Origin of the sequence: Duganella dendranthematis, from assembly GCF_012849375.1 — a bacterium.
Classification (GTDB): Bacteria; Pseudomonadota; Gammaproteobacteria; order Burkholderiales; family Burkholderiaceae_D; genus Rugamonas; species Rugamonas dendranthematis.
The window spans coordinates 169,424-224,914 of sequence record NZ_CP051684.1 but is presented as its reverse complement, the minus strand read 5'-3'; the positions used below and the strand labels follow the sequence as shown (position 1 = coordinate 224,914).

At 63.3% G+C, this 55,491-nt stretch carries 52 protein-coding genes, 1 pseudogene and 1 riboswitch (2 of these 54 only partly in view); of the genes and pseudogenes, 25 read left to right on the top strand and 28 right to left on the bottom strand.

Annotation, left to right across the window (positions count from 1 at the left end; genetic code table 11):
- The 5 genes in view from HH213_RS01155 to dapC are tightly spaced (at most 41 nt apart) and all read right to left on the bottom strand, a layout consistent with a single transcriptional unit that may run on beyond the window.
- Positions 1-251: the 5' end (the start) of an RNA 2'-phosphotransferase gene (locus HH213_RS01155; protein WP_169110246.1), read on the bottom strand. 307 nt of this gene lie to the left of the window's left edge; the window shows 251 of its 558 coding nt (coding positions 1-251); the start codon lies at positions 249-251; its stop codon lies off the left edge, out of view.
- 41 nt (positions 252-292) lie between these two features.
- Entirely contained in the window at positions 293-844 is a 552-nt protein-coding gene (locus HH213_RS01150) for a glutathione peroxidase (protein ID WP_169110244.1), read from the bottom strand.
- Positions 845-855: 11 nt separating this feature from the next.
- Positions 856-1,998 carry a PilT/PilU family type 4a pilus ATPase gene (locus HH213_RS01145; RefSeq protein ID WP_169110243.1) on the bottom strand — a complete coding sequence of 381 codons (1,143 nt, stop codon included), beginning with the start codon at positions 1,996-1,998 and terminating at the stop codon, positions 856-858.
- A 24-nt stretch (positions 1,999-2,022) separates the two neighbouring features.
- On the bottom strand, positions 2,023-2,850 hold the full coding sequence (gene dapD / locus HH213_RS01140) for a 2,3,4,5-tetrahydropyridine-2,6-dicarboxylate N-succinyltransferase (protein ID WP_110848862.1): 828 nt from the start codon (positions 2,848-2,850) through the stop codon (positions 2,023-2,025).
- Positions 2,851-2,860: 10 nt separating this feature from the next.
- Positions 2,861-4,072 (bottom strand): succinyldiaminopimelate transaminase, encoded by a 1,212-nt coding sequence (dapC, locus tag HH213_RS01135; protein WP_169110241.1) that lies wholly within the window; start codon positions 4,070-4,072, stop codon positions 2,861-2,863.
- Between the two features lie 88 nt (positions 4,073-4,160).
- On the opposite strand from dapC, the gene HH213_RS01130 reads away from it, so the two are divergent.
- Entirely contained in the window at positions 4,161-5,978 is a 1,818-nt protein-coding gene (locus tag HH213_RS01130) for a DUF4153 domain-containing protein (protein ID WP_169110239.1), read from the top strand.
- On the opposite strand, the gene HH213_RS01125 is transcribed toward HH213_RS01130, so the two are convergent.
- Positions 5,971-6,339, bottom strand: a complete 369-nt coding sequence (locus HH213_RS01125; protein WP_169110237.1) for a MerR family transcriptional regulator — start codon at positions 6,337-6,339, stop codon at positions 5,971-5,973. The two genes, HH213_RS01130 and HH213_RS01125, sit on opposite strands and share 8 nt — an antisense overlap.
- Before the next feature lie 78 nt (positions 6,340-6,417).
- Here HH213_RS01125 and HH213_RS01120 point away from each other — a divergent pair, with 78 nt between their 5' ends.
- The gene (locus tag HH213_RS01120; protein WP_229263245.1) at positions 6,418-6,876 is read left to right on the top strand and encodes a hypothetical protein; all 459 of its coding nucleotides are present in this window, start codon (positions 6,418-6,420) and stop codon (positions 6,874-6,876) included.
- On the opposite strand, the gene HH213_RS01115 is transcribed toward HH213_RS01120, so the two are convergent.
- A complete protein-coding gene (locus HH213_RS01115; protein WP_174864378.1) occupies positions 6,782-7,336 on the bottom strand; it encodes an isochorismatase family protein in 555 nt (184 codons plus the stop codon). The two genes, HH213_RS01120 and HH213_RS01115, sit on opposite strands and share 95 nt — an antisense overlap.
- A 57-nt stretch (positions 7,337-7,393) precedes the next feature.
- On the opposite strand from HH213_RS01115, the gene HH213_RS01110 reads away from it, so the two are divergent.
- Entirely contained in the window at positions 7,394-7,999 is a 606-nt protein-coding gene (locus HH213_RS01110) for a TetR/AcrR family transcriptional regulator (protein ID WP_229263244.1), read from the top strand.
- A 12-nt stretch (positions 8,000-8,011) separates the two neighbouring features.
- Here HH213_RS01110 and HH213_RS01105 read toward each other — a convergent pair whose 3' ends face one another.
- Complete coding sequence (locus HH213_RS01105; RefSeq protein ID WP_169110233.1) at positions 8,012-9,004, bottom strand: dipeptidase; 993 nt, start codon at positions 9,002-9,004, stop codon at positions 8,012-8,014.
- 66 nt (positions 9,005-9,070) lie between these two features.
- On the opposite strand from HH213_RS01105, the gene HH213_RS01100 reads away from it, so the two are divergent.
- Both HH213_RS01100 and HH213_RS01095 read left to right on the top strand, forming a co-directional pair.
- Entirely contained in the window at positions 9,071-9,448 is a 378-nt protein-coding gene (locus tag HH213_RS01100) for a hypothetical protein (protein WP_169110231.1), read from the top strand.
- Positions 9,449-9,490: 42 nt separating this feature from the next.
- Entirely contained in the window at positions 9,491-10,750 is a 1,260-nt protein-coding gene (locus HH213_RS01095; RefSeq protein WP_169110229.1) for a DEAD/DEAH box helicase, read from the top strand.
- On the opposite strand, the gene HH213_RS01090 is transcribed toward HH213_RS01095, so the two are convergent.
- Positions 10,751-11,704 (bottom strand): GlxA family transcriptional regulator, encoded by a 954-nt coding sequence (locus HH213_RS01090; RefSeq protein ID WP_169110227.1) that lies wholly within the window; start codon positions 11,702-11,704, stop codon positions 10,751-10,753.
- 145 nt (positions 11,705-11,849) lie between these two features.
- Here HH213_RS01090 and HH213_RS01085 point away from each other — a divergent pair, with 145 nt between their 5' ends.
- A complete protein-coding gene (locus HH213_RS01085; protein WP_229263243.1) occupies positions 11,850-12,419 on the top strand; it encodes an isochorismatase family protein in 570 nt (189 codons plus the stop codon).
- Here the strand turns inward: HH213_RS01085 and HH213_RS01080 are convergent.
- Genes HH213_RS01080 through HH213_RS01050 form a run of 7 tightly spaced genes read right to left on the bottom strand, consistent with a single transcriptional unit; the run spans position 12,416 to position 17,597 of the window.
- Positions 12,416-12,760, bottom strand: coding sequence for a translation initiation factor Sui1 (locus HH213_RS01080; RefSeq protein WP_169110223.1), 345 nt, complete (start codon positions 12,758-12,760; stop codon positions 12,416-12,418). The genes HH213_RS01085 and HH213_RS01080 overlap by 4 nt on opposite strands.
- A gap of 3 nt (positions 12,761-12,763) precedes the next feature.
- Positions 12,764-13,738, bottom strand: coding sequence for a nucleoside hydrolase (locus HH213_RS01075; protein WP_169110221.1), 975 nt, complete (start codon positions 13,736-13,738; stop codon positions 12,764-12,766).
- A 31-nt stretch (positions 13,739-13,769) separates the two neighbouring features.
- Entirely contained in the window at positions 13,770-14,279 is a 510-nt protein-coding gene (locus tag HH213_RS01070) for a DUF2867 domain-containing protein (RefSeq protein ID WP_169110219.1), read from the bottom strand.
- Complete coding sequence (locus tag HH213_RS01065; protein ID WP_169110217.1) at positions 14,276-14,932, bottom strand: hypothetical protein; 657 nt, start codon at positions 14,930-14,932, stop codon at positions 14,276-14,278. Before HH213_RS01065 ends, HH213_RS01070 begins: the two co-directional genes overlap by 4 nt.
- Positions 14,929-15,897, bottom strand: coding sequence for an MlaD family protein (locus HH213_RS01060; RefSeq protein WP_110848846.1), 969 nt, complete (start codon positions 15,895-15,897; stop codon positions 14,929-14,931). The genes HH213_RS01065 and HH213_RS01060 overlap by 4 nt, the downstream gene beginning before the upstream one ends.
- 4 nt (positions 15,898-15,901) lie before the next feature.
- Positions 15,902-16,690 carry an MlaE family ABC transporter permease gene (locus HH213_RS01055; protein WP_174864377.1) on the bottom strand — a complete coding sequence of 263 codons (789 nt, stop codon included), beginning with the start codon at positions 16,688-16,690 and terminating at the stop codon, positions 15,902-15,904.
- Positions 16,691-16,730: 40 nt separating this feature from the next.
- Entirely contained in the window at positions 16,731-17,597 is an 867-nt protein-coding gene (locus HH213_RS01050) for a LysR family transcriptional regulator (RefSeq protein ID WP_110849188.1), read from the bottom strand.
- 84 nt (positions 17,598-17,681) lie between these two features.
- On the opposite strand from HH213_RS01050, the pseudogene HH213_RS01045 reads away from it, so the two are divergent.
- Positions 17,682-19,063 (top strand): annotated as a pseudogene (locus tag HH213_RS01045) (MFS transporter).
- Here HH213_RS01045 and ribB read toward each other — a convergent pair.
- Entirely contained in the window at positions 19,060-19,719 is a 660-nt protein-coding gene (ribB, locus tag HH213_RS01040; RefSeq protein WP_169110215.1) for a 3,4-dihydroxy-2-butanone-4-phosphate synthase, read from the bottom strand. The pseudogene HH213_RS01045 and the gene ribB overlap by 4 nt on opposite strands.
- Positions 19,720-19,813: 94 nt before the next feature.
- Positions 19,814-19,944: riboswitch (FMN riboswitch) on the bottom strand.
- Between the two features lie 93 nt (positions 19,945-20,037).
- On the opposite strand from ribB, the gene HH213_RS01035 reads away from it, so the two are divergent.
- Positions 20,038-22,863 carry a M16 family metallopeptidase gene (locus HH213_RS01035; protein WP_169110213.1) on the top strand — a complete coding sequence of 942 codons (2,826 nt, stop codon included), beginning with the start codon at positions 20,038-20,040 and terminating at the stop codon, positions 22,861-22,863.
- Between the two features lie 9 nt (positions 22,864-22,872).
- On the top strand, positions 22,873-23,073 hold the full coding sequence (locus HH213_RS01030) for a hypothetical protein (RefSeq protein WP_110848843.1): 201 nt from the start codon (positions 22,873-22,875) through the stop codon (positions 23,071-23,073).
- Here the strand turns inward: HH213_RS01030 and HH213_RS01025 are convergent.
- A complete protein-coding gene (locus HH213_RS01025) occupies positions 23,070-23,468 on the bottom strand; it encodes a VOC family protein (RefSeq protein ID WP_169110211.1) in 399 nt (132 codons plus the stop codon). The two genes, HH213_RS01030 and HH213_RS01025, sit on opposite strands and share 4 nt — an antisense overlap.
- 68 nt (positions 23,469-23,536) lie before the next feature.
- On the opposite strand from HH213_RS01025, the gene HH213_RS01020 reads away from it, so the two are divergent.
- From HH213_RS01020 to HH213_RS01010, 3 genes are read left to right on the top strand one after another with little or no spacing between them, the layout of a single operon-like run.
- On the top strand, positions 23,537-24,982 hold the full coding sequence (locus HH213_RS01020) for a cytochrome P450 (protein WP_229263242.1): 1,446 nt from the start codon (positions 23,537-23,539) through the stop codon (positions 24,980-24,982).
- A gap of 33 nt (positions 24,983-25,015) precedes the next feature.
- Positions 25,016-25,540 (top strand): SRPBCC family protein, encoded by a 525-nt coding sequence (locus HH213_RS01015; protein WP_169110209.1) that lies wholly within the window; start codon positions 25,016-25,018, stop codon positions 25,538-25,540.
- An 11-nt stretch (positions 25,541-25,551) separates the two neighbouring features.
- Positions 25,552-25,992, top strand: coding sequence for a hypothetical protein (locus tag HH213_RS01010; protein WP_229263241.1), 441 nt, complete (start codon positions 25,552-25,554; stop codon positions 25,990-25,992).
- On the opposite strand, the gene HH213_RS01005 is transcribed toward HH213_RS01010, so the two are convergent.
- On the bottom strand, positions 25,989-27,011 hold the full coding sequence (locus tag HH213_RS01005) for an AraC family transcriptional regulator (protein WP_110848840.1): 1,023 nt from the start codon (positions 27,009-27,011) through the stop codon (positions 25,989-25,991). The genes HH213_RS01010 and HH213_RS01005 overlap by 4 nt on opposite strands.
- A gap of 101 nt (positions 27,012-27,112) precedes the next feature.
- Between HH213_RS01005 and HH213_RS01000 the strand changes: the two genes are divergently transcribed.
- Genes HH213_RS01000 through HH213_RS00990 form a run of 3 tightly spaced genes read left to right on the top strand, consistent with a single transcriptional unit; the run spans position 27,113 to position 31,957 of the window.
- Entirely contained in the window at positions 27,113-28,702 is a 1,590-nt protein-coding gene (locus HH213_RS01000) for an FAD-binding oxidoreductase (RefSeq protein ID WP_169110207.1), read from the top strand.
- Positions 28,699-30,378 carry a glycerol-3-phosphate dehydrogenase/oxidase gene (locus HH213_RS00995; RefSeq protein WP_169110205.1) on the top strand — a complete coding sequence of 560 codons (1,680 nt, stop codon included), beginning with the start codon at positions 28,699-28,701 and terminating at the stop codon, positions 30,376-30,378. Before HH213_RS01000 ends, HH213_RS00995 begins: the two co-directional genes overlap by 4 nt.
- Before the next feature lie 16 nt (positions 30,379-30,394).
- Complete coding sequence (locus HH213_RS00990) at positions 30,395-31,957, top strand: FGGY-family carbohydrate kinase (RefSeq protein WP_169110203.1); 1,563 nt, start codon at positions 30,395-30,397, stop codon at positions 31,955-31,957.
- Here HH213_RS00990 and HH213_RS00985 read toward each other — a convergent pair.
- Positions 31,952-34,378: a TonB-dependent receptor gene (locus tag HH213_RS00985; RefSeq protein ID WP_229263240.1), complete on the bottom strand. Its 2,427-nt coding sequence runs from the start codon at positions 34,376-34,378 to the stop codon at positions 31,952-31,954. The genes HH213_RS00990 and HH213_RS00985 overlap by 6 nt on opposite strands.
- A gap of 212 nt (positions 34,379-34,590) precedes the next feature.
- Here HH213_RS00985 and HH213_RS00980 point away from each other — a divergent pair, with 212 nt between their 5' ends.
- The 3 genes from HH213_RS00980 to HH213_RS00970 are packed head-to-tail and all read left to right on the top strand — an operon-like array spanning position 34,591 to position 38,355.
- Positions 34,591-35,976: a flavin-containing monooxygenase gene (locus HH213_RS00980; RefSeq protein WP_169110201.1), complete on the top strand. Its 1,386-nt coding sequence runs from the start codon at positions 34,591-34,593 to the stop codon at positions 35,974-35,976.
- A gap of 10 nt (positions 35,977-35,986) precedes the next feature.
- On the top strand, positions 35,987-37,498 hold the full coding sequence (locus HH213_RS00975) for an aldehyde dehydrogenase (protein ID WP_169110200.1): 1,512 nt from the start codon (positions 35,987-35,989) through the stop codon (positions 37,496-37,498).
- Complete coding sequence (locus HH213_RS00970) at positions 37,492-38,355, top strand: SDR family NAD(P)-dependent oxidoreductase (RefSeq protein WP_169110199.1); 864 nt, start codon at positions 37,492-37,494, stop codon at positions 38,353-38,355. The genes HH213_RS00975 and HH213_RS00970 overlap by 7 nt, the downstream gene beginning before the upstream one ends.
- Here the strand turns inward: HH213_RS00970 and HH213_RS00965 are convergent.
- On the bottom strand, positions 38,352-39,452 hold the full coding sequence (locus HH213_RS00965) for an AraC family transcriptional regulator (RefSeq protein WP_158288097.1): 1,101 nt from the start codon (positions 39,450-39,452) through the stop codon (positions 38,352-38,354). The genes HH213_RS00970 and HH213_RS00965 overlap by 4 nt on opposite strands.
- A gap of 175 nt (positions 39,453-39,627) precedes the next feature.
- On the opposite strand from HH213_RS00965, the gene HH213_RS00960 reads away from it, so the two are divergent.
- Positions 39,628-40,764: an MFS transporter gene (locus HH213_RS00960; protein ID WP_169110198.1), complete on the top strand. Its 1,137-nt coding sequence runs from the start codon at positions 39,628-39,630 to the stop codon at positions 40,762-40,764.
- On the opposite strand, the gene HH213_RS00955 is transcribed toward HH213_RS00960, so the two are convergent.
- From HH213_RS00955 to HH213_RS00940, 4 genes are all read right to left on the bottom strand, one after another.
- A complete protein-coding gene (locus tag HH213_RS00955; RefSeq protein ID WP_169110197.1) occupies positions 40,742-42,100 on the bottom strand; it encodes a diguanylate cyclase domain-containing protein in 1,359 nt (452 codons plus the stop codon). The genes HH213_RS00960 and HH213_RS00955 overlap by 23 nt on opposite strands.
- 367 nt (positions 42,101-42,467) lie before the next feature.
- Complete coding sequence (locus tag HH213_RS00950) at positions 42,468-43,661, bottom strand: aminotransferase-like domain-containing protein (protein WP_110848829.1); 1,194 nt, start codon at positions 43,659-43,661, stop codon at positions 42,468-42,470.
- A gap of 84 nt (positions 43,662-43,745) precedes the next feature.
- On the bottom strand, positions 43,746-44,207 hold the full coding sequence (locus HH213_RS00945) for a RidA family protein (RefSeq protein ID WP_110848828.1): 462 nt from the start codon (positions 44,205-44,207) through the stop codon (positions 43,746-43,748).
- Positions 44,208-44,302: 95 nt separating this feature from the next.
- A complete protein-coding gene (locus HH213_RS00940) occupies positions 44,303-45,262 on the bottom strand; it encodes a DMT family transporter (protein ID WP_229263239.1) in 960 nt (319 codons plus the stop codon).
- Positions 45,263-45,599: 337 nt separating this feature from the next.
- Between HH213_RS00940 and HH213_RS00935 the strand changes: the two genes are divergently transcribed.
- The 3 genes from HH213_RS00935 to HH213_RS00925 all read left to right on the top strand — a co-directional run bounded on the left by HH213_RS00935 (position 45,600) and on the right by HH213_RS00925 (position 51,094).
- A complete protein-coding gene (locus HH213_RS00935) occupies positions 45,600-47,066 on the top strand; it encodes an aminotransferase-like domain-containing protein (protein ID WP_169114880.1) in 1,467 nt (488 codons plus the stop codon).
- A gap of 74 nt (positions 47,067-47,140) precedes the next feature.
- Positions 47,141-49,051 carry a molecular chaperone HtpG gene (gene htpG, locus HH213_RS00930; RefSeq protein WP_169110190.1) on the top strand — a complete coding sequence of 637 codons (1,911 nt, stop codon included), beginning with the start codon at positions 47,141-47,143 and terminating at the stop codon, positions 49,049-49,051.
- Between the two features lie 60 nt (positions 49,052-49,111).
- Positions 49,112-51,094 (top strand): CocE/NonD family hydrolase, encoded by a 1,983-nt coding sequence (locus HH213_RS00925; RefSeq protein ID WP_169110188.1) that lies wholly within the window; start codon positions 49,112-49,114, stop codon positions 51,092-51,094.
- On the opposite strand, the gene HH213_RS00920 is transcribed toward HH213_RS00925, so the two are convergent.
- From HH213_RS00920 to kynU, 3 genes are read right to left on the bottom strand one after another with little or no spacing between them, the layout of a single operon-like run.
- Positions 51,095-51,691 carry a CHRD domain-containing protein gene (locus tag HH213_RS00920; RefSeq protein WP_169110186.1) on the bottom strand — a complete coding sequence of 199 codons (597 nt, stop codon included), beginning with the start codon at positions 51,689-51,691 and terminating at the stop codon, positions 51,095-51,097.
- 60 nt (positions 51,692-51,751) lie between these two features.
- Entirely contained in the window at positions 51,752-52,627 is an 876-nt protein-coding gene (gene kynA / locus HH213_RS00915; protein WP_169110184.1) for a tryptophan 2,3-dioxygenase, read from the bottom strand.
- A 15-nt stretch (positions 52,628-52,642) separates the two neighbouring features.
- Positions 52,643-53,884 carry a kynureninase gene (gene kynU, locus HH213_RS00910; RefSeq protein ID WP_110848824.1) on the bottom strand — a complete coding sequence of 414 codons (1,242 nt, stop codon included), beginning with the start codon at positions 53,882-53,884 and terminating at the stop codon, positions 52,643-52,645.
- A 565-nt stretch (positions 53,885-54,449) separates the two neighbouring features.
- On the opposite strand from kynU, the gene flhD reads away from it, so the two are divergent.
- The 3 genes from flhD to HH213_RS00895 form a co-directional block, all read left to right on the top strand.
- Positions 54,450-54,767, top strand: a complete 318-nt coding sequence (flhD, locus tag HH213_RS00905) for a flagellar transcriptional regulator FlhD (protein ID WP_090177486.1) — start codon at positions 54,450-54,452, stop codon at positions 54,765-54,767.
- Positions 54,768-54,785: 18 nt separating this feature from the next.
- On the top strand, positions 54,786-55,334 hold the full coding sequence (gene flhC / locus HH213_RS00900) for a flagellar transcriptional regulator FlhC (RefSeq protein WP_110848823.1): 549 nt from the start codon (positions 54,786-54,788) through the stop codon (positions 55,332-55,334).
- Between the two features lie 80 nt (positions 55,335-55,414).
- Positions 55,415-55,491, top strand: partial view of a class I SAM-dependent methyltransferase gene (locus HH213_RS00895; protein WP_169114878.1) — the beginning only. Its footprint extends 652 nt past the window's final position; 77 of the gene's 729 nt are visible here — the first part of the coding sequence; the start codon lies at positions 55,415-55,417; the stop codon falls past the right edge of the window.

The following is a 55,491-nucleotide window of genomic DNA, read 5'->3' as shown; positions in this document are numbered from 1 at the left end:
ATGGAGTGGCCCTGATTTGCTCGGATCGACAGGCCATCGTCGCTGACGGCGAAGCGCTTCTTGTCGCTCGTTGCCACAATCTCGTCCAACTTGGCACGGTTGATCGAATGATCATGTTTCGCCGCCTGTTTCAGCAGCGCCGAAATGCTCACCCAGCCGTTGTTATCCAGTTGGATGCCTATCGTTTCGGGCGCATGCCGCAATATCAGCGATAGGAATTTGCTGCTATGTCCCAGCTGCTTTTTACTCATGAAATTTTTGGTGTTGAGTATGCAATCCGCCGCCGCGTCAATCAGGCGCGCAGTTCGCGTTCGATCGCTTCCTTCAGCAAGGCGTCGTCGGTGGTGGTGTCCGGCGCGAAGCGGCCGACAACCTTGCCGTCTTTACTGATCAGGAATTTCTCAAAGTTCCACAGCACGTCGGTCGGGTTGTCCTGTTTGATGCCGTAACCGGCCAGCTTGGCGCGGAAGTCGCTGCCCGGCTTTTCCTGCGCCTGCGGCTGTTCCTCGATCAGGCGCTGGTACAGCGGATGCTGGCCCGGACCCTTGACAACGATCTTCTCAAACAGCGGAAACTTGACGCTGAATTTGCTAGTGCAGAAGGCGGCGATTTCTTCGTTGGTGCCCGGCTCCTGTGCGCCGAATTCGTTGGCTGGGAAGCCCGCCACCACCAGGCCCTGGGCCTGCTTTTCCTCGTACAGCTTTTCCAGACCTTCGTACTGCGGCGTCAGGCCGCAGGCGGAGGCCACGTTCACCACCAGCACGACTTTGCCGCGATAGGCACCCATGCTGGTCTCTTCGCCGTCAATGCGGCGCAATGGAATGTCGTAGACAGGTTGGCTCATATGGACCTCAATCAAGTATTCAGGGTGAATTCGGTGAAGGAGGCTTCGCTGGTGGGCGGCTTGGCCTCCGGTTCGGCCTGGGCGGTTTTGCTGTCCGGGCCGTTATTTATTAGCCACAGCAGATTGGTGGCCGAATCGGCGTTGGCCAGCGCTTCGTCCTGGCTGATCAGCCCATCTTGCACCAGCTTGAGCAGCGATTGCTCGAACGATTGCGAACCGGGTGACAGACTCTTCTCCATCGCTTCTTTGATCTGGCCGATTTCGCCTTTCTCGATCAAGTCCGAGATATAGCGCGTATTGACCATCACCTCCACCGCCGCCGAACGCGTGCCGCCGTTGACCGAGCGCACCAGCCGCTGCGACACAATCGCCTTGATGGCGCTCGACAGATCCTGCAGCAGGGCAGGGCGATTCTCGATCGGATAGAAGCTGATGATGCGATTCAGCGCGTTGTAGCTGTTGTTGGCGTGTAGCGTCGCCAGCACCAGGTGGCCCGACTGCGCATAGGCCAGCGCCGCCGCCATGGTTTCCTTGTCGCGGATCTCGCCGATCAGAATGCAGTCCGGCGCCTGGCGCATCGAGTTGCGCAACGCGGTCGAAAAATCTTTGGCGTCGCTGCCGATCTCGCGCTGGTTGACGATGGATTTCTTGTTGCGGAACAGGTACTCGATCGGATCTTCCAGCGTCAGGATATGGCCGGAGCGCAGGTCGTTGCGGTGATCCAGCATCGAGGCGATGGTGGTCGATTTGCCCGAGCCGGTGGCGCCCACCAGCAGCAGCAGGCCGCGCTTTTCCATGATCAGGTCCGCCAGCACCGGCGGCAGCTGCAAATCGGCCAGCAGCGGGATGGTGGCGGGCACAAAACGGAACACGGCGGAAATGCTGCCGCGCTGTTTGAACGCCGACAGGCGGAAGCGGCCCAGGTTCGGCACCGACACGCCCATATTCAATTCATTGGTGTCAGCCAGTTCGTCCATCTGCTCCGGCGTGGCGATTTCCGCCAGCAGGGCATGGATGTTTTCCGGCTCCAGCTTTTGCTGGTTGATCGGGATGAGGTTACCGTTGATCTTGATGTGAACCGGAGAGTTCACCGCGAAGAACATGTCCGACGCGTTTTTTTCCTTCATCAGCTGGAACAGGCGGTCCATGGCCATGGCGAATCTCCGGTTTGTACTACATTAAACGCCGCGCAGCAGTTCGTTGATGCTGGTTTTGGAGCGGGTCTGCGCATCAACGCGCTTGACGATCACCGCGCAGTACAGCGAGTACTTGCCGTCTTCCGATGGCAGCGAACCCGATACCACCACCGAACCCGAAGGCACGCGGCCGTAGGTCACTTCGCCGGTGGCGCGGTCGTAGATCTTGGTCGACTGGCCGATGTACACGCCCATCGAGATCACCGAGTTCTCTTCGACGATCACGCCTTCGACGATTTCCGAACGGGCGCCGATGAAGCAGTTGTCTTCGATGATGGTCGGATTGGCCTGCATTGGTTCCAGCACGCCGCCGATGCCGACGCCGCCCGACAGGTGGACGTTCTTGCCAATCTGCGCGCACGAACCGACGGTGGCCCAGGTGTCGACCATTGCGCCTTCATCGACGTAGGCGCCGATGTTGACGTACGACGGCATCAGCACCACGTTCTTGGCGATGAAGGAACCACGACGCGCCACGGCTGGCGGCACCACGCGGAAGCCGCCTTTGGCGAAATCGTCAGCGGTGTAGTTGGCGAACTTGGTCGGCACCTTGTCGTAGAACTGCATGGTGCCGTCCGATGGCAGGACCACGTTGTTCTCCAGGCGGAACGACAGCAGCACGGCCTTCTTGACCCACTGGTTGACTACCCAGGCGCCGGTGGCTTTGTCGGCTACGCGAATGGTGCCAGCGTCCAGGCCAGCCAGCACGTGGTTGACTGCTTCGCGCAGTTCGGCGGCGCCGTTGGACGGGTTGATGTTCGCGCGGTCTTCCCAGGCGGTTTCGATGATGTTCTGGAGTTGTTGGCTCATGATGGACTCTTTATTTATTAAGGGACTTGCAGAATTGGACGATGCGCTGGGCCGCTTCCAGACCTTCCGCCGTTTCGGCGACCAGCGCCATGCGGATGCGGTTGCGGCCGGGATTGACGCCATGCGCTTCGCGCGCCAGATAGCTGCCCGGCAGTACGGTGACATTATATTCGGCGTACAGGCGCTGGGCGAATTCGGTGTCGGACAGGCCGGTGCGGCTGACGTCAGCCCACAGGTAGAAGCCGGCGTCCGGCAGTTCGACATCCAGCACTTCCTTCAGCAAAGGCGTGATGGCGTTAAACTTGGCGCGGTATTGTTCGCGGTTTTGTTCGACATGGGTTTCGTCGTTCCACGCCGCGATCGACGCAGCCTGCACGGAGAGGCTCATGGCGCCGCCGTGATAGGTGCGGTACAACAGGAATTTTTTTAGCACGTCGGCGTCGCCGGCCACGAAGCCCGAGCGCATGCCCGGCACGTTGGAGCGCTTGGACAGGCTGCTGAACACCACCAGGCGCGCATACGGTTTGTCGATGGTCGCCAGGCCCAGTTGATGCGCCGCTTCCATCGCGCCCAGCGGCGGTTCGCCTTGATAGATCTCGGAATAGCACTCGTCGGCGGCGATGATGAAGTTGTAGCGTTCCGACAGCGCGAACAGGTTTTCCCAGTCGGTCAGCGACAGCACGGCGCCGGTCGGGTTGCCCGGCGAGCAGACGAACAGCAGCGCCACACGCTGCCATACCTCGGCCGGAATACTGTCGTAGTCGCAGCCGAAGTTGCGCGCCGGGTCGGAATTGATGAAGTACGGCTCGGCGCCGGCCAGGTAGGCCGCGCCTTCATAGATCTGGTAGAACGGATTCGGGCTGACCACCAGCGATTTGGCGTCCTTGTCGATCACCGCCTGGGCCAGCGCAAACAGCGCCTCGCGCGAGCCGTTCACCGGCAGCACCTGGGTGGCGGGATTCAGCTTGGGCAGGTTGTAGCGGCGTTCCAGCCAGCCGGCGATGGCGGCGCGCATCTCGGGCGAACCGATGGTGGTGGGATAGACGGCCAGACCGGACAGGTTGTCGGCCAGCGCCTGCTCGATGAACTTGGGCGTCGGATGCTTGGGTTCACCCATGCCAAGGCTGATGGCCTTGTACTCGGGGGCGGGCGTAACCTGCTCAAACAGCAGACGCAGTTTTTCGAACGGGTAGGGATGCAGCTTGTCGAGAAGTGGATTCATAGTCTTTGATTATAGCGCCTCCACGCCTGCCCGGTCATCCATGCTAAATTGTTAAAATAATCGGATTCATCATCATTGGACGGAAAAGATGGAACACAACGAGATCGCGCTGGAGGCGCAGGTCAGCCGCAAGGTGATGGCGGCGCGGCTGGCGGTGGGGCTGGTGCAGGGACTGCTGCTGTATTGGCTATACGCCGCCAGCCGCGATGTGGCTTGGCCGGCCACCGCGCCGTACCTGATGGCGCCGCTGCTGACCGTGCTGCTGATAGTGCCGGTATTGCTGGTCTCCAGCCTTGGCCATCTGGCGCCGCGCCAGGCGGCTGCCTGGTTGCTGGCGGCGCTGGCTGTGCTGCTGGTGCTGGCGCTGCACGATGTGTGGCGCGGGACGAACAGCTATTCCTTCCTGTCCAACTGGAACGACAAGCCGATTGGTTCGCCGTCGATGCTGCTGGTGGTCTTTAGCTGTGTGTTTTTCTTCATCGCCCACGCGCTGGTGATGGCCGGCGCGCAGGACGGCAAGCGCATCGCCAGCTACAACACATATTTTGAAGTGGCGTGGAAACTGGCGATACAGCTGCTGTTCTCCGCCTTCTTCGTCGGCGCGGTGTTCCTGGTGTTGTACATGGGCGCCAGCCTGTTCATGCTGGTGAAGCTGAATTTTTTACACAAATTGCTGGAAGAATCATGGTTCAACGTGCCGATAAGCTGCACCGCCTTCTCCTGCGCGATGCATGTAACGGACGTGCGGCCGTCGATCGTGCGCGGCATCCGCACCTTGCTGCTGGTGCTGATGTCGTGGATCTTGCCGGTGGCCGTGGTGCTGGTGACCGGGTTTCTGTGCACGCTGCCTTTCACCGGTCTGACCGCGCTGTGGGAGACGCGTCACGCCACTTCCGTATTGCTGTTCACCGCGGCGGTGCTGCTGGTGCTGGTCAATGCCGCCTTCCAGAACGGCCAGGCGGTGGTTGCCTTGCCACTGCGAGTGAGCGCGCGCATGGCCGCGATCCTGATCCTGCCGATCATCATGGTCGGCATTTACGCACTGGGGCTGCGGGTGGTGCAGTATGGCTGGACCTCGGATCGGGTAATCGCGGCCGCGAGCCTGCTGGTGGCCAGCAGCTACGCCATCGGTTACCTGTGGGCGGCGTACCAGTACGACACCTGGCTGCGGCCGCTGGCGGTGGTGAATATCTTCACCTCGTTCCTGGTGCTGGCGGTGCTGCTTGCCCTGTTTACGCCGATTGCCGACCCGGCACGTATCGGCGTCAATAGCCAGATGGCGCGGCTGGCCAAGGGCAAGATCGTCGCCGCCAAGTTCGATTTTCGCTATCTGCGCTTCGAGGGCGGCCGATACGGGCAGGCGGCGCTGGAAGAGCTGAAACGCAGCGCCGGTCCGGACGCCGCACTGTTGCTGCGCGAAGCCACCGCCGCGCAGGCATTGAGCCTCAAACAGCGCTGGCAGCCGCCGGTGCGATCAACCGCGCCGGTGTCGGTCGCCGCCAATATGATCGTGTGGCCCGCTGGCGCACAGCTGCCGGCTAGTTTTGTGGCGCAGAAGTGGGACGCGATGCCCGACGACCGCAAGCCGGACTGCCTGACCATCAAGGACGGAAAATGCGACGCCTTCATTCTCGACGCTGGCGGCGACGGCAAGCAGCAGGTGCTGCTGGTGGCCAGGTCGTATGCAAACCTGGGCCGCCTGTTCGCAGCGGGTGCTGACGGTAACTGGACTGTGGTCGCCACCATGAGCTACCGCGACACCGCCTGCAAAGCAGTCATAGAAAAGCTGCGCAAAGGCGAATTCAATCTGATCGACCGGCCTTACAAAGACCTCAATGTCGGCGGCCGGCGCGTGGAATTTGAAATCAGCGACACACCCGAAGAGGACTGCTCGAAGATCAAGTAGCCGCGCCTTGCAGGGGGCAGGCCTGCATGTCGTCTCCGAGGCGGCGTGCCAATTCGCCGCGCAGCAGGCGCAGGCCATTAATGCGCTGGTCGATATCGGCCAGCTTGCGTTCCAGCGCCGCGCGCAATTGCGGTCCGGCGGCATCCGGTTCGGCCAGCAGCGGCAGGTCGGCCTCGATTTCGGCCAGCGTAAAGCCCAGCGTTTGCGCCAGTTTGATGTAGCGTAGCCAGTCCACCGCTTCCGGCGGATAGTCGCGGTAACCGTTGGCGCTGCGGCGCGCGCGCAGCAGGCCGCGCTTCTCATAGAAGCGCAAGGTGTCGCGGCTCAGCCCCGTGGCGCTGGCGATTTCGCCGATCTGCATCTGAAAGTCTCCAATGTCGCTTGACCCTGGAGTGTACTCCAGCCTTTAGCATGGCTCCATCATTCATAGGGAGAGCTCATGCTGACATCCACCAACTACCGCCGCATTGTCCTCGGTAGCGCCATTTATGACCTGCTGGTCACCGCGCCATTTGCCACGCCGTGGAGTTTCGCCTACGCGCACGCGCAGCTGGACGGCATCAACCAGGCGCTCGGCGGCGCCGCGCTGCCAGCCTTCATGCCGTTCCATGTATTGTTCGCCTGCCTGCTGGGCAGCGTGGTGCTGGTGTGGGCGGCGCTGCGCATCAGCGACCCGCAGCCGCGCTACGGACGCTTCGACGGCGTCGCGCGGCTGCTGTTTACCGCCTGGATGATCTGGGCACTAGCCGCCACCGGCGCGCCATTGCTGTGGCTATTCATCGCGCCGGAGCTGGCGTGGGGCGTTATCCAATGGTTGCCAGTAGCTCCTCCGTCGAGCGGACGTGACCAAGAATCGGGAAGATGGCCTGCACGGGGAACTGGTGCATCTCCGCCGTGAGGCTGGACATGGCGTCTTCCGCGAACATCAGCGCGTAGCCCAGGTCTTGCGCCGCGCGTGCGGTGGATTCCACGCCGAAGTTGGTGGCAATGCCGCCGAGGATGATGGTCTTGATGCCGCGCCGGCGCAGTTGCTGGTCCAGCGAGGTGCCGTGAAAGGCGCCCCACTGGCGCTTGTCGATGACGATGTCGCCCGGCTGCATGCCGGCGGCGTCGACAATCTCCCACGCCTGTGGCGGCAGCGGTGGGGCGGATGGATCGCGGCTCACCGATACGTCGGCCGGCTGCGGCCGCAGTTCGTTGACCAGCACGCGCACGTAGACCACCGTGCCGCCCTTGGTGCGCACAGCGTGCGCCAGCCGCGCGCTGTTTTCCACTACCTGCTGCGCGGAATGCGGCGCCAGCGTGCGCGCCACGTTGCTATGTTGAAGATCGATTAATACCAGTGCGGTCGTTTCCATGGTGTGCGCTCCTTTAATATGAGGGTGTCCTCATATATTGTAGCCTATAATGTGAGGATGTCCTCAGATAATCAAAAACGGCGCAAGCCGCAGCAGTTGCGCGGCGAGCAGCGCATGGCCGCCATGCTGGATGCCGCCGCCGCTGTCTTTGCCGAATTCGGCTTCGACGCCGCCACCATGACCGCCATCGCCGAGCGTTCCGGCTCGTCTATCGGCGCGCTGTATCAATACTTTCCCAACAAGCTGACGCTGGCCCGCGCGCTGCGTGAACAGTATGGCGAAGACATGGCGCAGCGCTGGAGCGGCCTTACAACCGATGCCGCCCACCTGAGCGTGAATGCGCTGGCGGACCGGGTGTTCGATTTGATGATCGGTTTCTTCGACGAGCACCCGGCCTATTTCACGCTGCTGAACGCCACACTGGGCTACCAGCGCAGCGCCGATGCGCGGCAGCGTTTGCGGGCGCAATTCGGCGCGGTGTTAAGGCAGAAAAATCCGCAGATGGAGGAGGAGGACGCGCTGCGCACCGCCAATGTGGCGCTGCAAATCGTGAAGGGATTGAATCCGCTGTACGCGCAAGCCAGTGCTGCCGAGCGCCGCGAACTGGTGGCGGAATTCAAGATGGCCTTGCAGGCCTACCTGAAACTCCGCCTGCACAAATAATCAGAGGGCAAATCAGGCAGCTTTGGCCAGCGCCGCTTCGGACGTGCCCCAGACCTGCTGCGCGACACGCATCATGTTGCGGCCCAGGACCAGCTCCGCTTCGGTCTCGCTCATGCCGGCGCGGCGCAATGCGGCCGGCAGTTCGCGCCATACTTCCGGCGGCGTGAAGCTGGGCGGCTTGTCGGCGCTGTAGCCGGCGGACGCGGGCCACCAGTGCTCCGGGTTGAAATCGCCGGGCGGCGTTTCGTCCAGGCCGGGCTGCTGGAAGCAGATATCCAAGCCAATTCCCGCATGGCGGACGCCCACCAGGTCCGCAATGTAGGCCACGTGGCGCGCCACGTCGTTGGCGTCCGGCTGCGCGCTGCCGAGGAAGAACGACAGGCCGGACACGCACACCACGCCGCCGGTCGCCGCGCAGGCGCGGATCTGTTCATCGGTGACGTTGCGGCCATGCTGCACCAGCGTGTACGGATTGGCGTGGCTGAAGATCACCGGCTGCGAGGAGGCGTTCATGATCTCCAGGCTGCATAGGCGCCCGGTGTGCGAGCAGTCCATCAGGATGCCGTTCTCATTGACCGCTTCCACCATGCGCTGGCCCAGCGGCGTCAGGCCGCGCGGGATGTCATGGCAGCCGTCCGCCACGCTGTTATTGCGGTTGTAGGCAAAGTGGATCTGGCGCACGCCCAGTTGCGCATATAGCGCCACCATGTCCGGCTGCTCCATCAGCGGCAGCGCGCCTTCCAGGTCGAAGCTGATCGCCATGCGGCCGTCGGCGGCGGCCTGGATGATGTCGTCCACGCTGGAGACCAGCGCGTAACGTTCCGGATCGGCGGCGATGGTGGCGCGGTAGCCGGCGATCACAGACATCACTTGCGACAGCGGATTCATGTCTGCGCCCACGTTGAGCGACACATAATTGACGCCGGCGGCATGCAGCCGGCGCACGGGTGTGAAGTCCGCCAGCGGGTGCTGGGGCAAGCAGGCATGGGCATCCCAATTGATCATGGTGGTTTTCTTTGTCAAAATGGCTATTCTGCATAATAATGCATGGAGTCGATCGAGAGCGAGGAAATGATGCGTTTATCGGGTTGGATGTGGATGCTGTTGCTGTGCGCCGGCGCGCATGCGGAAGACGCCAAGAAGGACCCGTACCTCGACGCAGCCGCCTCGCCGCAGCAGGTCAAGGTCATCGCCGACCGCGCCGATCCGGGCATCAGAAAAGCGGTGGCAGAAGCGATGGCGGCCGAGCCACCGCCACCACCGCTGCTGCAAAGTACGCCGGCATTCAGCGTCGCCAAGTCGGACATCATGACCGCAGCCTTTAACGAAGCCAAGGTGCCGGACTGCCTGCACTCGGAAGGCCTGAAGCGGCAGCCGACTTTTTTCCTTGGTGGCTATCTGGCGCTGCCGTTCATCGCCGTCGCCGCCTTGCGCGGGGTGTGCAACTAGCATGCTTTATACTGTCGGCTGATTTGTTTAAATTAGGCCGATATGTCTTTTTCCACACTGGGCCTTGCTCCCTCCCTGCTCAACGCCATCACCGAGATCGGCTACCAGGAGCCGACCGCCATTCAAACCGCCGCGATTCCCGCCATCCTGCGTGGCGAGGACGTGCTAGGCGCCGCGCAAACCGGCTCCGGCAAGACGGCCGCCTTCGCGCTGCCGCTGCTGCAATCGCTGCTGGACAACCGCGACGGTCCGCGCCAGCTGCATGGCCTTGTGCTGGTGCCGACGCGCGAACTGGCGGTGCAGGTGGGCGAGTCGATCCGCAAGCTGGTGTCGCATCTAAACATGCCTGTCAAAGTCGCCATCGTGTTCGGCGGCGTCTCGATCAACCCGCAGATGATGGCGCTGCGCGGCGGCGCCGACATCGTGGTCGCCACGCCGGGCCGCCTGCTCGACCTGATCGACCACAACGCGCTGAAGATCTCGCGCGTGTCGATGCTGGTGCTAGACGAGGCGGACCGCCTGCTGGACCTGGGCTTCAGCGAGGAATTGAACCGCATTTTGGACTTGCTCCCCAAGCAGCGCCAGAACCTGTTTTTCTCCGCCACCTTTCCCCCGGCGGTGCAGAAGCTGGCCGACGGCATCCTGCATCAGCCGTCGCGCATCGAAGTGCTGTCCGAGCCGTCCAGCAAGCCGGATATCGTGCAGCGCGCGATTGCGGTCGACGTGCCGCGCCGTACCATGCTGCTCAAGCATCTGATTCAGCAACACAAATGGCGCGGCGTGATGGTGTTCGTCGCCACCAAATATGCAGCCGATCACGTGGCGGATAAATTGAATCGCAACGGCATTCATGCTGCGTCCTTCCACGGTGAGTTGAGCCAGGGTGCGCGCACGCAGACGTTGACCGATTTCCGCTCCGGCTATCTGCAAGTGCTGGTGGCGACTGACGTGGCGGCGCGCGGCATCGACATCGCGCGCTTGCCGGCGGTGGTCAACTACGACTTGCCGCGTTCCGCCGTCGACTACACGCACCGCATCGGCCGCACCGGCCGCGCGGGCGAGAGCGGCGTGGCGATCAGCTTTGTGACGGCGGAATCGGAGCCGCATTTCCGCCTGATCGAGAAGCGTCAGGAACAGCGCGTGCCACGCGAGACTATTTCCGGTTTCGAGCAGACGGAAACGGCGGCGCCGGTCAGCGCCGTCACCGACGTGGAAAACGGCGGCATCAAGGGCAAACGCAAGAGCAAGAAGGACAAGCTGCGTGAAGCCGCCGCCGCTACCGCCGGCGAGTCAGGCGAATAATCAGCCGGCGCCAGCGCGGAACTGGCGGCGGTAGTCGGACGGTGAAGTGAGCAGCACTGCGCGAAAGTGCTGGCGCAGCGATAGCGCCGAACCGAAGCCGGCTTCCTGCGCCACCAGTTCAATCGAGGCGTCGCTGCTTTCCAGCAGCCGCTGGGCGTGCGCCACGCGCTGATTCAACAGCCATTGCTTGAACGAGGTGCCGGTGGCGTCGCGGAAGTGGCGGGTGAAATTACGGCGGCTCATGGCGGCGCGCGCGGCCAGTGCGTCGATGCTGTGGTTGTCGGCCAGATGGCGGTTGACCCAGTCCAGCACCTGCGCAAAGCGGTCGTCGCTGCCGCTCACCGGCACCGGGCGCTCGATGAATTGCGCCTGTCCGCCCTGACGATGCGGCGCCACCACCAACTGTCGCGCCACCTGGTTTGCCGCATCGGCGCCGCACAGCTGGCGCAGCAGATGCAGGCAGCAGTCCAGGCCCGCCGCCACACCGGCGGAGGTCAGCACATCATCATCCACATACAGCACTCCGCGGTCCACCACGACGGCGGGATGGCGCTCGGCCAGCGCATCGGCATAGGCCCAGTGGGTGGTGGCCGTTCGTCCATCTAGCAAGCCTGCCTCCGCCAGCGGGAAGGCGCCCAGGCACAGGCCGACGATGCGGGCGCCGCGCTTGTGGGCGCGTTCCAGCGCTTCCAACAGCGCGGCTGGCGCTGGCCGGCAGTCGTCATGCCAGGTCGGCAGGATCACGATGTCGGCGCGGCTGAGTATTTGTAGTCCATGCTGGACGCTGATATCGAAACCACCGGTGGTGCGCAGCGGCGATGGATCGGCCGAGCAGATTTTGAGGTCGAACGCGGCGTCGCGAAACACCATGCCGGGTACCGACAGGTGAAAGGGCGTGATGCCGTCAAAGGCGATGACGGCGATGCGGTGACGTTTTGCAATTGGCGCGTTCATGGCCCGATTATATCGCATGTGTGCCTTCGGGCCGCTGTCGGCAAGGCGCGGCAAGGCGCAAAATAGCCTCATTAACCAAAGGGAGAATATGATGCGCCGAGCCTTGATTGTCATTGATGTGCAAAATGAATACTTCAGCGGGAATATGAAAATTGAATATCCGCCAGTGGACGTGACGCTGCCGAATATCACGCGGGCGATGGATGCGGCCTATGCCGCCGATATCCCGGTGGTGGTGGTGCAACACGATGCGCCGGAGCAGTCGCCGATTTTCGCCAAGGGATCAGCGGGCTGGCAGCTGCATGACGAAGTAACGAAGCGTCTGGCCAGCCATCACGTCAACAAGAGCTATGCCAGTGTGTTCACCGGCACCGGCCTGGCGGAGTGGCTGACGGAGCATGGCGTCGATACGCTGACTATCGTCGGCTACATGACGCATAACTGCGATGCCGCCACTACCTACGAAGCCGCGCACAAGGGACTGACGGTGGAATTTTTGGCCGACGCCAGCGGCTCGCCGTCGTATGAGAACGCGGCCGGCAAGGCCAGCGCGGAGGAGATACACCGCGTATTCAGCACGGTGTTCCACTCCGGCTTTGCCGCCGTCGGTAGCACGGAAGAGTGGATCGCCGCAGTGGGCGAAGGCAAGGCGCTGGAGTGCGACAATATCTACCTGTCGGTCCAGCGCGCCCAGGCTGGACAGGCTGCGGACTAACCGCCTACGCGTTTGGGCTTGTGGCCAAGCTTAGTCAGTTCGGCCATCACGCGTTCGCAATGGTCGCCCTGGATTTCGAGCACGCCGTCCTTGACGGTGCCGCCGGAGCCACAGGTGCTGCGCAACTGCTTGCCCAATGCGGCCAGCGCGTCGGCATCCAGCGGCAGGCCGCGCACCAGCGTGACGGTCTTGCCGCCGCGTCCCTTGGATTCGCGCGACACGCGCACATTGCCGTCGCCGGCCGGCCTGGCCTTGGCGGCGCTTTTGCAGTCGCAGTCGGTCATCGGCTTGCGGCAGTCAGGGCACATGCGGCCCGTTTCGGTGGAGTAGACGAGCGCCATGGCTTAGTACTTCAACAGTCGAGGCATGAAGATATCGAAGAAGCGCTTCTGGTCCGAGGTCAGGCAGACCTGCGCGTTCGGCTTGCCCGCCTGTTCGCGGGTGTAGCCGTCCTTGTCCACCACAATGCGCAGCGGCGTGAGGTGGCAGACGGCGGGATCGAGCATCCACGCCACCGGCACCACGTCAAACAGCGACGGCATATTGCTGGACCATGGCTGGTAGGCGTCGATCCATTGGTGATAGAGCAGCGCCAGTTGGTCGGTGATCGCCGAACCGTGGCCCAGCAGCGCATTACGCTCCACTTCATCCAGGCGAATTTGCGTGGAGTCGACCGGCATCATCACGATCGGCACGCCGGCGGTGAACAGCTTTTGCGCGCCGGCGATGTCGGAGACGATGTTGTATTCCTTGTCGGCCGGGCGTGATGGCACGTATTGCGATTTGCGGTATCCGCTTCGCACCGAGCCGCCCATCATCACCACCTGTTTGAGTTTGCCGAAGGTGGCGGCGTCGCGGTCGATAGCTGCGCCAATGTTGGTCAGCGGGCCAAGGGCCACCAGCGTGATTTGGCCCGGCTGGCGCTTGATCTGGTCCAGCATGAAACCGATGGCGTCCACTGGCGGCAGCACTTTGCCGCGCTGGGCGTAGCGCGCTTGCGTGAAAGGCTGCGGGTTGTTGGTGGTGCGGACGCCTTGTGCGACCGGGATCTGGCTGTGGCCCGTTTCGCGCAGTATGCGTTCCACCAGTTGCGCGCGTAATGCGGTGTCGCCCCAGGCGGTGGTGATGCCGACAATCTCGATCTCCGGGCTTTGCAGCAGCAGACCGAGAGCGAAGGCGTCGTCGATGTCGTCGCCGATGTCCATGTCGACGATGACTTTTTGCGGCGCGGCCGCCTGCGTAGGAACACCCAGCATCGCGCAGGACAGCGCAAGCACGGTGAGCAGCCCGCGCAGCGGCCGGGCAAGGTTATAAGCCATGTAAATCCTCGATTCGTTGGAAGCGGGGATTTTACAGGAAGCGGGCATTCCTCAGCGTGGCCGGCACAATGCGGCGGTGGGCCGGCGCTACGAACATCATGTAGATGCGGCCCAGCGCATTACGGGTGTGCACCACGGTACTGACGGCCACCTTGTCGGTCAGCTTGCAGACCGAGACTTCGACGTTCAGGTGCTTGTCCGAGTCGCCGAGGATGACTTCCTGGTCGCTGAGGTAGACAATGGAGAAGATGCCGACACGGTCGCCCACGCGGTAGGCGCTGGCCGGCTTGGCTGCGTCGGTGTCGCCCAGCGCACCCAGATTCTTCAGCCCCACCAGCTGCACGATGCGGTTACGCATCGTCATCATGGCGTTGACCCAGCGCGGCGTGGCAGCCACCACTTTCAGGTAAAGCGCCAGCGCGGATTCGGAGGTCGGCGCGATGTCTGTCTGATAGCAATCGTGGAAGTCCGCGCCGTGCAGGTGCTGGGCGATTTCGGTATGTTGCGGTATGGCCGTGGTGGCGATGGCGGCGATAGTCATTTTGCGGTAATCAGGTCGATACGGCGTTTGATGCGTTGGGCTTCGGCGCTGTCGCCGGCTTGTTCTGCGCGCATGGATTGTACCCCCAGCCAGGCCAGCAACGGCCGGCGCCAGCCTTGGGCGGAGGCGGTATCCACCGCGCCTGCCAGCACCGGCGGGCTGGCTTTGCCGGCGCGTAGCAGCACGCCGCTGGCGACCAGCTTCGATAAGGGATCGGTGATGGCCTGCACGGCGCTGGCGGCGGCTGCGTCGCTCGCCGCTGCGGCGACCGGCTGGTGCTGGGCGGGCAGCAACGCGGCGTCGCTGGCGGTGGCGCGACCGGCCAGATAGGCGGCGTAGGCGCGGTCGGCGGGGCTGGCGTCTTGCGCCAGTTTGTCGAAGCCGGCGCAGTCCTCGAATACCAGCGCGGCCACGCGGGCGGCGCATTGCGTCAGTTCGGCGCGGATGATCAGATCGATTTTTCCGGTACTGGACAAGGCTTCGCGGGCGCGCTTGTATTCGGCCGCTTCCACGCGGGCGTTGCCCTCCATGTAGGCGGCGGTGGCGCGGTCGATGCCGTTTTTGGCGTTCATCTGCCAGTCCGGTACGGGCGGGTTGTTGCCGCAGGCGGCCAATGACAGGGCGAGGGCGGTGATGACGATACTCTTCTTCATGGCAGCTTGATCTCCGTATCGCGCTTGAACGGCCATTTGCGGTTGATTTCATTGACCAGCTGCTCGACGCGTCGCAAGCTGCTTTCCACCTCGCCGCGCAACGTGCCCAGATCGGCCGTGGCTTCCTTGGTGTTGGACGCCACCGCTTGCGCCTCCACCAGCACCGCATCCATTTTCTTCAGCGAATTGCGGGCGTCCGCCAGCAGGCCGTTAAGCTGGACGATGGTGGCCTGCGCGTCCGTCATCACGCCTTGCTGGCCGAAGACGCGTTCGTCGGCATGGCCGATCAGGCTATCGGCCTTCAGCGTCAGCGCGTTCACGGTGGTCAGCAGCTTGTTGGCGCGTTCGGTCAGCTGCTGCGCGTTCTTGTCGTCGCCGGCGATCAGCCCCATGGCGCCGTGCGGGCCATTCAGCTTGCCGGTAACGCCAGCCACGTTGGCCAAGCTGGCGGCCAGCGCGGAATTTTCCGCCGTCAGGTCGTTCAGGTTTTGCAGCAGGTCTTTGGCTGCCGACAGCAGGCGCGGGATCTCGGCCGCCGCATCGCCAACCAGCAGCGAGCGGGTGGCGCCGTCTTCCAGCGGCGGATCGGTGGGGATGCCGCTGAAGGCGCGCAGCTTGGCGCCGCCGACAATCGCCCGTTCCAGCGTGAAGATGCTGGAGCTGCGCAGCCAGTGGGCGTCGTCGCGCGGTACATCGACCACCAGCCGCGCCTTGCCTTCCTTGCTCAGTTCAATGCGCCGCACGCGGCCGATAGGGAAACCGGCGAAGGTGACATCCATGCCGACGCTGACGCCTTCCGAGTCCTCGGCTTGCAGAATCAGCGTCTGGGTCGATTCGAACGCGCCGCGGGCGTACAGCAGGTACAGGGCGGAGCCGATGACCAGCACCGCCATCAGCACCAGCAGCAGGGCGGCCTTGAATTCAGCATTGCGCACAGGGGCGGCTTGATTGATTGGTTCTGTCATAGTTTTAGTAGTAGTTACCCATCAGCGAGGCGACTTCGATCAGCAGTATCACGGCAAACAGCCGCACCATGTCCGACAGGCCATGCGTGACCTTGTTGCGGTAGCTGGCGCCGAAGTAGAACGAGGAGGCCATCGGGATCAGGCCGACGGCGAGGCTGAAGAAGACGATCTTCAGGACCAGGATCAGCGTCACGGCGGGATTGAAGACCTGGCCGACCACGCGCGTGTAGCCGGTCAACGCCCACGGTGTGAAGCCGTACAGCGACAGGTAGGCAAGGATCAGCGTCAACACGCAGCTGACTGCCGCCAGCATCCACACGGCGAAGATGCCGGCCGCCACGCGCGGGAAGAAATCATTGTGCATTTCCTGTGCCGTGACCTCGCGGTCGGCCGCGCGGTTTTGCGCAAATTCCAGTCCGGCCGGCAGCGTGGTGCGCAGCGCCACAAAGGCGGCGGCGGTCAGCGGGATCAACTCCAGCACCAGCACCCGCACCACCATCTCCAGCGCAAAGCGCGACAGGCCGTAGCTCAGTGATGTGACCACCACGATGCGGATCAACACCAGGCTGACCAGCGCCGACATCACGCCATACCAGGCCAGGTTGGGGGCGGTGTCCGCCACCAGATGGGCGGCCAGCACCGGGCGTTTGTCGCGGCCATAGCTGGATGGCGTCAGCGCCACCGAGAACATCAGCACCGCGAAGTGCAGCAGCCGCCACCAGCTGTGCAGCCACGCGACCGCGCCGTGGTGCAGCCGTTGCAGGAGGTTGGGAAGGGATGCTTGCATGCTCATGTTGGCATCTTAGCACTGCGGGGCGTGAACCTGGTGTACGTTACTTTTCCGGGAAAGTGTCGATAATGGCGTCGGCGACGGCGCGCACGCGCGCGCTGCGGCTTAAATCGCTGTGCGTCACCAGCCACACGTCGTACTGGTCGACGCGCTCCGGCCACACCCGCACCAGGCGCGCATCGCCATCGGCCATGTGGCAGGGCAGTTCGGTCACACCCATGCCCAGCCGCGCCGCCTCCAGCAGCGCCAGGCCGCTGTTGACTTCCATCGCCACGCGGGCGTTGTGCACCGGCTCCAGGCAGATTTTTTCCTGATGGCGTGGCGCCACCGATGCTTGATAAATGACGATGTCATGCCCGGCCAAGCCATTGCCCGGCACCGGCATGCCGCGCTCTTTCAGATAGTCCGGCGTGGCGTACAGGCCCATGCTGCGACGGGTCAGGTGGCGCGAGATCAGGTCCGGGCTGGTGGGCTTGAGGGTACGCACTGCCAGGTCGGCCTCGCGCCGCGTCAGGCTGGTGATCTCGGTGCTGGTACTGAGCACGATGCGGATTTCTGGGTGCATCACGTGCAGGCGCTGCATGGCGGCGAGGACGAAATGGGCGGCCATGGTGTCCGAGGTGGTCACCCGCACGCTGCCGGACAGCCTGTTGTCGATGCCCTGCATCTCGCGCTGGAATTGCAGAGCAGCCTGTTCCATCTTTTCGGCGGCGGTGACGGCCAGTTCGCCGGCCGGCGTGGCCAGGTAGCCGGACGGCGTGCGCAGGAACAGCCGCGCGCCGAGCGATTTTTCCAGCGCGTTGAGGCGGCGGCCGACGGTGGCCTGGTCGATGTCCAGCAGCGCAGCGGCGGCGCGCAGCGTGCCTTTGCGGTAGATGGCGAGGAAAATGCGGGCGTTGTCCCAATCCATGGTGTGCTCCATGATGCATTTTTGCATCAGAGTGCCGATGTTATGCGTATTTACTGCATCATGCAAGCGGCCTACCATGCGGGCATGAATACTTCCATTTCCACTGCGGCGCCAGCCCGTCAGGTGCCTCCTTTATTAATGCTGATGACGCTGGCCATCGGTTTTGTGATGGCGATGATCGATGTCACCGCCGTCAACACGGCGTTGTCTGATATTTCCGTCAGCCTGGCGGTGCCGCTGACTGGCCTGGTATGGGTGGTGGACGGTTACACGCTGACCTTCGCCGCGCTGCTGATGGCGGGCGGCGCGCTGGCCGACCGCTTCGGCCCCAAGACCGTGTATCAGGGCGGCCTGAGCGTGTTTATCCTCGGTTCGGTGCTGTGCGCGGTGTCGCCCAGCGGCCATGCGTTGATTGCGGCGCGACTGTTGCAGGGCGTGGGGGCGGCGCTGTTCATGCCCAGTTCTTTGAGTTTGCTGACGCATGCTTATGAAGATCAGGCCACGCGGGCGCGCATGCTGGGCACGTGGTCGGCGATTGTCGGTTGTTCGTCGGCGGCCGGGCCGCTGGTGGGGGGCTGCTGGTGCACGAATTTGGCTGGCGCAGCGTGTTCTGGGTGAATGTGCCGATTGGCGTGGTGGGGATTGTGCTGACGCAGATGCTGGCGCCAGCGACGTCGCGCCATGCACGCGATCTGTCGATGCTGAGTCATGTGATGGGCGTGGTGACGCTTGCGGCGTTGAGTTTTGTGCTGATCGAGGGACCGGCCTTGGGTTGGACCTCGGCGGCGGTATTGATGGCGGCGGTGGTGGCGATAGCGGCGGCTGCATTGCTGGTGCGGCGCGAGCGGGCCGGCGCGCATCCCTTGCTGCCCAAGGCCTTGTTTGAGACGCCGGCGTTTGCCGCAGCCAATGGCGTGGGCTTCCTGATTAATTTTGCGGTGTTCGGGCAGTTGTTCTTGCTGAGTTTATTTATCCAGCAGGGCGGGGCGGATGCGTTGCAAACGGGTGTGAAGCTGATTCCGATGATGGCGGCTTTTGCGATTGGTAACCTGACATCCGGCCGGATTACTGCGAGGGTGGGCACGCGGCCGCCGATGATGTATGGTTTGCTGGTTGGCCTGGGCATGGCGCTGGTGATGCTGTTTGGCTTGCGTCCGGAGTCGCCGTACTGGCAGCTGGTGACGGCGGCGGTGCTGATGAATGTGGCGATCGGGATTGCGATACCGGGCATGACCGCGACGGTGATGCTGGTGGCGGGCAAGGCGCATGCCAATAGTGCGGCAGCGGCGCTGAATGCCAATCGCCAGATCGGCGCGCTGGTGGGTGTGGCGATGATGGGGACAGTGATGCATATGGCGCCGGCGTGGGGAATGCGGCTGCCGCTGGCGTTCACGCTGATCGTAGCGGCATACGCAGGCGCGTTGTGCCTGGTGTACCGCTACGTCAAACTAGTCAAGCCTGTTTAGGCATTGTGCCTGGTGCGCCACTCGATCATTTCGGCGATAGTCAGGATCGGCATCTGATGCAGTTCGGCGAAACGTTCGATGTCGGTGCCGCGCATCATGGTGCCGTCTGGGTTCATCAATTCGCACAGCACCGCCGACGGGTTCAGGCCCGCCATGGTGGCCAGGTCCACCGAGCCTTCGGTATGGCCTTTGCGTGACAGCACGCCACCCGGCGTCGCCCGCAGCGGGAATACATGGCCCGGATGCACCAGGTCCGACGGCTTGGCATTGGCCGCCGTCGCAGCGCGGATGGTGGTGACGCGGTCCGCCGCCGAGACGCCGGTGGTCACGCCTTCGCGCGCCTCGATCGACACGGTGAACGGCGTGCCGTAACGGCTGCCGTTATTCGCCGCCATCATCGGCAACTCCAGTTCGCGCACGCGGTCGGCATTGAGGCACAGGCAAACAATGCCGCTGCATTCGCGGATCATCATGGCCATGGTCTGCACGGTCATTTTTTCAGCGGCGACGATCAGGTCCGCTTCGTTTTCGCGGTCGAAATCGTCCAGCAGGATGACCGGCACGCCGGCGCGCATGGCTTCCAGCGCCGCGTGGATGCGACCTTCCAGATCGTCGGAAACAAGGGAATAAGGGGATACAGAGGTGTGGTCCAGCATGGTGATACGCTCCTTGTAAGAATCAGGAACGCGACAGGGCAAGCGAATACGCGCAGCCAGCCGCGCCACAAGTGGGCAGCAGGATGCGTCAAGCGCACATCTTCTTTCATCCGGACTTTAACCGTCGGCCCTGGCATTTCACCAGATCTGCGCATTTCTGCGCTCGCGGGCTTGGTTGTGAACCTTACCGCCGGTGGGGAATTACACCCCGCCCCGAAGACGTTGTTATTACCCGCCAAGTGGCGGGCAACAGGATTTTAGCCTAAACCGGGGAATTCGGTGTAAGGTAGCCGTTCCCTTAGATTTTGTGCATTCGGAATGAAGCTGATTACCCTGCGTATCCTGTCCGGCGCTGCAATCCTGGCGTGTTCTTTCCTGGCGCAAGCCGACGATCTGCCGGCGCCGAAGCTGAGCGACCCGATTCCAGTGGGTCCGCAGGTCAAGGTTGGCAAATTGGCCAATGGCCTCACGTACTACATCCAGCAGAACGGCCGCCCGGAGAAAAAGCTGGAGCTGCGGCTGGTGGTCAAGGCAGGTTCGATCCTGGAAGACGAGGACCAGCAAGGCTTGGCGCACTTCACCGAACACATGGCGTTCAACGGCTCCACGCATTTCAAGCGCAATGAGCTGGTGTCCTACCTGCAGTCGATCGGCGTGAAGTTCGGCGCAGATCTCAACGCCTACACCAGCTTCGACGAAACCGTCTACATCCTGCCGATACCGACCGATAAACAGGAAATCGTCGACAAGGGCTTCCAGGTGCTGGAAGACTGGGCGCATGGCCTGTCCTTCAACGATGCCGATATCGACAGCGAACGTGGCATCGTGCTGGAAGAACTGCGTCTCGGTAAAGGCGTGGATGACCGCATGAACAAGGTGGTGCTGCCCAAGGTGCTGAATGGCTCACGCTACGCGCAGCGTATGCCGATTGGTAAAGAAGACATCATCAAGGGCTTCAAGTACGACGCCATCAAGCGCTTTTACCGCGACTGGTATCGGCCGGACCTGATGGCGGTGGTGGTGGTCGGCGATATTGAGCCGGCTGCGGCGCAGCGCCTGATCGAACAGCATTTCGGCCACCTGAAAAATCCTGCCCATCCGCGCCCGCGCGCTTACGCCACCATCCCGGAACGCCAGGACTCGGAAGGCATCGTCTTCACCGACAAGGAAGTCAGCGCCAACACGGTGTATATCCGTTACCCGATCCAGATCCTGCCGGAAGAGCGCACCTTCGGCGATTATCGCCAGAAGCTGGTCGAGAACCTGTACAGCTTTATTCTCAGTCAGCGCATGTTTGAATTGACGCAGCAGGCCAACCCGCCGTTCCTGCAAGGCGGCAGCGGCATGAACAAGATCGTGCGCGGCTATCGTTCATATGGCGCCGGTGCGGTGCTGGGCAAGGGCGGCGTTACGCCGGCCATCAATGCGCTGGTGCAGGAAGACCAGCGCGCGCGCCAGTACGGCTTTAGCGCGTCGGAAGTGGAGCGTGCCAAGAAGGGCATGCTGCGCAACTATGAGCGTATGTACAACGAGCGTGAAAAATCCGATTCCGGCGGCTATGCCGCGGAGTACATCCGCAACTTCCTGGAAGATGAATCGATTCCCGGCATCGCCGCCGAATACCGCTACGTCAACCAGCTGTTGCCGAGCATTTCGGTGGACGAGGTCAACGCCGCCGTGCGCGCCGCCATTCCGGACAACCAGAGCAAGCTGGTGATCTACAGCGGCATCGACAAGCCGGGCATCGTGCAGCCGAAGGCCGATGACCTGGTCAGCACTGCCAGCGCGGCCGAGAAGATCGCCGTCAAGCCGATGGAAGACAAGGTCTACGCGACCCAGCTGATGCCCAATCCGCCGAAGGCCGGCAGCATCGTCAGCGAAAAATTTGACGCCAAAATCGGCACCACAGAGCTCACGCTCAGCAACGGCGTCAAGGTGGTGCTGAAGCCGACGGACTTCAATAACGATCAGGTGATCCTGGGCGGCTTGCGCTACGGCGGCTGGTCACTGCTGCCGGATAGCGATGTCTTCGCCGCGCAGTACGCCAGCAGCATCGTCGGCCAGATGGGCGTGCTGAATTACACGCCGAATGACCTGGTCAAGGTACTGGCAGGGAAGAGCGTCAGCTCCACCGCCAATGTCAGTTCGCTCAATGAATCGGTGGGCGGCGTGTCCGGCAGTTCGGACGTGGAAGCCATGCTGCAACTGGTCTACTTGCAGATGACGCAGCCGCGCAAGGATGCCGCCATCTATACCGCCTACGTCGATCGCCAGCGCGAACTGGCGCAGAATAATCTGGCCCGGCCGGAGTCGGTGTTCTACGATACTGTGACGGCAACGCTGTACAACAATAGCCCGCGCGTGCTGCGCGCGGCGCGTCCGGCGGACTTCGATCAATTGGGGCTGGACCGCGTGCTGGATATCTACAACAGCCGCCTGTCCAGCGCGCGCGACTTCACCTTCTTCATCGTCGGCAGCTTTGATGTGGAGAAGATCAAGCCGCTGATCGCCAATTACATCGCCAGCCTGCCGGTGGGCGAGATCCCGGTGGCCTTCAAGGACGAAGGCGTGCGGCCGATCAAGGGCGTGGTGAAGAAGGAAGTGCATGCCGGCTCGGAGCCGAAGAGCACCATTTCGCTGTCCTTCACCGGCGACGTTGAATACTCGCGCGCCGCGCGCATGCGCTTGCAGGCGCTGGTCGAGGTGATGAACATCAAGCTGATTGAGACGCTGCGCGAGAAGATGGGCGCGATGTACAGCGGCGGCATGAGCGGCAGCATGAGCCGCATCCCCTACGGTAATTACACCATCAACGCCAATCTGCCGTGCGCGCCGGAGAACGTGGACAAGGTGCTGGCCGCCACCTTCGCCGAAATCGAGAAGCTCAAGCACGACGGTGTCGACGAGGCGGACCTGAACAAGGTGAAGGCTTCCTGGATCAAGGGTTACCGCAAGGGCTTGCGTGAAAATGGCTATTGGATGGCGTCCCTGCAGAATGCCTTCTTCAATAATAACAATCCAGAGGATATACTTACTTATGAGTCGCGCGTGAACGCGTTGACGACGGCGGACCTGAAAGAGGCCGCACAGCGCTACTTCGATACCAACAACTATCTGCAAGTGGTGCTGTACCCTGAGAAGTAAGGAGCAATCATGGCAAAGAAAAAAGAAGAGCTGGACCCGGAAACCCTGGAACTGATTAACTGGTGCATTGAAGTGGAGGGCTTCCTGGTGAAGGGCGGCGCCACGGTGCAAGAGGCGCAGGACCATATCGAAGAACAGGTGGAATGGTTCACCGACCAGTTCTACGACGGCCTGACGCCGGAGGAAGCGGCCAAGGAAGCGCTGGCCTAATCCGGAAAAGCGTCGTGGCAGACGACGCTGAGTTTATTCCCCTCCGGGTCACGGAAGTAGGTGCCATAGTAGTTGGCGTGGTACTGCGGCCGCAGGCCCGGCGCGCCTTCGCACGCGCCGCCGTGCGCCCGCGCTGCGGCGTAGGCGCGGTCCACCACCTCGCGTGAGGTCGCCAACAGGGAAATCATCTGGCCGTTGCCGCAACTGGCCGGCTGGCCGTCGTACGGCGCACCGATGATGAACAACGGCCGCGCATCTTCCGCCGGCTGCCATGCGGCCCACGGCCGGATGGTGTCGACAAAGCGCTGACGGGCGCCGATCACTTCCATTACCGCGCTGTAGAACGCCAGCGCCGGCTCAAAGTTGTTAATCCCCACATAAACGTGCGACAGCATTTGCATCCTCCGGCGAGTGAGTATATCGTCAACATTTGGAGATATAGTGTACGCGGAGAAGAACAACTATGGGCAAAATCACCATGGAACTCACGCCGGGGCTGGCGCCATTACGTCACATTGCCGACCTGCCTGGGCCGAAGGCGCGGCCGCTGCTGGGCAATGTGCGCGAGGTCCGCGCGCAGCCATTCCACCAGGTGCTGGAGGGCTGGGGGCGCGAGTACGGGCCGCTGTACCGGTTTCGCATCATGCGCAAACAGATGCTGGCGACCGCCGACCGCGAGATGATCGTGGCGCTGCTGCGCGACCGGCCGGACATGATGCGCCGCTCCAGCCGCACGGCGGAAATGCTGAACGAGATCGGCACACGCGGCCTGTTCACCGCAGAGGGCGAGGACTGGCGCCGCCAGCGCAAGCTGGTCATGCGGGCATTGACGCCGGAAGTTATTCATCACTTTTTCCCGATGCTGGCGGCGATGACCGACCGCCTGCGGCTGCGGTGGGAAAGCGCGCTAGCAGCCGGCCAGCCGGTCGACCTGCTACGCGACCTGAAGGCGTACACGCTGGACGTGACCATCGGCCTGGCGATGGGGCAGGACATCAACACGCTGGAGCTGGAAGAGCATCCGCTCCAGCGCGACATTGAATTTCTGTTCAAGCTGGTGGCGCGGCGCCTGACCACGCCGTTTGCCTATTGGCGCGTGCCGGTACTGAAGCGCGCGCAGGACCATGAGGCGATTGCCGCCTCGGCGCGCATCCAGCAGGCCATCTTCGGCTTTATCGCCGACGCGCGCAAGCGGCTGGCGGAAAATCCGGCGCGGCGGCTCAAGCCCGGTAATCTGCTGGAAGCGCTGATCGTGGCGCGCGACGAGCCGGATTCTGGCTTCACCGACGAAGCGGTGGTGGGCAATGCCATCACCATGGTGTTTGCCGGCGAGGACACGACTTCGAACACGGCGGCGTGGCTGATCGACTTTTTGGCCGACCATCCGGCCGCCGCCGCGACCATGGCGCAGGAGGCGCAGCAGGTGCTGGGCGAACGGGCGGTGCTGGCAGATTATCATCTGCTGGACCAGTTGAAGTACATCGACGCCGCCACCCGCGAAGCGATGCGCTTGAAGCCGGTGGCGCCGTTCATGGCGGCCGAGCCGAATCAGGATGTGGTGCTGGGCGACCTGGTCGTGCCGGCGGGGACGGTGATCTTCCTGCTGCTGCGCCATGCGTCGGAGCGCGAGTGCGAGCTGCCGCAGCCGGAGCGCTTTTTGCCCGAACGCTGGCTTGACGGCGCGGCCGCGCACGGCGATGATCCCGGCCGCAAGCTGCTGCCGTTCGGCGGCGGGCCGCGTTTCTGTCCGGGGCGTTATCTGGCCATGGCGGAGATTAAAATGGTGATGTCGATGCTGGTGCGGCATTTCGCGCTGGAGCGGGTGGTCGGTGCGCCTGCCGCGCGCGAGTGCTTCACCTTCACCATGACGCCGGACTCGTTGCCGGTCCGGCTGGCGCGCAAAACATGATAGGCTCGTGTCACAATAAAAAGGAAAACAACCATGTTCAAGAAAATCATTATCGGCATATCGGTGCTGGTGCTGGTGTTGCTGGCCTGGGCCGCGATCCAGCCGTCGACGTACAGCGTGCAACGCTCGATCGTCATCAAGGCGCCGCCTGAAAAAATCCAGCCGCTGATCAGCGACTTCCACAACTGGCCTCAGTGGTCGCCGTGGGAAGGGCTGGACCCGGCCATGAAGCGCACCTTCAGCGGCGCACCGAAAGATCTCGGCGCGGTGTACGCCTGGGAGGGGAACAAGGATGTCGGCGCCGGCCGCATGGAAGTGGTCAGCCTGACGCCGACCAAGGTGGGCATCAAGCTGGACTTCCTGACGCCGGTGAATTCCAGCTCGATGACGGATTTCGTGCTGGAGCCGCACGGCGACACCACCACGGTGCGCTGGACCATGTCCGGCAATAGCGATTTCATGGCCAAGATGATGAACGTGTTTATCAGCATGGACAGCATGATCGGGCCGGCGTTCGACAGCGGCCTGGCGAAAATGAAAACGGCGGCGGAAAAATAAGGAGGCGCGCGATGCGGACGGCGTGGACGATACTGGCGATGATGGTGGCGCTCTTGGTCACAACGGCAGCGATGCCGGCGGCTGCTGCGCCGCTGCGGCACGACCATCCGCTCATCGGCATCTGGCGGATCATGCTGCCCGATAGTACCTGCAGCGAGACTTACCGCATGCGCGCCGACGGCAGCACGCTGGTGTTCAGCAACGAGGAGGTGGCCGAATCCACCTTTACCGTCTCCGACCAGCCGGACAAGAATGGCTTCTACAAGCAGGTCGACACCATCACCAAGGATAATGGCAAGCCCGATTGCAGCGGCGATATCACCAAGCCGGGACGCGCCGTGACCAGCTACCTGCAATTCAACCAGAGCGGCACGCTGTTCGTGATGTGCGTGGAGCCTAATCTTGAGCGCTGCATCGGTCCCTTTATCCGCGTGCGCGGACTGCGCATCTAGCCGCTGCGCCAGGCGCCGGGGTTGATGCCGGCCCATTCCTTGAATGCGTGGTTGAACGCGCTCTGTTCCTGGTAGCCCAGCAGGAAGGCGATATCGACCAGGTTCAGTTCCTGCCGTTTCAGATACTCCTTGGCCAGCGCAAAGCGGGCCTGGTCCAGCACCTGCTGGAAGGTGGCGCCGGCGTCGCTCAATTTGCGTTGCAGCGTGCGTGGCGACAGTTTCAATACCTCGGCGATGGTGGCCAGCCTTACCTGGCCGCCCGACAGGCTGGCGACGATGGCGTCATGCACCTGCTGCGTGATGGCTGGCGCGTTGTTCGCGCGTTGTTGCAGCAGTTGTTCCGCGTGCTGTTGCAGTACCGGATACAGGCTGACGTCTGCATTCGGCACCGGCCATGACAGCATCATGGCATTGAAGCTGGCGACGTTGGCCTCGGCGTTAAACAGCGGCATATCGCCCAGCACCTTCACATATTCTTCGCGCAGTTCGGGCGGGCCGCCGTCGTGCGTCAGCGTCAGCTGGTTGGCGGGCAGCGTGATCCCGGCCAGCCAGTTGCTGAACACGCGGATGCCGGCGAATACGCTGTCGGCCAGGTGGCGGTGCGCGCTGCTGTAGTTGCTATGCCAGGTGTAGTGGGCGATGTCGTCGTCGATGGTGATGGCCGAACGGCCCAGGTCATGCGCCAGCTGCTCGTAGCGCATGGTCTGCTCGAACACCTGGCCGAAGTGGCGGCAGCTCAGGAGTATCAGACCGTACACGGTGTAGGTGCCAAGCTTGACGCACTGGCCGACATGCAGGCCGAAGTGCGGATCGTTGGCCAGTTCGGCGCCGATGTCGAGCAGGCGTACGTAGACGTCGGCCGGCAGCGATTCCGGCGGCGGCTCCAGCGCGCCTGGCGGCAGGCCGGCTGCCTGTTCCAGCGCCTGTGCTGTTACGCCGCGCAACGCGGCAGCTTCCAGCAGCGGCTGAAGATACGAGCCGGCGACGCGTTTGGCATGATCGAACAAGGGGGATGTCATGAATGCGCAATACCGGCGGGCGGCATTGTTTTAATCTCAATTGGTGAATAATCGGTGCGTTCGCAGTATAGCAAGCGCACCGCCAGGGAGATAGAAAAACAATGAGACGCTGGAATGGTTGGGGCGATGAGTTGATTGAGTTTGCGCTGCATGCGGATGCGCTGGCGTTTCTGGTGCAGCGCATAGGCGCCGGCCGGCCGGTAAGGGATGCCGGCCTGGCGCAGGCGCGCGCGCAGATCGGTGCATCGCGTTTGCCCGAGCATGTGCTGATCGATACTTCGCCCGAGGTGCGATTGCGGAATGCGCTGGGCCAGAGTTTGCCGGATTGGCTGCGGCTGCGCTATGGCGTGATCGGCCGGGCGCCGGATGGCGTGGCGTATCCGCAAAGCGCGCAGGATGTGCGCGAACTGCTGGCCTATGCGACGCAGCATGGGGCGGCGCTGATCCCGCAGGGCGGCGGCACCAGCGTGGCCGGACATTTGACGGCGCCGTCCGGCATGCCGTCGGTGGCGGTGAACATGACGCGCATGCGGCAGTTGCTGTATCTGGATACCGAGTCGCAGTTGGCGACGTTTGGCGCCGGTGTGTTCGGGCCGGATCTGGAGGCGCAGTTGCGCGCCCGTGGCTATACGCTGGGTCACTTTCCGCAGTCGTTTGAGTATTCGACGCTGGGTGGCTGGATCGTTACGCGTTCGTCGGGGCAGCAGTCCTTGAAGTACGGACGCATTGAGCAGATGTTCCGTGGCGGCTCGATGGAGACGCCATCCGGCACGCTGCATCTGCCGACCTTTCCGGCATCGGCGGCGGGGCCGGATCTGCGCGAGATGGTGCTGGGTTCCGAAGGGCGGATGGGCATTCTGACCGAGGCTACGGTGCGCGTGACACCGGCGCCGGAGTACGAGGCGTTTCATGCGGTGTTCTTCCCGAACTGGCATGCGGCGGAAACGGCCGTCAGGCAAGTGGTGCAGGCTGGGTTGTCGCTGTCGATGCTGCGTTTGTCGAATCCGCTGGAGACGACCACCATGCTGGCGCTGGCGGGCCACAAGAAAATGATCTCGCTGCTGGAAGGGTATCTGTCGCTGCGTGGCTGCAAGGGCGATAAGTGCATGCTGATGATCGGCGTGAGCGGCCGCAAGTCGCTGGCGCGGGCGGCGTTGCGCGAGGCGCTGGTATTGACCTTGCCGCATGGTGGCGTGCACGTGGGCCGCACCATGGGCGAGAAGTGGAAACAGAACCGCTTCCGCAATGTCTATCTGCGCAACGCGGCCTGGCAGCATGGTTATGCCATCGATACGGTGGAGACGGCGGTCGATTGGCCGCGCGTGGAGATCATGATGCGGGCGGTGGAGGCGGCTGGCGCTGCTGCGCTGGGACAGTATGGGGAGCAGGTGCACGCTTACACGCATTTGTCGCATCTGTATGCGCAGGGGGCGAGTGTTTATACGACCTTTGTGTACCGACTTGCTGGCGACTACGAGGCCGACCTGGCGCGGTGGAAGTCGTTGAAGAAGGCGGCGTCGATGGCGATTGTGGACAATGGCGGGACGATCAGCCATCAGCATGGCGTGGGCAGCGATCATGCGCCGTATCTGGCGGCGGAGAAGGGCTGGCTGGGCATGTCGACGCTGCGCGCTGTGTTTGCGCATGTGGACCCGCAGCAGATCATGAATCCTGGGAAGCTGGCGCCATGAGCCGCGCGGACTTCGCACGTGAGTGGGATCTGGTAGTGGTTGGCGGCGGCATTACCGGCGCCGGGATACTGCTGGAGGCGGCGCGGCGGGGTTTACGGGTGCTGCTGGTGGAGCAGCGCGACTTTGCGTGGGGCACGTCGAGCAGGTCTTCAAAGCTGGTGCATGGCGGCTTGCGCTATCTGAAGGAAGGGCAGTTTGGTTTGACGCGCGAGTCGGTGCATGAGCGGGAGCATCTGCTGCGGCAGGCGGCAGGGCTGGTGGAGCCGCAGAGTTTCGCGTTTGGCGATTATGTGGGGCGCAAGCCGGGCAAGCGGGCGTTTCTGGCGGGGCTGGCGATTTATGACCGCATGGCGGGGCAGCGCGGACGGCATTACTACGGCCGCGAAGAGTTTGCGGCGCTGGCGCCGAATGTGGCCACCGACGGTCTCCAGGGTGGAATGGTCTACATGGACGCCAAGACGGACGATGCGCGGCTGGTGCTGCGCGTGCTGCAAGAGGCGCGCCGCCATGGCGGCGCGGCGCTGAACTACATGGCCGCCGAGACGCTGCTGTGCGGGGATGCTGTCGACACGGCCACCGGAGAGGCTGGCGACGTGTGCGGCGTGCGGCTACGGGACGGTCTGAGCGGCGCGCAGCACGAGGTTCGCGCGCGGCTCGTCATCAATGCTACTGGCGCATGGGCCGAAGGATTGCGTGCGCCGTCGCCGAGGACGGCCCGCACGCTGTCGCCGCCGGCTGCAAAGAGCGGCAGCGGACAGCGAGGCGTTGGCCATGGCGATAGCGGCAGTGGCAGCGGTGGTGATAGTGATAGCACGCGGCGTTTGCGGCCTTTGCGCGGCAGCCATCTGGTGCTGCCGGCGTGGCGGCTGCCGCTGGCGCAGGCGATCAGTTTGATGCACCCGGCCGATGGCCGTCCGGTCTTCGCCTATCCTTGGGAAGGCGTAACGCTGGTCGGCACGACGGACGTCGATCACCATGATGACCTGTCGCGCGAAGCGGCCATTACGCGTGCCGAATGCGACTACCTGCTGACCGCCTTGCACGCCCAATTCCCGCAACTGCACCTGACCGACGACGACATCATCGCCACCTACGCCGGCGTGCGCCCTGTGATCGACAGCGGCAAAGCCGATCCCTCCAAAGAGACGCGCGATCACGCACTATGGCTGGAACACGGCCTGCTCACCGTCACCGGCGGCAAACTGACCACCTTCCGCGTCATCGCACTGGACGCGCTCAAGCTGGCCGCCACGCGCCTGCCGGAACTGCGCGACAAGCTGACGCCGCAACCAGTGTTCGCCGCTACGCCGCCACTGCGCTACCTGCCAGATCTGCCGGCAGGACAAGCAAAACGCCTGCAAGGCCGCTACGGCGCCGACGCCCAAGCGCTGGTCGATACTGCGCAGCCGGACGAACTGTCCTGCATCGCCGGCACGGAAACCATCTGGGCCCAACTGCGCTGGGCTGCGCGCCATGAAGACGTCTGCAAGCTGGAAGACCTGCTGCTGCGCCGCAGTCGCATCGGCATTCAATTGCGCGGCGGTGGCATCGACGTCCTGCCGCGCATCCGCAGCATCTGCCAGCCGGAACTGGGCTGGAACGCCCAGCGCTGGGACGAGGAACAAGCAGCCTACCTGGCGCTATGGAGCGCGCATTACAGCGTGCCCAAAACATAAAATATAAAGAGACATCATGGCAGACCAATACCTGCTCTCCATCGACAACGGCACGCAAAGCGTGCGCGCGCTGCTGTTCGACTTGAACGGCAACCTCGCAGCCAAAGCACAGATCCATCTGCAAGCCTATTTCTCCGCTCATCCCGGCTGGGCCGAGCATGACGCCGATGGCTATTGGGACGCCGTGGCCGCCGCGTGCCAGCAGCTGTGGCGCAGCACCGATATTCCACGCAGCGCCATCAAAGGCGTGGCTGTCACCACGCAGCGCGGCACGGTGGTCAATCTGGACCGCGACGGCAGGGTGCTGCGGCCTGCGATCACCTGGCTGGACCAGCGTCGCGTCGGCAAGCAAAAGCCATTGAGCCTGTGGTGGCGTACCGCCTTCAAGCTGGCGCGCGTGGACAGCACCATCGAATACTTCCGCCGCGAAGCGGAGATCAACTGGATCGCCGAGCATCAGCCGGAGATCTGGGCCAGGACGCATAAATACGTGCTGCTGTCGGGATTCCTCAACTATCGCCTGTGCGGACGGCATGTCGACTCGATCGGATCGCAGGTTGCGTATCTGCCGTTCGACTACAAGCGCCACAAATGGGCCGGTGCGCGTGACTGGAAATGGGAAGCCTTGCGCGTTCGGAGGGACATGCTGTCCGAGCTGGTGGCGCCGGGCACGGTGATCGGCGCCATCACCGCTATTGCCGCTGCGGCGACCGGCATCCCTGAAGGCACGCCGCTGGTGGCCGCCGCCGCCGACAAAGCCTGCGAAGTCATCGGCGCCGGCAGCCTGGAACCGCACATCGCCTGTCTGAGCTACGGCACCACGGCCACCATCAACACCACCAGTCGCAAATACGTCGAAGTCACGCCGTTTATTCCGCCGTATCCCGCTGCGGTGCCGGGCGCTTACAGCACCGAAGTGCAGATCTTCCGTGGCTACTGGATGGTCAATTGGTTCAAGGAGCAGTTTGGCCATCTGGAGCAGATGACCGGCGCGGAGCAGGGACTGGCACCGGAAGCCATGTTCGACCGGCTGGTCAACGAAGTGCCGCCGGGTTCCATGGGCCTGATGCTGCAACCCTACTGGAGTCCGGGTATCCGTATTCCCGGCCCGGAAGCCAAGGGCGCCATGATCGGCTTCGGCGACGTGCACACGCGTGCCCATATGTACCGCGCCATTCTCGAAGGCCTGGCGTATGCGCTGCGCGAAGGGAAAGAGCGCATCGAGAAGCGCAGCGGCCTCGCCGTGACGGAGCTGCGTATCGCCGGCGGCGGATCGCAAAGCGACGCCGCCATGCAGCTGACGGCCGACATCTTCGGCCTGCCAGCCGCCCGCGCGCACGTCTACGAAACCTCCGGCCTGGGAGCCGCCATCGCCATCGCCGCCGGTCTCGGGCTGCACAAGGACTTCGACACCGCCACCCGCGCCATGACGCGCCCCGGCCGCATCTTCCATCCCATCGCCGCCAACCAGCAAATCTACGACCAGCTATACCGGCGCGTCTACCTCCGCATGTACAAGCAACTCCAGCCGATGTATCAGCAAATCGCCGACATCACCGGCTATCCAGAGCAGCTATAGGCTGCCGCGCAGTTCGAGGGCGATGCTGCGGGGGGCGGTGATGCTGGCGTAGGGCAGGCCGAAGGCTTTGGTTTGGCCATCCAGGTTGTAGACGTAGCGCTTGTCGAACAGGTTGTTGACCAGCAGGCCGATGCCGAATTTGCCGTCGGCCGTGTCCCAGCCCACGCGCAGGTCAGCTTTGCTGACGGCGGTGCCGGTGCGGAAGGCAGGGGCGTTCAGGCATTGCAGCGCGCGGGTGTCGTCGTTGCAGCGGTTCTTGCCGTGGTAGCTTCCTTGTAGCGTGGCGCTCATGCGGCCACTCAGCGCATCCCAGTTGGCGTTGACGCCCGCCATGCCGCTGAACACCGGCGTGCCGACGGGCTGGCCGGACAGATTGAGCGTGGCGCCGCTGGTGTCGGTGGTTTCAAAACGCTGGTAGGTCTGGTCGATGAGTTCCACGCCGGCGAACAGCATGACGCGTGGCGTGATGCGGATGCGGCCATCGAGATCCAGCCCTTTCGCTTCCTGGTCGCTGTTGATGATGTTGTAGGTGGGGATGGCGCTGCTGCCTCCCAGTTTGACGTCCTGCAGATTCTTGAAGCGGTAGGCGAATAAGGAACCGTTAAATGTGGCGCGCAGCGACGGCGCATATAGTTTGAAGCCCAGTTCAAGATTGGTCATCTTCTCCGGATTGAAGCTCGGGTCGCGCTCACGCGGATTGGATGACGCGGGATTCGGCGGCGTGAAGACATTGAAGCCGCCAGCCTGGTAGCCGCGCGAGAGTGACGCAAACAGCAGCAGGTCTTCCGTCAATTTATGATCCAGCACCAGGCGCGGACTCCAGTCGGTCCAGCTGTGAGTGGCGTTGACCGGCGTGGCGGCCAGCGGTCCGGCAGCGGCGAAGATGACGTTGGCCGGCAGCGCGGAGGCGTCGATACCGGCAGCGGGGCCGTAGGTGTTGAGCAGCGTGTCCAGCGCGGCGGACTGCCGGCCCGGCACATACCACTGCATCTCCTTACGGTCGCGACTCCAGCGCAGGCCTGTGGTCAGGCGCGTGCCGGGTGCCAGACGCCAGATCAAATCTCCGTAAATTGACGCGGCGCGCGTGTGCAGCCTGGCGTAGTTATTTTCTTCCCAGCCGAATACCGAGTTGCTATCCACGCCGGGCACGCCGGCTTCGCCAAGGCCCGAAAACAAGGAGGCCAAATCGGCGCTGCCGCCTTGCATCAGGCTGATGCTGTCCAGCGTCTGGGTATTGACGATGGCGGAGCTGCGTTGGCGTTCGCGGTTGTCGTAGAAGCTCACGCCCGCGACCCAGTCCAGTTTATCGGTGGCGCCGGACAGTTTGAATTCCTGCTGCCAGTTGTAGGCTTTCTTCTGGTCCTGGGTGGCCAGCATGAAATCGTTGCGCGCGGTGCCGTCGTTGTCGGTCAGGTTGAGCGAGGAGAAGGTGCGGTAGGCGGTGGTGGAACGCAGCGTGACGCCGCCCAGCGGCAGCTCGGCGCGCAGCGTTACGCCGTCGAAGTTGCGGGTCTCGCGGCCGTCGGTGTCGTTCTCCAATGGCGTCTTGCGCGGATCGCTGAAGTTGGCGACGTAGGCGGCATCGTACACGCCGGTGTAGCCGGCCATCGGCAGCGCAGTGCCCTTGACCACGCCGAACGCCGGCCAGCCGTGCTGGCGCAACTGCTCGTGTTCCCACGACAGCAGCAGCGTGGCGTCGCCGGCCTTCTGTTTGATCGACAGGCGGGTGGCCCACGAGTTGTCGCCGGCGGTGCGAGTGCCGGTGGTGGCGTTGCGCACCCACCCGTTGCTGGTGTCGCGCACGAACACCAGCCGCGCAGCGGTGGTCGCGCCCAGCGGCACGTTGAGCATCGCGTCCAGATTGGCGCGGCCGTAGTCGCCCACCTTGATATGGCCGGAAGCGTCGAAGTCCGCCTCGGGTTCATTGGTCACCACCGAAATGGCGCCGGCGGCGCTGTTACGGCCGAACAGCGTGCCTTGCGGCCCCTTGAGCACTTCCACGCGCTGGATGTCGATGAAGTTCATCAGCGCGCCGCCGGTCTTGCCGGTATAGACCCCGTCCACATAAATACCGACCGGCGTATCGGTGCCGATGCCGAAGTCGCCCGCCTGCACGCCGCGGATGCCGAAGATCGGCTGCGTGGCCTGGGTGGCGTCCACTTGCAGGCCGGGGAGATAGCCGGTCAGGTCGCCGAGGTTGCGCGCACCGAGGTTCTGGATGTCGCGCGCGGTGACCACTTCCATCGAAATCGGCACCTCCTGCGCCGACTGTGCGCGCGACTGCGCGGTGACGATCACTTTCTGCATGTCGTCGTCCGCCTGCGCGGCGTGGTGAAGCATGGTGCCGGCAAAGGCAAGGGCGATGCTGCGCGCAAGGATGCGCATAGGACGGGGTGGCGGCTTCACTGCAGATGGCTTCACGGTCTCTCCTCGGTTGTTTGGTTTTTTTTCAATGTAGACGCGTGCTTTGCCATGCCGGGGGCCGGATCGGACAGACAAGGACGCCCACACGGCCAAACGGCCCAGGTGTTGCGTGGCCGCTTCGGCTCCCCGTCTGTCCTTTTTGCCCCCGTGCCGTGCAGCCTTTGTTTGCACAATGAATCCGGGACTTTCAACAATAGGGGAGAACAACAATGAGCAACGAGATTATCGACTGCGGCAACGCGGTGTGCGTGGTGGGGGCCGGGCCGGGCGGCTTGTCGGCGGCGCGGGCGCTGAAGTCCATGAACCTGATGTACGAGCAGTTCGAGCGCCACTCGGACGTGGGCGGCATCTGGGATATGCATAATCCCGGCAGCCCGATTTACGAATCGGCGCACTTCATTTCGTCGCGCGACCTGTCGGGCTTTATCGGCTTTCCGATGCCGAAGTCATATCCGGACTATCCGACCAATCAGCAGATCCTCGGCTATGTGCGCAGCTATGCCGATGCCTTCGGCCTGCGCGCGTCGATCCGATTCAGCACGCCGGTGCAGCATGTACACAAGGAGGACAACGGCAAGTGGGTGGTCACGCTGGGCGACGGTACGCGCCGCCGCTATTTGGCTGTGATCTGCGCCACCGGCTGCAACTGGGATGCGAATATGCCGGAGCTGAAGGGCCACTTCAATGGCGAGATCCGCCATTCCGTCACCTACAAGAGCAGCGATGAATTTGCCGGCAAGCGGGTGATGATCGTCGGCGCCGGCAATTCGGGCGCGGATATCGCCTGCGATGCGGCCAATCGCGCGGACCGCGCTTTTATCAGTTTGCGGCGCGGTTATCACTTCATCCCCAAACATTTGTTCGGCATCCCGGCCGACCAGGTGGGCGAGAGCGGCCCGCCGCTGCCGCTGTGGGTGGCGCGTCCCGTTATGAGCCTGCTGCTGAAGATGTTCACCGGCGACCTGACGCGCTTTGGCCTGCCCAAGCCGGATCACAAACTGTTTGAAAGCCATCCGCTGCTTAACTCGCAGCTGCTGCACAATCTCCAGCACGGCAATGTCGCCGTCAAGCCGGATGTATCGCATTACGATGGCGACGACGTGGTGTTCAAGGATGGCAGCCGCGAGAAGCTGGACCTGGTGATCTACGCCACCGGCTACAAGTGGAGCTGCAAGTATGCTGCCGAATACTTCGAGTGGCGGGGCGGCAGGCCGCAGCTGTATCTGTCGATGTTCAGCCGCGATCACCGCAACCTGTTTGGCATCGGCTACGTGGAGACCAACTCCAGCGCCTACAAGCTGTTTGACACCGAAGCCTTCATGATCGCCGCCTACCTGCGCGACCAGCTTGACAACCCGGGCAGCGCCAGCCGCTTCGATGAACTGATCGCGCATGACCATCCGGACCTGTCCGGAGGGCTGAAGTTTGTGCAGTCGCAGCGGCATGAGGTGTATCTGGAAGCGCATGCGCTCAAGTCCTACCTGAAGCGCTTGCGTCGCAAGATGGGCTGGCCGGAGCTGACGGAAAACTACTACGACAGGCTGCGCGTGGATACCGCCGCTGCCCGTCCCGCCGCCTTGCGCGCGGCGGCTTGAGGAGCGCGGCATGGAGAAGACTTTTGAGTACTACCAGCAGCAAGCCACGCAACTGGACTTTGAAACCCGCGCGCTGATTGACGGCCGCTTCGTCAACGCCATCTCGGCGGAGGAATTTGACACCGTCAATCCCGCCACCGGCCGCCGGCTTGCCGGCATCGCCCGTTGCGGCGCGCTGGAGGTGGACGATGCGGTCAGCGCCGCGCGCCGCGTGTTCGAGCGTGGCGACTGGTCGCGCGCCGCACCCAAGCACCGCAAGAAGGTGCTGCTGCGCTTTGCCGATCTGGTCGAAGCCAATCTGGAGACGCTGGCGCTGATGGAGAGCCTGGACTCCGGCAAACCGATACGCGATGCGCTGTCGGCCGATCTGCCGGACATGATTGAAAGCCTGCGCTGGCACGCGGAAGCGGCCGACAAGCTATACGATCAGGTGGCGCCGACTGCACCGGACATTGTGGCCATGATCGTGCGTGAACCGATCGGCGTGGTGGGCGCGGTCCTGCCGTGGAACTTCCCGATCTATCTGGCCGGCTGGAAGATCGGCCCGGCGCTAGCCAGCGGCAACTCCATCGTCATCAAACCCGCCGAACAGACCACGCTGACGGCGCTGGTGCTGGGCCGCCTGGCATTGGAAGCGGGTGTGCCGGAAGGCGTGCTGAATATCGTGCCGGGCTACGGCGAGACAGTGGGGCAGGCGATCGGCCGCCATCGTGACATCGATTGCGTCAGTTTTACCGGCTCGGGCGAGGTGGGACGGCAGTTCCTCAAATACTCGGCCGAGTCGAATATGAAGCGGGTGGTGCTGGAATGCGGCGGCAAGAGCCCGGCGCTGGTGCTGGCCGATGCCTATGATCTGCCAGGCGTGGCGCAGCAGGTGGCGCTAGGCGCGCTGTTCTGCCAGGGAGAGAATTGCAGCGCCGGTTCGCGGCTGATCGTGCACCGCTCGCGCAAGGACGAGCTGCTGGAAGAGGTCAAGCGTGCCTTCGACCAGTGGCGCGTCGGCGATCCGCTCGATCCTTCCACGCGGGTGGGGGCGATGATTGAGCCGCAGCATATGCGGCGGGTGCTGGGTTACATTGAAGGCGGCAAGGCGCAAGGTGCGCAGCTGGTGTACGGCGGCCGTCAATTGCGGCAGGAGAGCGGCGGCAGCTTCGTCGAGCCGACCATTTTTGATGGCGTGCGCGCGGAGATGACCATCGCCCGCGAAGAGATTTTCGGCCCGGTGCTGTCGGTGATGGCGTTTGACGATCTGGCGCAGGGCGTGGCCATCGCCAACGACACCAGCTACGGGTTGGCGTCGTCGGTCTATACCAGCAGCCTGGATGCAGCGCACGGCGTGGCGCGGCAGATTCGCGCCGGCACGGTGTCGGTCAACTGTTTTTCGGAAGGCGATACCGGCGTGCCGTTCGGCGGCTACAAGGAGTCAGGCTTCGGTGGCCGCGAGAAGTCGCTTCTGGCGCATGACCAGTACACGCAGACCAAGACGATCTGGATGCAACTGGGAAGGGGCGCGCCATGCTGACGACAGCACCGGGCCGTGTAGCCTTGATTACCGGCGGCGCCGGCGGCATCGGCCGCGCCATCTGCCGCGGCCTCATTGAGCGCGGCATCCAGTGCGTGCTGGCGGATTACAACCAGGCCTCGCTGGATCTCGCCGTGGCTGAACTGGGACCGGCGGCGACCGGCGTACAAATCGATCTGCGCGACTTCAATAAATTGCCGGAGCTGCTGGCGCTGATACAGGAGCACTACGGGCGGCTGGATATCCTGGTCAATAACGCCGCCATTACCGGCACCGGCCATTTCGAGGAGCGCTCGGTCGAGAATATTCTCGGCGAGCTGAATATCAACCTGCTGTCGCCGATTGTGCTGACGCGGCTGGCCTTTCCGGCCTTGCAGCGCTCAGGCGATGGCCGGGTGATCAACACAGTGTCGCTGGGCGGGATTTTCCCGCTGCCGGAGACGGGCATCTATTCGGCCACCAAGTTCGGACTGCGCGGCGCCATGCTGTGCCTCGGCATGGACACGGAGCGGCATGGCGTCAAGATCGGCAACGTCATGCCATCGGCGACCGAGACGCCGATGCTGATGCGCGAGGCGATCGAAGGCGGCAACACGCTGCAATTCATGGACCCGCCGCAGCAGCCGGAAGACGTGGCGAAGCAGGTGATGCGGATGCTGGATAGTCCGTGCCTGGAGCGCTATCCGCGCGTCAGCGAATCGTGGACGGTGCGGCTGGCGATGCTGGTGCCGAACATGCTGCCCAAGCTGATACCGCTGTTCCGCAAGAAGGGCTTGCGCGGGCATGCGCGCTATCTGGAGTCGCTGCGGCGGCGCGGACTGGTGCAGGTCCGCGCCGGCAAGTGGGAACTGTCTTAGACGGCGGCTTGCGCGGCGTTGCTGTTGCTGCCGGCCCGCTCCATGGGAATCAAACGCGGAGCGGGCGCACCTTGGCGGATCTGGTTGGGCAGCATGCCGCACCAGCGCTTGAAGGCGCGGCGGAAGTTGCGGGCGTCGGTAAAGCCGGTGGCCATGGCGATATCGATCAGCGGCATGTCGCTGCGCTTCAGCAGATCCAGCGCGCATTCGTAGCGCACCTGGTCCACCAGCCGCTGGTAGGAGGTGTCCAGTTCCGCCAGCCGGCGGCGCAGCGTGCGTTCGCTCAGGTTGAGCGCTTCGCCGATGCGCGCCAGCGCCGGCACTTCGTCGATGGAGCCGCGTAGTTCGTTCATGATCGATTCCACCAGATCGTTGCGCGGCGTTTCCTGTTCCAGCAGTTCGTCGATCTGCGCTTGCAGGCTGTCCTGCATATAGCGGTCGTGCGTGGGCAGGGGGCAGTGGTACCAGGCCATGTCGCAGATCAGCCGATTCATTGGGGCGTTGAAGACGACAGGGCAGCGGAAGTATTCGCTGTAGGCCGCCGCATACTCGGGGCGCGGATAGCGCAGTTCCAGCCGCGCCGGGCGGAAGTGTGATCCGACCATCGCGCGCGAGACTTCCACGCCGCTGACGAAAATCTCTTCGATGAAGAACGGCTCCAGCTCCGGATCGTGAAAGCGCGTATTCACCTCCGTGACGAAGTGGTGCTCGTCGAGGATGCTCATTTCGTTGGTGGTCAGCGCCCCGGCCGCACGCTGGTATTTGATCAGGTACTGGAAGGCTTCTCCCAGCGTAGCGCAGGTCAGCATGCCGAGGCCCGGCAGGCCGAAACACACCACCGTCTGGCGCGCGCCGGTAGCGATGCCGATGGCCGGATCGCCCCAGCGCTGCATGGCGCGCCGTACCAGCAAGCTGGTTTGACGGTAAGAGACGCGGAAGTTGGCGTCGCACAGGTTCTCCGGCGTGAAGCCCAGCCCCTTGCACAGGCGTTCCGCCGAGTGGCCCCTGCTGGCCACCAGTTGCAGCACCTGGCGAATTACATGCGGCGGCACATCGGCTGCGGCTTCGGCGTCGGGATGATGCGGTTTGACCGGCATGGGCGCTCCTTGGGTGAACTTTGCGGTTAGCATAGTATGGTTTGTGGCAGCTGGATCACGCATGGTCGCAGTGGCCGTTTCGGTGCCTTGTTTGGCCATTTTAGACCCGTTACGTGGCGCCGCCATCGTAAGCTTGGAAAAAAGCGGCAAGGCCGCCAACAACTGGGGACACGACATGACGCAACCTCCGACCTTCATCCTGTCCTGCACCTGGGCGCTGGGCATCGGCGGCACCACCATGATGCCGCTGCTGGTGACCAATGCGATGGCGCGCCTGCATCTGGACGAAGGGCAGGCGACCATGCTGACCGGCGCCGAGATGATCGGCATGCTGGTGGGCTGCATCGTGCTGCCGGCGCTGGCGCGGCGCGCGCCGACGGCGCTGACCGCCGGAGCCTTGCTATTGCTGGCGCTATGCCAGGCTGCGTGCATGCTGGTGCTGCCCGTGGCTGTATTCAGCGTGCTGCGGCTGGTGGCCGGTTTGTGCGAGGCGCAGATGATCGTCATGGTCGGCATCTGCCTGGCCTGTCATCGCGATGCGGAGCGTTTGTGGGGACTGGTGCTGCTGCTTTCCGGCCTGGCGGTGGCCGGCGTGTTCACGCTGTTGACGCTTTTTCCCGATGCGGCCAGCGGCGCGGCGGTGTGGCAAGGGCTGGCGCTGATGACGGCGGTATTGGGCGTGGTGGCGTTGCGCGTGCCATCGCTGATGCCGGAGCGGCCGGCTGGCGTCGCGGTGGGACGGCAGCGCGGCATGGCAGAGATCTGGCTGGCATGGGGTGTGTTTGTCGGCGTGTATAGCGTGCAGGCCGGCGTCTGGGCGGTGTCGGCCTTGCAGGGTGAGCGGATTGGCCTGACGCTGCCGCAGATCGGCGTGCTGCTGTCGGTGTCGTCGCTGCTGGGATTCTTCGGCGCGGTGGTGCCAGCGATACCGGCGCTGGCGGCGCGGCGCGGGCTGACGGTGATCGGCGCGCTGGCGGTGATGTTTGCGTCGGTGGCGTGCTTCTTCACCGCGCATGACGCGCTGCTGTTCTTCGTCGGCCAGTTGATGCTGAACGCGGCCTTCTATACCATCATGGCGGTGCTGAACAGTTTCATCTCGGCGCAGGACCGCGATGGCACCCTGCTCTCCCGTTCCGTGGTGGTGACGTTTGCGGCGGTGGCACTGGGCACAGTGGGCGCGGGCGAGTTGTTCCAGGATGCCGGCGGCATGGGCGTGATCGTGTTTGCGCTGCTGGCGCTGGCGGGCAGCGTGCCGCTCGGCCTCAAGGCCTTGCGCGGCACGCCAAATGTCAGCGCATCACCAGTGCTTTGACGGCGGCCAGCGAGGCGCCGCCGGTTTTGGTGGCCTGCACCTGATTGCGGCCCCCTTCCTTAGCCACGTACATGGCGCGGTCGGCGGCGACGAACAGCGATTCGGTGTTGTCCAGCTGGTGCGGATGGATGGTGGCGACGCCGATGCTGACCGTCAGCCATGCCGAGGTGGTGGAGCGCGGATGCGGAATTTGCAGCGATTCGATGTGGTTGCGAATCGCTTCCGCCAGCAGATACGCGGCATCGCCATCCGTCTCGGCGAACAGCAGCACGAATTCCTCGCCGCCGTAGCGTGCCGCCAGGTCGGTCGGCCGCAGCGCGTGCGAGGCGATGGCAGCCGCCACCTGCTGCAGACAGCTGTCGCCGGCCGGGTGGCCTAGCGTGTCGTTGTACAGCTTGAAGTGGTCGACGTCCAGCACCACCAGCGACAAGGGTTGGCCGCTGCGCATGGCGCGCTGCCATTCCTTTTCCAGGAAGGTGTCGAAGTGGCGGCGATTGGCGATCTTGGTCAGCGGGTCGACCATGGCGGCGCGCAGCAGCGTGTCTTCCGACTGCTTGTGGTGGGTGATGTCGTGCAGCAGGCCGATAAACAGCGGCTGGCGCAGGTACATCGGCGTCAGCGTCAGGTCCATGCACACCGAACTGCCATTGCGGTGGCGGATAATGACTTCGCGCGTGCCGTGGTTGTGCGCGGTCTGCGGCGCGGCGGCGTAGCGCTCGAAGTAGTCAAGGTATTCCTGCGCCACCAGGGGATTGAGCAGGTCGGCGATGGTGCTGCCGGCCAGTTCGTCGGCTTGGTAGCCCAGGTATTTGTCGCAGGCCGGATTGGTGAACTGGATGCGGCCATTGGCTTCGATGATCAACAGGCCCTCGGCCATGTTGTTGACGATGGTGCGCAGGCGTTCGGCCTGTTCTTCGTGGGTCTCGCTGCGGCTGCGGATTTGCAGCTGCGTGCGCACACGTGCGCACACTTCCGCCATGCGCAGTGGCTTGCTGATGTAGTCGACCGCGCCGAGGTCAAAGCCGGCCACGACGTCGTCCGTATCGGTGCGTGCGCTCATGAAGATCACCGGGATGCGCTGGGTGGCCTCGTGGCTTTTGAGCTGGCGGCAGGTTTCGTAGCCATCCATCCCCGCCATCATGATGTCGAGCAGGATCAGGTCCGGGTGGACGCGGCGGGCGATTTTCAGCGCGCGTTCGCCGCTGGTGGCCACGAAGGTCTGGTAACCCTGTTCGACCATCAGCTTGCGCAGTGCACCCAGATTCTCGGGGGCGTCGTCCACGATCAGGATCGCGGCATCGCGCCGCGTCGCGTAACTCAAACTGCCGGAATTCATTGTTGAGCGCCTCTAACCTGATGCAGGGCGCAGGCGTGGCTGGCCGGTTGCGCGGGGCGGCAACGGCGGTGGCACGCAGAAATGGTGAGGGCGCGTTTCAACAAGGCTGGCCTGATATGAAAGTGACTATCCGTTCAAATCATACCGCTTTGCAACGCCTGTAGGTGAAAAAAAATCCAGGCGAACGAGGGTGTTGCATTGGATGCATCAGGTCGCACGCAGACTCGCGCCAGATGGTGTAAGTAATGTTGGTGGGATGTTACGGAATCGGCCGTTTTAGGTGACTATTGGTGATAAAGTCGCCGGCGATGTGTTGTATTTTTGCGGACGGCCGTCGTCGTACAACGGCCGCCCGCAATGGTGCTGTTTACAGTTTTGCGGCGATCAGCTTGCCCAGGATTTCGATGCCGTGGCGGATGCGTTCCGGCGGCACGGTGACGAACGACAGGCGCAACGTGTTGGTGGCCGGCTCGTTGGCGTAGAACGGCGAACCTGGTACGAAGGCGACTTTTTGTGCGATCGCTTCGTCCAGCAGTTTCATGGCGTCGATGTGCTTCGGCAGCGTGACCCAGATGAACATGCCGCCTTCCGGCTTGGTCCACTCAACGCCGGCCGGGAAGTGCTGGGCCATCGCGTCCAGCATGACCTGGCACTGGTCGCCGTACAGCGCGCGGATTTTTGGAATGTGCTGGTCGAGGAAACCGTCCTTGATCACTTCGTGCACCACCATCTGGGTCAGCTGCGAAGTGTGCAGGTCGGCCGCCTGCTTGGCCAGTTCCAGACGGCGCGCCAGCGGCAGCGGGGCCACCACGTAACCGAGGCGGATGCCAGGCGTCAGCACCTTGGAGAAGGAGCCCATGTAGATCACGCCGTCCGGGTTCATCGCCACCATCTTTGGCAGCGGCTCGCCCTTGTAGCTCAGCGAACCATAAGGATCGTCCTCGATCAGCGGCAGGCCCAGACGGGCGCAGGTCTCTACCAGTTCCTGGCGGCGCTCGAACGACAGGCTGCGGCCGGTCGGGTTCTGGAAGTTCGGCAGCGAGTACAGCAGGCGCGCGCCTTGCGCGACGGCGGCGATCGACGACGGCACCAGGCCATGGTCGTCGGTGTCCACCGATTTGAATTCCGGCAGGTACACCGAGAACGCTTGCAGTGCGCCGAGGTAGGACGGCGTCTCGACCAGCACGCGGCTGCCTTCGTCGATCAGCACTTTTCCCAGCAGGTCGAGCGCCTGCTGCGAACCGGACGTCATCAGCACTTGTTCCGGCAGGATCTTGGCGCCGCCGGTCGACAGCGAATCGGCGATCCACTGGCGCAGCGGGGTGTAGCCGTCGGTCGGGCCGTATTGCAGCGCGACTTTGCCGTTATTGGTCAGCACTTTGTCGTAGGCGACCTTCATTTCGTCGACCGGGAAGGTCAGCGGCGATGGCAGGCCGCCGGCGAAGGAGATGATCTCCGGCTGTTGCGTGATCTTCAGGATCTCGCGGATGAACGAAGCTTGCAGCTGTTCGGCGCGTTCCGCGAACTGCCACTGGATCGGATTGGGATTTTCGATTTTCATACGTGTCTCACTAGAGGATAACAACAAGCTCGCTTGTGGCGTGCTTTTATAGATGGAACGGCAGCGGGTAAGCTGCCGCCCGCTTTACGCGACTTCCGCGATCAGTTCGATTTCGACGCAGGCGCCAAGCGGGATTTGAGCGACACCAAAGGCCGAGCGGGCGTGTTTGCCGGCATCGCCGAAGACTTCGCCCAGCAGCTCGGAAGCGCCGTTGGTGACCAGGTGTTGTTCAGTAAATTCAGAGGTGGAGTTCACCAGGCTCATGACTTTGACGATGCGCTTGACGCGGGTCAGGTCGCCGCCGACAGCCGCTTGCAGGGTGCCGATCAGGTCGATGGCGATTGCCCGCGCGGCAGCCTTGCCCTCTGCGGTGTCGATGTTCTTGCCCAGCTGGCCGACCCAGACGCTGCCATCGGCGCGCTTGGCGATGTGGCCCGACAGGAATACCAGGTTGCCGGTTTGAGCGTACATGACGTAGGCGGCGGCCGGGGTGGCTGGCGCAGCCAGGGTGATATCCAGCGCTTTGAGTTTTTCGTAAACAGACATGTGCTTATCCAGTTGTTATGTGTGTTGAGACCGATATTGTACTCTCGCGGCGCTGCGGCTCTCCAGTTGCCGTGAAATCGAGATACTGTACGGCGTCAGCCGCGTTTTACCTGCATTTTGCGGCCTGTGGCCACGGTGGCGATGACGGCGATTGCAAATACCAGGGTGGGCCACTCCAGCGTCTCGCCCAGCACCACCGTGGCGCCCAGTACAGAGAGGAAGGGCTGGACCAACTGTACTTGTCCCACCCGCGCCACGCCGCCCAGCGCCATGCCGTGGTACCAGAAGAAAAAGCCGATGAACATCGAGAATACCGAAACATAGGCGAAGCCGGTCCAGGCGGCGGCGCTGGCGTGGGCCAGTTGCGCGCTGTCCTGCCAGGCTAGCCAGCCGACCACCGGCAATAGTGGCGGTGCGGCCAGGATCAGCGCCCAGCAAATGGTTTGCTGGCCGCCCAGCGTTTGCGACAGGCGGCCGCCGGCGGCGTAGCCCATGGCGGCCAGCAGCACCGCCAGGAAAATCGCCAGGTCGGCCGCGTGCAGGGTGCCGCCGCTCTGGCGCAGCGCAAAGCCGATCACCAGTACCGATCCTAAAATGGCCATCACCCAGAAACCCTTGGACGGCTTTTCGCCGCCTAGCAGGGCTGCGAACAGGGCGGTGGCCAGCGGCAGCACGCCGACCAGCACGGCGCCATGGGCGGCCGGCAGGGTGCGCATGGCAACTGACGTCAGCCACGGGAAGCCGATGACGCAGCCGATGGCCACCATGGCGAGGGCGGGCAGGGCGGAGCGCGGCGGCAGCGGTGCGCGTTTCCAGTACAGCCAGCCGGCGGCCAGGATGGCGGCGGTCAGGGCGCGGCCCAGGGCGACGAACATCGGCGACAGGCCGACACCGGCAGCGCCCATGCCGGTGCCGCCCATGCCGCCGCTGACGGCCAGACGGGTAAAGGGCAGCGTCAGGCTGAAGATGGCCACGCCGATCAGGCCGAGCAGCATGCCGGTGGTTTCGTCGCTCAGGCGCCGGTGAGTGGTCAGGACTGGTGTATTTGTATTCATGGGTTTATGCTACGTGACAAAACCAGTACAGTGCCAGTACACTTCGCAACATAATTTCTTATACTGTGACGGTAATATGACCAATACACGACCCCGCACTTCGCTGTTGGGCGCCGCTGCGGCAGCGGCGGCGGAAGCAGTCAATGAGGCGCTGGCTGCCGCACAGGCCCGCGAGACGCGTGCTTTGGCCGCGCCGGCGCCCGGCCCGGCGGTGACGTCGGTGCCGGTGTCGGCCACCTCCGGCCGTGGCGCCGCGCGCACGCCCACCCGCGCGCCTGCGGGCGATGAGGTCGCCGCCGCAGTGGGCGACAGCGCACGTCGTGGTGCGGCGGGCCCGATGCTTGGTTTGCTGTTGCGCGAGTCGGGCGAAACGCTGATCGACCAGATTGTGCGGTCGGTGGCGGCGCGGATTGATGACCGTTTGCTGCGCGGTGGTGCGCGCATGCCGTCGATCCGGGCGTTTGCGGGGTCGCACGGCGTGTCGGCTTTTACCGTGGTAGCCGCTTACGACAAGTTGGTGGCCACCGGCTACCTTGAATCGCGCCGCGGCGCCGGCTTTTTCGTGCGTGAGCGGCCGGCGATGGCGCTCAATGCGGCTGACCTGACGATGGGCGGAGGTATGTTTGGTGCTACTGGCGCGGGCGGCGCATCACGCGGCGCGCAATCCGGCTTCGACGCCAAGCCGATCGACGTGGTCTGGCTGGTGAGGAATATGTTCCGCCAGATGCCGCACCAGCAGATGCCTGGCTCCGGCGTGCTGCCGCCCGACTGGCTGGATGGCCCGACCATCGCCAACGCCCTGCGCGCCGTCAGCCGCCAGAACCCGACGCTATTATTAAGCTACGGCGTGCCGCAAGGTTTCCTGCCGCTGCGCCAGCAGTTGCAGCACAAACTGGCCGAACTGGAAATCGCCGCCGCGCCCGAGCAGATTATTACCACCGTCGGCGTCACCCAGGCGCTGGACCTGGTGGCGCGCGAATTCAGCCGCCCCGGCGACACCATCTTCGTCGACGACCCGGCCTGGTTCCTGATGTTTGGCTCCTTCGCCGCGCTGGGCGCCAAGGTGGTCGGCATCCCGCGCCTGGGCGATGGCCCGGACATCGCGCGGCTGGCCGAACTGGCGGCGCTGCACAAGCCCAAGCTGTACATCATCAATTCGGTGCTGCACAACCCCAGTTCCACCTCGCTGTCGGCGGCCAAGGCGTTCCAGGTGCTGCGGCTGGCCGAAGAGCATGACTTCATCATCGTGGAAGACGATATCTACTGCGACCTGCATCCCGGCAGCGCGGTGCAGCCGGCCACGCGGCTGTCGGCGCTGGACCAGTTGCAGCGGGTGATCTATCTGAGCGGCTTCTCGAAGACCATGGCCGCCAACCTGCGGGTCGGCTTCATCGCCACTTCGCCGGAACGCGCCGAGCGCCTGGCCGACCGCAAGATGCTGTCGACGCTGACCACCAGCGACATCGGCGAACGAGTCGTATATAAAGTGCTGTCCGAAGGCTCCTATCGCAAGCATGCCGACCGCCTGCGCGCGCGGCTGGACGGCATTCGGGCCAAGACGCTGCGCCAGATGGAGCGCGTCGGCCTGAAAGTGGATGGCTCGCCGTCGGCCGGCATGTTCGTCTGGGCCGATGCCGGCTGCGACACCAATGTGCTGACCGAGCGGGCAATGGCGCACAACCTGCTGCTGGCGCCGGGCAGCCTGTTCTCGCCCAAGCAGCTGCCATCGACCCGCATGCGGCTCAACGTGGCGGCGATGCAGGAACCGGCCGTGTGGCGTTTCCTTGAACGGGAACTCAGTTGACCATCCCGGGCCTTGAAAAGCCTCTTATAATCCCCACTTTCATGAAATCTTAACCAAAAGACTATTCAAACAAAATGGCTAATACCGAAAAACAAACCCTTGGATTCCAGGCCGAAGTGAAACAGCTGCTGCAGCTGATGATTCACTCCCTGTACTCGAACAAAGAGATCTTCCTGCGCGAACTGATCTCCAATGCCTCCGACGCCGCCGACAAGCTGCGTTTTGAAGCAATCAACAACGACGCCCTGTACGGCAACGACCATGAACTGAAGATCAAGGTCTCGTTCGACAAGTCCGCGCGCACCATCACCATCTCCGACAACGGCATCGGCATGAGCCGCGAAGAAGCCATCTCGCACCTGGGCACCATCGCCAAGTCGGGCACCAAGGAATTCTTCGGCAAGCTGTCGGGTGACCAGCAGCAGGACGCCGCCCTGATCGGCCAGTTCGGCGTCGGTTTCTACTCGGGCTTCATCGTCGCCGACAAGATCACCGTCGAAACCCGCCGCGCCGGCGCGCCAGCGTCGGAAGGCGTGCGCTGGGAGTCGGAAGGCCAGGGCGACTACTCGATTGAACAGATCGAAAAAGTCGGTCGTGGCACCGACATCATCCTGCACCTGCGCGAAGGCGAGGACGAGCTGCTGTCGACCTGGAAGGTCCAGTCCATCATCCGCAAGTACTCGGACCATATCTCGCTGCCGATCGTGATGCAGAAGGAAGAGTGGGACGCCGAGAAGAGCGAAAACGTCGTCAAGGACGAACTGGAAACCGTCAACCAGGCCAGCGCGCTGTGGGCCCGCAGCAAATCCGACATCACGCCGGAGCAGTACGACGAGTTCTATAAACACGTGTCGCACGACTTCGCCGCGCCGCTGACCCACACCCATAACCGCGTGGAAGGCCGCAGCGAATACACCCAGCTGCTGTACATCCCGGCCAAGGCGCCGTTCGACCTGTGGGACCGCAACAAGCGTGGCGGCATCAAGCTGTATGTCAAGCGCGTGTTCATCATGGACGACGCCGAGCAGCTGATGCCGACCTACCTGCGCTTCGTCAAAGGCGTAATCGACTCGGCCGACCTGCCGCTGAACGTCTCGCGCGAGATTTTGCAGGAGTCGCGCGACGTCAAGGTGATCCGCGATGGCTCGACCAAGCGTGTGATCGGCATGCTGGAAGAACTGGCCAACGCCGACGAGCAGGAGAAAAAAGACAAATATCAGACCTTCTGGACCGAATTCGGCCAGGTGCTGAAAGAGGGCATCGGCGAAGATACGGCCAACAAGGACCGTCTGGCCAAGCTGCTGCGCTTTGCTTCGACCGCCAACGACAACGACCAGCAAATCACCTCGCTGGAGCAGTACCTGTCGCGCGTCAAGGAAGGCCAGGACAAGATCTACTACGTCACCGCCGATAACTACATCGCCGCGAAAAACAGCCCGCACCTGGAAATCTTCCGCAAGAAGGGCGTCGAAGTGCTGCTGCTGACCGATCGCGTGGACGAGTGGATGCTGTCGTTCCTGACCGAGTTCGAAGGCAATGAGCTGGTGTCGGTGGCCAAAGGCGGCCTGGATCTGGGCGCGCTGGAAGATGAAGCCGAGAAGAAGGAACACGAAGAAACCGAAACCTCATACAAGGATCTGGTCGGGAAAATGAAGGAAGCGCTGGCCGACAAAGCCAAGGACGTGCGTGTGACCTTCCGCCTGACCGATTCGCCAGCCTGCCTGGTGGCGGACGAGCACGAGCTGTCGGGCAACCTGCTGCGCATGCTGAAGGCGGCCGGTCAGGACGCGCCGGAATCCAAGCCTATCCTGGAGATCAATCCGGATCACCCGCTGGTGCAGCGCCTGAAAAACGAGGACGTGGCCAGCTCGTTCAGCGACTGGTCTAACATCCTGTTCGACCAGGCTTTGCTGGCCGAAGGCGGTTCGCTGAGCGACCCGGCCACCTTCGTCAAGCGCCTGAACGAGCTGCTGTTGGCAAAATAAGCGCTGCCGCGCCTCGGCCTGTTGTGATACTTTATGGTTTCACAATATTCCGGGGCGTCCATGAAGAAATCCGCATTGACGCTGGCCCTGGTGGCCGGCGTTTTTTCCATCCACGCCAGCATGGCGCAACAGGCGCCGCTCTATCCCGCGCTGCCGAGCGAAACGCCGGAGGAATTCAAGGCGCCGGTCGATAGTTTCGACTTCGTCCGCCGCACGGTGATGATACCGATGCGCGACGGCGTCAAACTCAATACCGTGCTGCTGATCCCGCGCAAGGCCAATCATGCGCCGATGCTGTTGACGCGCACGCCGTACAACGCCGCCGACATGACCGCGCACGCGGAAAGCTCGCAGATGGAATCGGTCCTGCTGGGCTACGACAATATGCCGGACGTGATCGTCAAGGGCGGCTATATCCGCGTGGTGCAGGACGTGCGCGGCAAATACGGCTCCGAGGGTGACTACGTGATGAACCGGCCGATGGCCGGTACCCAGTTCAATCCAACCCCGGTCGATCATTCCACCGATACCTGGGACACGCTCGAATGGCTCAGCAAGAATGTGCCGGAGTCGAACGGCAAGGTGGGCATCATCGGCGGGTCGTATGACGGCTATCTGCCGCTGATCGCGCTGGTCCATCCGCATCCGGCGCTGAAGGTGGCGGTGCCGATGAATCCCATGGTGGACGGCTGGCGCGGCGACGACTGGTTCCACAACGGCGCGTTCCGCCAGATTAACCTGTCCTACATCATGGAGCAGGTGGTCACGCGCCGCAACGACGCGCACTGGTTCACCAGCCATTACGACGATTACGATACCTTCATGCGCGCCGGCTCGGCCGGAGAACTGGCACGCCAGCGCGGCGTCGAGCAGAGTGGTTTCTGGCGCAAGCTGGCGGCCCATCCTGCGTATGACGAATTCTGGCAAAGCCAGGCCGTCGATACCCTGCTGGCCAAGCAGCCGGTGACAGTGCCGACGCTGCTGGTGCACAGCCTGTGGGACGCGGAAGACATCTACGGCGCTATCGCGGTCTACAAGGCGATCAAGCCGAACGACAAGGACAACAAGGTTTTCCTGGCCATGGGGCCGTGGAACCACGGCGGCCAGGATGGCGACGGCAGCAAGCTGGGACCGATCCGCTTCAACAGCGACACCGGCCTGCATTTCCGTGAAGAGGTGCTGATGCCGTTCCTCGAGCGTTATCTGAAGGACGAGCCGTCGCCGGAAGCGCTGGCGGCCAGCATCGCGCCGGTGACGGCGTTTGAGACCGGCACCAATAAGTGGCGCGCGCTGAATAGCTGGCCAGCTGGCTGCGTCAGCGGCTGCTTTATAGCGCCTGCCACGCTGAAGTTGTCGGCGGACGGCAAGGCAACGCTGACCAATACCGCGCCGGTCACGCTGTCCAAGCCGGCCCACCGCAATGATTACGACGAATATGTGGCCGATCCGGCCAAGCCGGTGCCGTACCGCCAGCGGCCGATTCCGCCGTATGGCTACGACGAAGCCAAGGGCCAGACCTGGCCGCGCTGGCTGGTGGACGATCAGCGTGAAGCCTCCGGCCGCACCGATGTGCTGACCTACACCACCGGCGTGCTGACGGCGCCGGTGAAGATCAGCGGCGAACCAGTTGCGCACCTGCTGGCCGCCACCAGTGGCACGGATGCCGACTGGGTGGTCAAGCTGATCGACGTTTATCCGGACCAGGTGGCGGCGCAGCCGGAGATGGGCGGCTATCAGCTGATGATTTCGGCCGATATCTTCCGAGGCCGCTATCGCGAGAGCCTAGTGACGGCCAAGCCGATTGCCGCCGATAAGGCGCTGCCTTACAAATTTGCGCTGCCGACGGCCAACCACGTATTCCTGCCGGGACACCGCATCATGGTGCAGATCCAGTCTAGCTGGTTCCCGCTGTACGACCGTAACCCGCAGACCTTCGTGCCGAATATCTTCTACGCGAAGCCGGCGGATTACAAGAAGGCGACGCAGCGCATCTACCACGACAGCTTTATCGAGCTGCCGCTGGTAGGCGCCAGCGTCAAGTAACTAGCCCTTGCGACGGCGGCGCGCCAGCAGCAGCATGGCGGGGGCGCCCAGTCCCAGCATCGCCAGGCTGGCCGGTTCCGGTACCGCCGCCGTTGGCACCAGATTGAGGGCGCCGCGGATCTCACCGGTCGGATAGGCGGTGCTGTTGATGTTGAGATAGGCGGTGCCGGTGGCCAGGCCTGCCGCAAAAGCGGCTTCCGCACCGGCCGCGTTGCCGCCGTTGGCGCTCAGGAAGACGGGATTCCAGGTGGTGTCCAGGCTGGTGTTGAAGTTATGGCTGTAGGCGCCGGTGCTGACGCCCAGCGGGAAGGCGAGCAGGCTCGCCAGTGTGTCACCGCTGCCGCTCCACTGGATATTGGCGCCGGTGCTCAGCCCCTGCAGCGCGCTGAAGGCGGCGCCGACATGCAGCACATGGCTGTCGGCGTTGAAGTCGATGATGGCCGCGCCGATGCCGGGTGAGTTGTTGGCCGGCGCTGACTGCTGGCCGGTGAGGATGCTGGTGTAGCTGGTATAGCTGGCGGCGCTGGCTGCACTGGCAGCGCACAGCAATACCACTGCGCTGAACGCGCCGAAGGCGGCGCGGATGTGTCGTCTCATGATATCCCTCCTGAATGCTGGAACAATCTTAGAGCGCACCCCCGCGCGCAAGTTCCGTCGTCAGAGTTCGGTGCGCAGCGCGAACAGTTCCGGGAACAGCACCACGTCCAGCATCTTGCGCAGATAGCTGACGCCAGCCGTGCCGCCGGTACCGGTCTTGAAGCCGATGATGCGCTCGACCGTGCTGACGTGGCGGAAGCGCCAGAAGCGGAACGCGGTTTCCATGTCCACCAGTTTTTCAGCCAGCTCATACAGCGCCCAGTAGCGCGTGGTGTCTCCGTAGACTTGCAGCCAGGCCTGCTGCACGGAGGCGTCGGCCACGGTCGGCAGGGTCGGATCGGCGTTCAGGCGTTCGGCGGAAATCGGCAGGCCGTGACGGGCCAGCAGATGGATCGCTTCGTCGTACAGCGACGGCTTATTCAGCGACTCTTCCAGCAGCGGGAATTCGGGCGTGCCGGCGTGGACGTTGAGCAGCGCGGCGTTCTTGTTCCCGAGGATGAATTCAATTTCGCGGTACTGGTAGGACTGGAAGCCGGACGAGGCGCCCAGGTAGGGGCGAATGGCGGTGTACTCAGGCGGCGTCATGGTGGCCAGCACGTCCCAGGCGTGCACCAGCTGGTCCATGATGCGGGCCACGCGGGCCAGCATCTTGAAGGCCGGCGGCAGGTCGCCGGCGCGCAGGTGGACGCGCACGGCGCGCATCTCGTGCAGCATCAGCTTCATCCACAGTTCGCTGGTCTGGTGCTGGACGATGAACAGCATCTCGTTATGGTTGGGTGACAGCGGGTGCTGGGCGTGCAGGATTTTCTCCAGGCCCAGGTAGTCGCCGTAGCTCATTTTGTTACTGAAGTCCATTTGCGCGCCATGCCACTCGGCGTCGCCGGCTGGCGCGGTCGCGTGCATCGGGCAGCCGCTGGCGGGTTTGTTTTCGCTCATATGATTGATCTCGTTTCAGGTGACGGCGTCGCGCTTGGCGTCGACGTTGTAGTCCTGGCGGTCCAGGATGTCGCGCAGGATCTCGACCGCATCCCACACGTCGGCGTAGCTGGTGTACAGCGGCGTGAAGCCGAAGCGCATGATGGCCGGTTCACGGTAGTCGCCGATGACGCCGCGCGCGATCAGCGCCGCCATCACCGCATAGCCGTGCGGGTGGGTGAAGCTGACCTGGCTGCCACGGCGCGCATGCTCGCGCGGCGTTACCAGCGCCAGCGGATGACTGGCGCAGCGGGCCTCCACCAGTTCGATGAACAGGTCGGTCAGCGCCAGCGACTTGGCGCGGATGGCGGCCATGCTGGTCTGGTGGTGCACGTCGAGGCCGCATTCGACCATCGCCAGCGAGACGATGGGCTGGGTGCCGCATAGCGCGCGGCCGATGCCGTCGGTCGGCGTATAGTGCGGCGCCATGGCGAACGGCGCGGCGTGGCCCCACCAGCCGGACAGCGGCTGCTGGAAGGCGGCCTGGTGTTTTTTCGGCACCCAGATGAAGGCTGGCGCGCCGGGGCCGCCGTTCAGGTATTTATAGGTGCAGCCCACGGCCAAGTCGGCGCCGTCGGCGTTCAGGTCGACCGGCACCGCGCCGGCCGAGTGCGCCAGATCCCATACGATCAGCGCGCCGGCGGCGTGGGCAAGGGCGCTGGTGGCCTGCATGTCGTATTGATAACCGGTGCGGTAGTTGACGTGGGTCAGCATGACGACGGCGGTGTCGGCGCCGATGACGGCCGGCAGTTCGTCCGGGCTGTCGATCAGTTTGATGCTGTAACCCCGATCCAGCCACTTGGTCAGGCCTTCGGCCATATAGATATCGGTCGGGAAGTTGGCGCGCTCGGTGACGATGACGCGGCGGCCGGTCTCGACCGACTGCATGTGCAGGGCGGCGGCCAGCGCCTTGAACAGGTTGACGGAAGTGGTATCAGTGACCACTACTTCACCGTCGAGGCCGCCAATCAGCGGGGCCAGGCGGTCGCCGAGACGTTTGGGCAGGTCGAACCAGCCGGCGCTGTTCCAGCTGCGGATCAGGTCGTAGCCCCATTCCTGGGCGATGACGTGCTGGGCGCGGACGAGGGCGGTCTTAGGGCGGGCGCCGAGAGAGTTGCCATCCAGATAAATAACGCCGGCAGGTAGGTCGAACTGATCGCGGAGCGGGGCCAGGGCGTCTTGTGCGTCGCGTTCCAGGCAGTGGGTGCGGGTTGTCATGGGTGAGTGTTTGAGGTGTAAAGCAATAGTTTAACCCGGAAAGCCGGGGTCTGACCCCGTACGGGGTCAGACCCCATGCGCGGCAAACCCGCATGAATCCTCGTTCTCGGGGCTTTTTTAAATTATTTTCGATTTTTTTCAAAAAAACCCTAAAGTTCCCTCAACCGCTGCCGTTACCAGTTTCAAGATGCGCAGAAAACCGTGCATCGCTAACCCGGCGGTAGGGGCGAAAAATTTTAAAAATATTTCGCAAAGACCCTAAAGTTCCTCAAAAGGCTGCCGTTACCGGTTTAGATGTCGCAAAAAAGAGTCGCTTTGCTGCTTTATTTTTCGATTTAAAAAGGGATGTTTTGAAAACTTGTATCCCGCAAGAAACCCCCGCCGCAAGGGCGTGGCAACCGATCTGCGCGTGTTTGTAAGACAAACACCGACAGGTCGCACCCGCTATTTTCCGACCTAAAATACGGAGAGTCACCTCTTCTCCGCTTTTTGTTGCTCAAGCAGAATGTATCTCAATGGAAACGCAAACGTGTTCCAACGAGAGAAAAACGCTAGGAGTGGGAAAATGACTGCAAACGATATGATGGCCGAAATTCGCGACGCCAACCTGAGCTACCTGATGCTGGCTCAGCAGATGATCCGCGCCGACAAAGTCACCGCAATCTTCCGTCTCGGCATCGCTGCTGAAATCGCCGACCTGATCGAAGGCATGAGCAACGCGCAGATTCTCAAACTGGCAGGCGGCAACATGATGCTGGCCCGCTTCCGCTTCGACGACAGCGCCATCCTGTCGATGCTGACGAACTACAACAAGGACCGCGTGCTGGCCCAGTCGCACGCCGCCATCCTGATGGCCGGCCAGCCGGTCGAAGAAATCGTTTAATCGTCAGGAGCTCAGATCATGGCCGCCAAGAAAAGCGTTGTAACGGAAGCCCAGGAAATCCAGCTGGCCATCGAACTGATCCAGTTGGGCGCCCGCCTGCAACTGCTGGAGTCGGAAGTGTCGCTGTCGCGCGAACGCCTGCTCAAGCTGTACAAAGAGCTGAAGGGCGTGTCGCCGCCAAAAGGCATGTTGCCGTTCTCGACCGACTGGTTCCTGACCTGGCAACCGAATATTCATTCCTCGCTGTTCATCAACATCCATAGCTTCCTGGTGACCCACGCCGGCGCGACGGGCGTGGAAGCGGTGATGAAGGCTTACAAGCTGTACCTCGAACAAATGCCGCCGGAACCGGGCGAAGAGCCGCTGCTGTCGCTGACCCGTGCCTGGACCCTGGTGCGCTTCTTCAGCAGCAAAATGCTGGAAACCGCCCCGTGCGGCAAATGCCAAGGCAAATTCGTGGTCAACGCCATGGACCTGCATGGCAGCTACGTTTGCGGCCTGTGCCACATGCCGTCGCGCGCCGGCAAGACCAAAAAATCACGCGAAGTCGAGGCGCTGGCCGCCTAAGTCGTGCAATCGCGGGCATAATACGCCGCGTGAACTTACCTTCCTTGCAACGCATCGCCCGCGCACCCGCTGTACAGGCCATGCTGATCCAGTGCGGCGCCATGCCGCTCACGCTGGCCATCATTTATGTGATGGCCAGTTTTCGTTTCCCCGTCGA

Bases quoted from the DNA above. Each gene is read 5' to 3' on its own strand.
- HH213_RS01150 (WP_169110244.1), bottom strand. From the start codon at position 844: ATGAGCCAACCTGTCTACGACATTCCATTGCGCCGCATTGACGGCGAA.
- HH213_RS01145 (WP_169110243.1), bottom strand. From the start codon at position 1,998: ATGGCCATGGACCGCCTGTTCCAGCTGATGAAGGAAAAAAACGCGTCG.
- dapD (WP_110848862.1), bottom strand. From the start codon at position 2,850: ATGAGCCAACAACTCCAGAACATCATCGAAACCGCCTGGGAAGACCGC.
- dapC (WP_169110241.1), bottom strand. From the start codon at position 4,072: ATGAATCCACTTCTCGACAAGCTGCATCCCTACCCGTTCGAAAAACTG.
- HH213_RS01130 (WP_169110239.1), top strand. From the start codon at position 4,161: ATGGAACACAACGAGATCGCGCTGGAGGCGCAGGTCAGCCGCAAGGTG.
- HH213_RS01125 (WP_169110237.1), bottom strand. From the start codon at position 6,339: ATGCAGATCGGCGAAATCGCCAGCGCCACGGGGCTGAGCCGCGACACC.
- HH213_RS01120 (WP_229263245.1), top strand. From the start codon at position 6,418: ATGCTGACATCCACCAACTACCGCCGCATTGTCCTCGGTAGCGCCATT.
- HH213_RS01115 (WP_174864378.1), bottom strand. From the start codon at position 7,336: ATGGAAACGACCGCACTGGTATTAATCGATCTTCAACATAGCAACGTG.
- HH213_RS01110 (WP_229263244.1), top strand. From the start codon at position 7,394: ATGTCCTCAGATAATCAAAAACGGCGCAAGCCGCAGCAGTTGCGCGGC.
- HH213_RS01105 (WP_169110233.1), bottom strand. From the start codon at position 9,004: ATGATCAATTGGGATGCCCATGCCTGCTTGCCCCAGCACCCGCTGGCG.
- HH213_RS01100 (WP_169110231.1), top strand. From the start codon at position 9,071: ATGATGCGTTTATCGGGTTGGATGTGGATGCTGTTGCTGTGCGCCGGC.
- HH213_RS01095 (WP_169110229.1), top strand. From the start codon at position 9,491: ATGTCTTTTTCCACACTGGGCCTTGCTCCCTCCCTGCTCAACGCCATC.
- HH213_RS01090 (WP_169110227.1), bottom strand. From the start codon at position 11,704: ATGAACGCGCCAATTGCAAAACGTCACCGCATCGCCGTCATCGCCTTT.
- HH213_RS01085 (WP_229263243.1), top strand. From the start codon at position 11,850: ATGAAAATTGAATATCCGCCAGTGGACGTGACGCTGCCGAATATCACG.
- HH213_RS01080 (WP_169110223.1), bottom strand. From the start codon at position 12,760: ATGGCGCTCGTCTACTCCACCGAAACGGGCCGCATGTGCCCTGACTGC.
- HH213_RS01075 (WP_169110221.1), bottom strand. From the start codon at position 13,738: ATGGCTTATAACCTTGCCCGGCCGCTGCGCGGGCTGCTCACCGTGCTT.
- HH213_RS01070 (WP_169110219.1), bottom strand. From the start codon at position 14,279: ATGACTATCGCCGCCATCGCCACCACGGCCATACCGCAACATACCGAA.
- HH213_RS01065 (WP_169110217.1), bottom strand. From the start codon at position 14,932: ATGAAGAAGAGTATCGTCATCACCGCCCTCGCCCTGTCATTGGCCGCC.
- HH213_RS01060 (WP_110848846.1), bottom strand. From the start codon at position 15,897: ATGACAGAACCAATCAATCAAGCCGCCCCTGTGCGCAATGCTGAATTC.
- HH213_RS01055 (WP_174864377.1), bottom strand. From the start codon at position 16,690: ATGAGCATGCAAGCATCCCTTCCCAACCTCCTGCAACGGCTGCACCAC.
- HH213_RS01050 (WP_110849188.1), bottom strand. From the start codon at position 17,597: ATGGATTGGGACAACGCCCGCATTTTCCTCGCCATCTACCGCAAAGGC.
- ribB (WP_169110215.1), bottom strand. From the start codon at position 19,719: ATGCTGGACCACACCTCTGTATCCCCTTATTCCCTTGTTTCCGACGAT.
- HH213_RS01035 (WP_169110213.1), top strand. From the start codon at position 20,038: ATGAAGCTGATTACCCTGCGTATCCTGTCCGGCGCTGCAATCCTGGCG.
- HH213_RS01030 (WP_110848843.1), top strand. From the start codon at position 22,873: ATGGCAAAGAAAAAAGAAGAGCTGGACCCGGAAACCCTGGAACTGATT.
- HH213_RS01025 (WP_169110211.1), bottom strand. From the start codon at position 23,468: ATGCTGTCGCACGTTTATGTGGGGATTAACAACTTTGAGCCGGCGCTG.
- HH213_RS01020 (WP_229263242.1), top strand. From the start codon at position 23,537: ATGGGCAAAATCACCATGGAACTCACGCCGGGGCTGGCGCCATTACGT.
- HH213_RS01015 (WP_169110209.1), top strand. From the start codon at position 25,016: ATGTTCAAGAAAATCATTATCGGCATATCGGTGCTGGTGCTGGTGTTG.
- HH213_RS01010 (WP_229263241.1), top strand. From the start codon at position 25,552: ATGCGGACGGCGTGGACGATACTGGCGATGATGGTGGCGCTCTTGGTC.
- HH213_RS01005 (WP_110848840.1), bottom strand. From the start codon at position 27,011: ATGACATCCCCCTTGTTCGATCATGCCAAACGCGTCGCCGGCTCGTAT.
- HH213_RS01000 (WP_169110207.1), top strand. From the start codon at position 27,113: ATGAGACGCTGGAATGGTTGGGGCGATGAGTTGATTGAGTTTGCGCTG.
- HH213_RS00995 (WP_169110205.1), top strand. From the start codon at position 28,699: ATGAGCCGCGCGGACTTCGCACGTGAGTGGGATCTGGTAGTGGTTGGC.
- HH213_RS00990 (WP_169110203.1), top strand. From the start codon at position 30,395: ATGGCAGACCAATACCTGCTCTCCATCGACAACGGCACGCAAAGCGTG.
- HH213_RS00980 (WP_169110201.1), top strand. From the start codon at position 34,591: ATGAGCAACGAGATTATCGACTGCGGCAACGCGGTGTGCGTGGTGGGG.
- HH213_RS00975 (WP_169110200.1), top strand. From the start codon at position 35,987: ATGGAGAAGACTTTTGAGTACTACCAGCAGCAAGCCACGCAACTGGAC.
- HH213_RS00970 (WP_169110199.1), top strand. From the start codon at position 37,492: ATGCTGACGACAGCACCGGGCCGTGTAGCCTTGATTACCGGCGGCGCC.
- HH213_RS00965 (WP_158288097.1), bottom strand. From the start codon at position 39,452: ATGCCGGTCAAACCGCATCATCCCGACGCCGAAGCCGCAGCCGATGTG.
- HH213_RS00960 (WP_169110198.1), top strand. From the start codon at position 39,628: ATGACGCAACCTCCGACCTTCATCCTGTCCTGCACCTGGGCGCTGGGC.
- HH213_RS00955 (WP_169110197.1), bottom strand. From the start codon at position 42,100: ATGAATTCCGGCAGTTTGAGTTACGCGACGCGGCGCGATGCCGCGATC.
- HH213_RS00950 (WP_110848829.1), bottom strand. From the start codon at position 43,661: ATGAAAATCGAAAATCCCAATCCGATCCAGTGGCAGTTCGCGGAACGC.
- HH213_RS00945 (WP_110848828.1), bottom strand. From the start codon at position 44,207: ATGTCTGTTTACGAAAAACTCAAAGCGCTGGATATCACCCTGGCTGCG.
- HH213_RS00940 (WP_229263239.1), bottom strand. From the start codon at position 45,262: ATGAATACAAATACACCAGTCCTGACCACTCACCGGCGCCTGAGCGAC.
- HH213_RS00935 (WP_169114880.1), top strand. From the start codon at position 45,600: ATGCTTGGTTTGCTGTTGCGCGAGTCGGGCGAAACGCTGATCGACCAG.
- htpG (WP_169110190.1), top strand. From the start codon at position 47,141: ATGGCTAATACCGAAAAACAAACCCTTGGATTCCAGGCCGAAGTGAAA.
- HH213_RS00925 (WP_169110188.1), top strand. From the start codon at position 49,112: ATGAAGAAATCCGCATTGACGCTGGCCCTGGTGGCCGGCGTTTTTTCC.
- HH213_RS00920 (WP_169110186.1), bottom strand. From the start codon at position 51,691: ATGAGACGACACATCCGCGCCGCCTTCGGCGCGTTCAGCGCAGTGGTA.
- kynA (WP_169110184.1), bottom strand. From the start codon at position 52,627: ATGAGCGAAAACAAACCCGCCAGCGGCTGCCCGATGCACGCGACCGCG.
- kynU (WP_110848824.1), bottom strand. From the start codon at position 53,884: ATGACAACCCGCACCCACTGCCTGGAACGCGACGCACAAGACGCCCTG.
- flhD (WP_090177486.1), top strand. From the start codon at position 54,450: ATGACTGCAAACGATATGATGGCCGAAATTCGCGACGCCAACCTGAGC.
- flhC (WP_110848823.1), top strand. From the start codon at position 54,786: ATGGCCGCCAAGAAAAGCGTTGTAACGGAAGCCCAGGAAATCCAGCTG.